Consider the following 57,671-nt stretch of genomic DNA (forward strand, 5'->3'; position numbering starts at 1 on the left):
CATCAGCATTTTTTTTATGCTTTCACAGTTAGTGCCGTTCCCCAAAATCACAGCAGCTGGAGCAGATCCTAATATTTGCGGCAGCACTTCTGGTAAAGTTTCTGTTGCCAGTACTGCAACCTTTTTTATTCTTCCATCTGCCTCTACCCATGCAAATCCAGTTTTAGCACTACCAGGATCAACGCCTAAGTACCATACTTTATTTTCCGGCATTTTCCACCTCTAAGCGCAGTAAAACCGGTCCAGAAGCGTTAATGTCACCTTTAGCATAGGCCTTAAGTATAACTTTCCCGCCATACTTAGCCATTTTCTCACCTGTTTCGACCATTGTTCCAGCATCCATATTACCAACCTTACCTGTAAGCGGGTCTGGTATGACTCCGGCAGCAACAGCTACACGGTTAATATCAGACAGAAACTCTAATATTTCACCATTCATACTGCTCTCACTTTGTTCAAGGTCTATTTCTTTACTAAAAATCAGCTCGTTATTTTTATAAATACGATTGTCCGCTGCCAATTCCAACGTACATACAGCCGGTTCTCCAGCAATAATATTAGCAACAGTCCTTACTCTGACAAAAATATTCCCCTGTGCAGCTTTAATGCGCGTCAAAGCCTCTTCAATTACCTCATTAGGCATCCATATGGCCTGCACAGGTTCTTCTGCTTCTATTCCCATACGATGCAGGGTCACTTCATTAGCCGTAGCTAAAAACAACTGCATTTGCCGACTATTTTCTTCGTCATTTAAACTTCCTTTTAAAACTCCTGCATAAACAACTTCGCCGCTTCGAAAAACAACCTGACCTTCACGAATAGCCAAAATTCCTCGCCGCAGACGTTCTGTCATCTGTTCCAGATTAGTTACTTCCCCTTCAAGAGACTGCTTAGCCTGTGACAATTCTCCCACAGCCGACTGAGCCTGCTGAAGCTGGCCTTTGGCTTCCTCATAATTCTGACGAGCAACAACTAACTGATTCTCAATCGCCGCTTTTTCAGCCGCGCTGGCTTTTATCTGTTCATCCAAAGCCAGAATTGCCTTATTCTTTTCAGCAACATCAGCCTGAGCCTTTGCCAACGCCACAGCCGCCTGATCTTTTTCTCTGTTCAAGGCCGCTAATTCATTCTGAAGCTTTTCCATTCCAAACATTGCGGTTCTGGCACTGTCAGAAGCAACAGCCATCGTTACCAAAGTAATAGAGGCGATCAAAATTCCGGTTATAACGGTCATCAACACAGAAGTATGATAGGGCCTTAAACCAAAAACAGAAAGTTTTTTCTTGCCGATCTTACTTCCCAGTTTATCACCAATAAAAGCAATCAAACCGCCAACTACTGCCAGAATTAAAATCAACCGTAATCCGAACATGAATACACCTCCTTTACTTCAAAATATATTTTTTTAATCAAGCGTTTTTCTTCTGCAGTAAAAATACACCGGCTCCCAAACAAATCAGATTGGGAATAATACATGCCAGCAGAGGATTCATCACCCCGCCTTTACCAAGACCTGTAGTAAGTGTCATTATCGCATAATAAATAAAGATTACGATAATACTGATACCAAGGCCAATAGAAGAACTTGTTCTTTGTTTCTGAGTGCCTAACGGAGCACCGATCATAGCAAAGAAAAAGCTGGCTAACGGAATCGAAATCCGCATATAGATTTCACACCACTGGCGTGCTGTCGGCTGATGCTGTCTTTCTAAAACAGAAATATATTCACGCAATTCCCTGATTGTCATTTCCTCAGGTTCTTTTTGTTCCCAGGAAATCTCTCTTGGAGTCACATCAAGCGGAATGATCTGCTCTTTAAATTTAGCAGTGCTTTTAATGCCTTCCGCTTCGTTCATTGTATAAACAGTACCATCTTCCAGACGCCAGGATCCATTTTCCCAGTAAGCTTGTTTTGCTGTTTGAATTCTCGCCAGATGAGATTTTTCAAACTCTTCGATCGTAATATTTTCCATTAAACCTTTTTCTTCATCAAAACGGCGGGCATAAGTAATTCTCTGAGTACTGCCACTCAAAGTCTTAATGATAACATGATCCTGGGTTCTCGGTTTAGTATTCTTTTTAATCTCATATTCTAAAATCCTGCCATACTGTACTTTTGCCGCCGGCACTACCTTCTCTGCCCAAACAACCGAAAACATGCTGACAAAAAAAGCTACGATCAGTACAGGTGCAACAATACGGTAATAACTGATACCCCCTGATTTCATTGCCACAATCTCGCTGCTGCCTGACAATTTACCAAATGCCATCAGCGAAGCCAGCAGCATCGACATTGGAAAGGTATAATTTACTACTTCTGGTAAACTATACATAAATAATCTGGCAATAGTTTCTCCCGAGGCCCCGTATTTAGTCATGTATTGTGTCAGCTTAAAAAGCATGGAGCTGGCAATAAAAATACTGGAAAACGAAGCGATACCAAAAATAAAAGGGTACAGCAATTCACTTAAAACATAACGATCCAGTAAGCGTAAACGCATCCCTATTCCTCCTACATGCTAAAGTTTTCGCCAAGATAATATTTACGTGCCGTTGGATCGTTAGCGATGGTTTCGCTGTCACCATGAATTAAAATTTCACCGTTGGCAAGGATATATGCTTTATCAACAATACTTAAAGTTTCTCTCACATTATGGTCTGTTATCAGGATACCAATTCCGCGCTTTGCTAAATGTGCTATCATTCCCTGGATATCTGATACAGCAATAGGATCGATTCCAGCAAAAGGTTCATCTAACAGAATAAAAGCAGGATCCGTAGCCAAAGCCCTGGCGATTTCAACACGTCTGCGCTCACCACCGGAAAGCTCTGTTCCTTTGCTTTTTCTTATGTGTTCAATACGAAATTCTTCGATTAAAGAATTCATTTTGTTCACACGTTCTTCCTCAGTCAGAACAGTCGTTTCTAAAATCGCTAAAATATTTTCTTCAACTGTCATTTTTCGAAAAATCGATGCTTCCTGCGGCAAATAACCGATGCCAGCCCTGGCCCGTTCATACATTGCCAAAGATGATATATCATCTCCATCTAAAGTAACTACACCTTCATCAGGACGTTCAATGCCTACAATCATATAAAATGTCGTAGTCTTACCGGCACCATTAGGCCCCAGTAACCCGACGACACTTCCCTGCTCTACTGTGATGCTGACCCGATTAACAACGCGCCGTCCTGAATATTCTTTTACAAGATCTTTCGTTTCTATAATCACTAGGCGACCTCCACAGGTGCTTTGGCCATTTGTAATGCCGCATTTTCATCTGCAGTTACATTTTCTTTCTTCTCCACAGGCTTAGGAACATAAACAATTTTTACATTTCCACTGGCTTCTGCCTTATTAGAGGTATTGTTCAGACGCAAGCGATTTCCTTCTACTGTATTCCCATCCTGTGTCGCTTTTGCGTTACCAATCAGTTCTATATAACCGCTATTATTTGTTTCATAAACAGCGGTATCTGCAGAAGCTGTCAAATCACGAGGCGGGCTGGAAATAGCTACACCACCGGTCGCATTTGCCACACCAACTTTTCCATCATAAGTAATTTTCACTGCATCCAGAATGCTTCCATCAGCCATGGACAAACGTGCCCAACTACCAACAGTCTCAGCATATTCACGATTTTTATAATAATCAACACGTTCAGATGCTAAAGTTTTATCACCTTTAGTCAGACGAGCATCACCTATCGCCGAAGAATAATCTTCATTATGCATTACAAATGTATAACAAACAACATGCGAGTCATCACGATCAGCAACAACACCGCCAGTCAGCCTGCCGGATTTTGTTTTGCTGTTAAATTCAGCATTAGCAGCAGTTGCAGTACCGCCATCTTGTTTCAATACTACATTTCCCTTGGCCATACCGTCCCCAGACTGCATATCATATTCAATAGTATCAGCCTTCACACTGAAATTCGAGCCTTGAGCGCAAGCAGTCCCAAGCATGCCCACCATAAAAAATATCCCTATCATCATAACGATAGTCATTTTCAGTTTATTCATTATAATCGCCGCCTCTCTGAACTTCCGCATGCCCTTCTAATTTCAGTCTTTCAAATGCACTACTGGTAACAGCCTTGTCTCCTGTCGCCAAGGTATCATCTTTAAGCAGTCTTACATTCCCCGAAGCTGTAATAACATCTTCAGTCTGCTGCCAACGTATGCTTTCGGCAGTCAGCTTACCGCCACTGGATAGAACTGCTACCACTTTATCATTCAGTTCAAAATCCTTTGCCTCATTTTTTACTTTACCGCCGCCGGCCACAACCTCTAAAACACTGCCGTCTTCACGGTAAATTTTACCTTTAACACCTTTTAAAACAGCCTCACCGCTGCTTTTGATCTGTTCAACTTCTTCAACAGTAAATTCCCAGACTTTCTTACCGTCCACTTCTCTGGCCAAAGTACTATTCCTTACTTTAGCATTCGCCCCAGAGCTTTCTTTCTGAACTGGATTGTTGGAAGGAGCCTCACCGCCGAGCATAAGCCAGGCAATAATGACGCCTGTTATAACTATTGCACCCACGATCATCTGGAAGCCTTTATTTCTCAACATGCTCCTGCTCCTTTCCTGTAGGTGTGTATGGCGTATTCCAGCGATGCTGGAACCATAACCAGTTATCAGGATATTCCCTGATAACTTCTTCGACAATTCTGGTCATTTTTAATGTAACGCGATAGTCATCCAACTGCCTATCGCCGGTATCTTCATAGTAAATAGGATCTTTGACGATTGCCTGATGCCCATAATAACCTTCTTTACGTACAATAAAAATAGGTATAATAGGAGCTTTAAATTTCCTGGAAAAATATGCCGGTCCAGAGGGTGTAGCTGCCATTTTTCCAAAAAACGGTACAAAAATACCGTCATATCCGCCATCCTGATCTGCAATCAAGCCCAGCATGCGGCCTTTTTTCATTGCTCTGGCACAACCAAGAATTTCACTTGTACCACGAGAAAATATTTCCTGACCTACGCTTTTGCGCAGTTCGTTCATAAAATCACTGTAGACTCTATTAGGCTGTGGTTTTTCAACTGCACTTATAGGAAATCCATACAAAGATAAAGCAGCACCCAGCCATTCCCAATTATCCATATGGCAAGCCAGCATAACTACACCATGACCTTCATTCAACGCTTCCCATAACACATCCGGACGATCAAAAGTAACCAAACCACGAATATTATCTTTATTGAGTGCTGGCATATACATTATTTCCATAAAAGTTATGCCTAATTTCACAAACAATGACTTTATCGTGCATTTAGCTTCTTCATCAGAATAACCAAGTCTTTCCTTGATAGTTTCCTCTGCACGGATCCTCTGTTTTTTTGCAATTGTATGATAAAGGTGCCCTATGCCGATACCAATGTTCACCACCAGCTTATAAGGCAGCCATGATACCAAGGTACTGATTGTTTTCAGTAAATAGTAAAGCCACATTATTGAGCGTCTCCCTGTCCCTCTTGTAAATAACTGTTTACAATTTTATCCCAGTCACCACGAGCATTTAAAATAAATTCTGTAATTTGACGCACTGCTCCGCAGCCGCCTTTTTTTTCTGCTACAAAATGACATACCTGTTTTACTTCTTCTACAGCATCTGCCGGAGCACAGGCCAAACCAACCTGTGTAAGCACTGGCAGATCATTTAGGTCATCGCCGACATAAGCCGTTTCATTTAAAGACAAATTATATTTTTGCAGCAGCTCCGCTAAAGCACTTCTTTTCTCTTTAACATTTTCACAAACTTCGATGATTCCTAATTCTCTGGCCCTTCTGCGAATAATTGGACTGCAGCGACCGGTAATAATCGCAACCTGCAGTCCGCATCTTATAGCGCAGCTGATTCCCATACCATCTTTAGCATTAAAGCTCTTGAAAAGTTCCTGCTCAGCATCAAGATAAATCGACCCGTCTGTCATAACACCATCGACATCCAACACCAGCAATTTAATTATCTGAGCTGCTTTTTCTATGTTTTTCATTATACCACACCCTGACGTACCAAGTCAGTCATATGCAATAATCCAATAACACGACGCTCCTCGTCAATAACAGGCAGCACTGTAATAGGCTTAGGACTGTTGCTTTCCATCAGATGCAGTGCCTGAGCCGCCAGTTTATCTTTAGTAATAGTTTTAGGGGCCCTGGTCATCAGTTCAGTAACAGGACGCTGCAGAAAATCAATCCCCTTACTCAGCCCACGGCGAATATCTCCATCAGTCAGAACGCCAATCATAATTTCATTATCGTCAATTACAGAAACAGCGCCAAGCCCTTTATCAGTAATTACGAATAAAGCATCCTGAACAGTTGTTGCACCATTAACAACAGGATTATCAGCACCACTATGCATGATGTCCTCAACAGTTAAGAGCAGCTTGCGTCCCAACGAACCACCAGGATGGAAAACAGCAAACTGGCTGGCAGTAAATTTACGTTTGGACAACAAAGCCAAAGCAAGCGCATCACCATAAGCTAATGCGGCAGTAGTACTGGATGTAGGAGCCAGCCCTAATGGACATGCTTCCTGCGAAACACCAACATCTAAAGTAATATCAGAATTTTTTGCTAAAGAAGACTCAGCATTCCCAACCATAGCAATCAATTTTGCCCCTATACGCCTTAAAGATGGCAGTATATGCAGTACCTCTCCCGTTTCGCCGCTATTAGACAGAGCGATCACGACATCGCTTTCGGTTACCATACCCAAATCACCGTGAATACCTTCGGCAGGATGGAGATAAAACGATGGTGTACCTGTACTGGCAAACGTAGCCGCCATTTTTCGTCCAATGATACCTGATTTACCCATACCAGTGATGACAACTCGTCCTGGACAGTCTAAAATCATAGCCACTGCTGCAGAAAAATGCTCGTCAACTCGAGGTACGAGCTCTAAAATAGCGTCAGCCTCCATTTGCAAAGTATTGCGCGCCTGCTCTAACATTTGTTCCATGCTCCAACTCCCTCTCACTTACCAGATCTAACCGCGTACTATTTTATCAATAGCCAAAACATCTGTTAAAAGTTTCTCTAACTTGTCCAAACGAACCATATTGGGTCCATCAGACAACGCTTCTTCCGGATTATCATGTACTTCAAGAAAAAGAGCGTCAATGCCTACAGCCGCAGCAGCTCTGGCCATATGAGGCACATACTGGCTTTGACCTCCGGAAGTCGTTCCCTGACCTCCTGGAATCTGAACGCTATGAGTAGCATCCATCACTACCGGATACCCCAGCTCACGCATAATTGCCAAGCTGCGCATGTCAGTAACCAAAGCATTGTAACCAAAGCTGGCACCGCGTTCAGTCAGCATAATATTATGATTGCCTGCCTCCTCAGCTTTTTTCAGTACATTTTTCATGTCCCAGGGTGCGAGGAACTGGCCTTTTTTAATATTAACTACACGTCCTGTTTTTGCTGCTTCGTAAACCAAATCCGTTTGACGGCAAAGAAACGCCGGTATTTGCAGAATATCTAAAACTTCAGCAGCTTTTTCCACCTGAATAGTTTCATGAATATCACTGACAACAGGCACACCTAAATCTTTTTTAATCTGTGCTAAAATCTTCAACCCTTCTTCTAATCCCGGTCCACGGAAAGAGCTGTAAGAAGAACGATTGGCTTTGTCATAGGATGCCTTGAAAACATAAGGCACACCTAATTTATCAGCAATTTTTTTAACTTCCTTACCGATCATCAAACTGTGCTCATAACCCTCTAAAACGCAGGGGCCTGCCATCAATAGCAGCGGATGCCCCTGTCCAACTTCATAATCACCAACTTTTACAATGTTCATGTCCGACCTCCTTCTGGAATAAAACCGCTTATTTACTTAACAGCTCATTTACCGCTGCCAAATCTTCCGGAGTATCTACTCCAATACCTTGAAAATCACTTTCCAGTACTTTTATCTTATATCCGTTTTCCAAAACTCTCAACTGCTCCAAACTTTCTGTTTTTTCCAATTCAGTAGGTGCCAAAGCAGCGTATTGCAAAAGGAAATCACGTCTATAAGCATAAATACCAACATGCTTATAGACCTTATAGTGTTCAGTTTTATTACGGGGATATGGCATTAGGCTGCGCGAAAAATAAAGGGCATAACCATTATTGTCGGTAACAACTTTAACTGCCGCCGGATTATTATAATCTTCTTCCCGCATCAATACTTTCATCGTAGCCATTTTTAAATCAGATTCAGCTTCGAAAGCTTTTGCCAGCCGGTCAATAATCTCCGGCGGTATCATGGGTTCATCGCCCTGTACATTGACAATAACATCTACATCGGGAAAATTAAGAGCGACCTCTGCTAACCTGTCAGTACCACTGGGATGATCCGGAGATGTCATGATCGCTCTACCACCAAAACCATGAACCGTTTCAAAAACTTTCTCATTATCCGTGGCCACAATAACATCATCAGGCAGTTTGGCCTCACAGGCTTTCATATAGACATGTTGTATCATAGGCTTTCCTGCAATAAGTGCCAAAGGCTTGCCCGGAAGTCGTGTAGAAGCGTAACGTGCAGGTATCACACACAAAACTTTCATTACTCGTTCGTCTCCTTCTGAATGGCGTTCAGAATTGTTTTCTCAAATACTTCACGTCCTTCAGTAATTTTTATATCCATATTTAAAATATACAACGGCATTTCTCTATTAAAATAAATGAATTCCGTTGGTATTTTAACAGCGTCCTTACCAGTTGTTACCATAGCTACAACTTCTTTGCTGATGGCTCTTTCACTGATATACTGCATTTCCAGCATTCCGTAATCATGATGGTCAGGATATCGTATAGCTTCAATTATATCAATGCCGATGCAGGCCAGAGTCTGCTCAAACGATGAAGGATTGCCGATCGCAGAAAAGACCATAACTTTTTTACCCTGCAGCTCAGAAAGATCTTTCGCATTTTCATGTATGCCTTTATACCAGTCAGCAATTTCCACAAAATTTTTTGGAAGATGGATACTCTCAATAATAGGAGCATCTCCGTTGTACTTATCCAAAGTATCGCGTAATTCCTGACGGCTGAACTGAGAACTTTGATCTGTTTTAGTCAGCAGGAACAAGCCCGCCCTGTCCAAATGACTCAACGGTTCGCGCAAGGTCCCGCGCGGCAGAAGACAGCCATTGCCGAACATATTAAATGTATCAACTAAAACTACGTCCAGATCACGATATAAGTGCCAATGCTGATAACCATCGTCCATGATGATAACCTCAGCATTCATTTTATCCACAGCAAACTGACCTGTTAAGGCTCTGTTTTTACCAATAATTACCGGCACACCCGGTAAGGTTTTCGCCATTAAATAAGCTTCATCACCGGCCTCATAGGCAGTCATAAAAATCTTCTTACCATCACTGACAACGCCCATCTCCTGATCCCAGTGCGAACGATAACCACGATTCAGGATCACGACACGATAACCCATATTTTTAATAATAACAGCAACTTTTTGCGCGGTAGGAGTTTTTCCTGTACCACCAACAGTAATATTCCCTATAGAAATGACACAGCAATCTAATTTTTTCTGTTTCAATAATCCGGATTTATAAAAGTCTAATTTACAGCAAACACCAAATTCATATACATAGGAAAACATCCTTAAAATCCCCAATAAAATCCAACCAAAAAATGGGGTGTTAGGACCATGTGCCAGCTGGTATAAATATTGAATCACCGCATCTCCATGGCGCAGACGCCCGCCGCCTTCATCATGCAGATTTCTGATATTTGTAGGATAGGATGCTTCAACCTTACTGTCAACAGTCGTTAATGTCAGCAGATCCTGCAGATATTCAATACTGCGTACAGCAGCACCGCGATTTTCTTTAATAACCTGCAATGATGCTGCTCCCATTTGCAAACGTCGTTCATCGTTTCCAACAATATCTAAAACTTCTTTAGTAAGCTCTGCACTGTTATTAATCATCTTGCAGGCACCGACCTTACTCAATAAAGCATATGAATCTTTAAAATTCTGCATATTTGGCCCAACTAAAATCGGTTTGGCATGCGCCGCCGGTTCCAGCACGTTATGTCCGCCATGTTTTATCAAAGAACCACCAACAAACACCACATCACCAACAGAATAAATACGACCTAATTCACCAATAGTATCTATCAGTAAAACAGGATATTTAGACCGAGCACCTTTGATTTCCAGGAGTTTTGATCTAAATCCGCTTTCCCAATGATACTGTTTCGCCAGTTTACTGATTTCATCAGCACGTCCCGGTTTGCGAGGTGCGATAACCAAACGGGCCTCAGGATAGCTTTTAATAATTTCATTAAACACATCAAATAAAACTTTTTCTTCAGTAGGATGTGTAGACCCTGCCACAATTACAGGATAAGCATTTTCAATTCCTAATTCTTTTTTATAGTTTTCCAGGTCCTCTGGTGTCACTTCCGCATAAGTCTGATCAAACTTTGTATTACCTGTAACATAAATCTTTTTGGGATCTGCGCCTAAATGACTGATATAATCAGCGTCAATACTTGACTGCATGCAGAATCTGCTGACTGTATTCAGCATATCATCCCAAATGCCATATAAATAACGATACGTTTTTACTGATTTCTCTGAAATACGGCCATTAACCATCATTACAGGAATATTTCTTTCACGAATAGCCCGCAAAAAATTAGGCCACAACTCAGTTTCTACCGGCATGAATATCCTCGGCTGAATACGTTTAACAAAAGATTCAGAAACAAACGGCATATCCAAAGGAAAATAGATAATAGCATCAGCTTCCTGAATTATCTGTTTAGCCATATTATAACCGCCTACAGTTACAGCAGAGACCAGTATTGGAGAATCAGGATATGCTTTGCGTATTTCTTTAACTAATGGACTTGTCGCAACAATTTCACCGACAGAAGCGCCATGAATCCAAATACAGTCCTTCTGAGCCACAGAAGCAATTTCTTCATCACGCAGCCCGCCCAGACTTTGCCGCATTCTGGTAGTAAAACCTGCTTCACAGATACAACGATAAAGAAAGTAAGGCAGTACGAACAAACAGCACACGCACAAAACCAAAAAATTATAAATAATATACATTCTTTAACCTCACTTCGCTTCTTTGTTGCGATACTGAATTTTATATAAATGTGCGTACAGCCCATCTAAGGCCAAAAGCTCATCGTGTGTTCCTGATTCGACTAAATTACCTTTTTCCAGCACTAAAATTTTATCTGCGTTTTTAACTGTTGATAACCTATGTGCTATAACAAAAGAAGTCCTGCCTACCATCAATCTGTCCAGTGCTTCCTGCACCACTCTTTCACTTTCTGTATCAAGAGCCGAAGTCGCTTCGTCTAAAATCAGAATCCGTGGATTTTTCAATATTGCCCGGGCAATAGCTATACGCTGCCGCTGCCCGCCGGAAAGATTAACCCCTCGGTCACCAAGCTTAGTTTCATAACCATCAGTAAGCTGCATGATAAAATCATGTGCGTTGGCCGCTTTAGCAGCGGCTTCAATCTCTTCTTTAGTCGCATCCAGACGTCCATAAAGAATATTATTATAAACAGAACCATTAAAGAGCATTGTTTCCTGCGGAACAATACCCACCTGTTCACGCAGAGAATCTAACGTAACCTCTCTGACACTGTGACCATCAATTTTGATATCACCCTTGTTTACATCATAAAAACGCGGCAGTAAATTAGCAATTGTGGATTTTCCTGCACCGGACGGACCAACGATTGCTATTACCTCACCCGGTTTTACACTGAAAGAAAGATCCGTAATTACATTGCCTTTATCATCATAGGCAAAAGAAACATTTTGAAATTCCACTTTACCACTGACTTCCGGCAATTGCTTAGCATCCCTGCTTTCTGCTATTTCTTCCGGCATGTCGATAATCATAAATACACGCTGTGCTGCAGCCAGCGCCTTCTGGATATTACCAATAACTCTGGTTAAACGTTTAATCGGATTAGAAATATTTACGGCATAGGTCAAAAAAGCGACCAGAGAGCCAGCAGTAATCGTGCCATTAATAACATTATTACCGCCGTACCAGATAATCATCGTCACGCCAATTGCTGCAACAAGTTCTACAACAGGAGTCAAGGTTGCCATCAATTGCGCATTTTTCATATTAGCACGGAAATTTGCTCTATTTTCTACGTCAAAACGATCAACCTCGTAATCTTCCCTGACAAATGATTTGATAACTCTGGCAGAAGCCACAGACTCCTGCAGAACCGAAGTAATATCCGCAGTACATTCCTGGATTCTGCCGCCGGTTTTGCGAATTTTTTTCCCAAAAAATTCCATAAACCATAAGACCACCGGGAAAGTGCAGACTGTAAAAAGCGTAAGACGCCAATCCAGATAGATCATCGCTACTACAGAACCAATCAAAATAAAACCTTCTGTAATCATCTCAATGGTATTCTCAACCATAGCTGATTGCAGCGCATTGACATCATTAGTAACATAACTCATGATCGTACCCGTTTTGTTCTTGTCATAAAAAGATACGCTGAGACGCTGTAATTTTTTAAAAACAGCTGCCCGAATATCAATAATTACGCTCTGCCCAACGTAGCTCATCAAATAATTCTGACCATACCAGAACAAACCGCGTACGACGAAAATAGCTATAATGCTGGCAGCAATCCAATTCAGCATTGTGCCATTCTTATCAGCCAAAACTTCATCAATCATATCTTTGATAATCCAGGGAATATATAAATTCCCCGCTGCTGCCATAATAGTACAAAACATAGCAAAAATCAGTCTGTGCATATATGGTTTTATATAACTCAAAATTCGTAAATATAATGTCATTGTTTCTCCTCAGCAATACGCAGAACCAATTCTGCAACTCTATGTACAGCACCGGGCTCTCCCAGACGCTCACTGACATAAGCCAGATCTTTTTTCATCTGCGTGTTCCGCTCCGGCTCCAAAAGTGCCAGAGCCTCCTGCTGCAAACGTTCCGGAGTGAATTCTTCCTGCAGCAATTCAGGTAAAATACGTTTGCCTGCAACAATATTTGGCAAGCCGATGTTAGGTATATTGATAACTCTGCGTGCAATAAAAGCGGTAATAGGCGAGGTTTTATAAACGATAACTGACCCCAATCCGCACAGCGCCGCCTCTAAAGTCACTGTTCCGCTTGTAGCCAGTGCCAGATCAGCACTGAACATCACATCGTAGTTGTCACCTTCTATTATTTTGACCGGTACTCCTGCAGCTTTTACCATATCTTCCAGCATTTTCAGAGGAATTGTTTTGGCCCGCGGCATAGTAAAATCTGTATCGGGACGTTTTTTTAAAATTAATTTTGCGGCCTGTAACATCGTTGGCAGCATTTTTTGTATTTCCATCAACCGGCTTCCCGGAAGTAATAAAATCAAATCCCTGTCAGCATTCTTTCCTGCTTTTTTCCAGGCAGCTTCTTTGCTAAGATGCGGTTTCACTATATCCACCAAAGGATGTCCAACAAATTCGGTGTCAGCCCCCGCATTTTTATAAACTTCATATTCAAACGGGAAAATGGCAGCAACTTTATTGACAATCTGAGCAACGCTCTTCGCACGGCTTTTATGCCAGGCCCAAGCAGAAGGACTGATGTAAGAAACTACAGGAATGCCTTTTGCTTTTGCAAGTTTTGCCAAACGCATATTAAACCCCGGATAATCAACAACCACCAGACAGTCCGGTTTTCTTTCTTCCATTACTTTGGCAAAAGCTTTTTTCAATTTAAACAACGCTGGTAATTTGCAAACAATCTCCGCAAACCCCATTACCCCATGTTCTTTAATATCAAATAACACTTCGCCGCCAGCTTCACGCAGGCAATCACCGCCCATACCGAAAACTTCAGTATCAGGAGCAATATTTTTTAATTCTCTTGTCACCGCAGCAGCATGAATATCTCCCGAAGCTTCTCCGGCAGAAATCAATATTCTAGCCATAAACGCTCCCTTCCAGCTATCAAAACACTTTAAAAAGTTTTCTAGTTCTTATTTTATTACACAACAATTCATTTTATATTATAACACAAAAACAGACTGAACGTATCGCTCAGCCTGCATAATTAGCAATTATTTTTCATTTATCTTGCTACAATAGTAATATTGTGAGCATCTGCCAAAGCCAGAGTTTTTTCTTTTTCTACAAGCAGCGTTCTGCCGGCCTCAATTACCAAGCCGGTCGCTCCGGCTGCTATCATTGATTCCATGGTCTTTGTGCCAATGCTTGGCATATCAAACCTGTTATCCTGCGCCGGTTTTGCCGTTTTTGCGACAATAACACCTTTGCCAAGTGTTCCCCCTCGTAAAATGCAGGCATCAGTTCCTTCAATAGCTTCAACGGCCATTAAAGCACGATCTTTTACCACCACCGTCTGCCCAATATCCAAACGACCAATTTCTTTCGCCATTGCAAAGCCAAAATCCATATCAGCCACTTCCGCTTCTGTTGGCATTCTTTGGGTCAAAACGCCAGGCGGCGGCAATAACGGCTGAATCAAAAGTGTCTGATCCATCACTTTGATGCCTTCACCTTCCAGCTCCTTGACAATAGCGTTCATGATGGTATCATCTTTACGGTCAGGTACGGAAGCCAGTATTTTTATTGCCCTAAGGTCAGGAACAACAGCTCCTGCTTTATATAAAAGCTCTTTTGTAACTTTTCCTATCATTGTCACTGTTTTTACATCATTTTTCTTCAGAGTACTGATGATCTTACCAATTTTCCCTATATGAATGTCATAATAAGCATCAACAGCCTCTGCTAACTCCGGATCTATATCAGGGACAACTCCAACAGCTATAACTCTATAACCCATAGACTTGGCTGATAAAGCTACATCCACCGGCAAACGGCCGATTCCCGACAATAAGCCTATAGTCTCCACCAGGTCACCACCTTAATCTCTGCGGGTACGAATAATACCACGTTCTACATTACGCAAAAAGCGCATCAAATGCTCAACAGGCTCGCTGCTGTCAAGCTCCTGCTCCATTGTAGCAACAGCCTCCTGTAATGGCAATCCGGATCTGTATAAAATCCGAAAAGCTTTTTTCAGCTGACTGCGTATTTCCTGAGCCATACCGGCTCTGGCCAATCCAACACTGTTCAAACCCGATACAAAGGCCGGATCACCTGCAACGATCATAAAAGGAGGCACATCCTGAGCAACACGTGCCATACCGCCAATCATAGCATTACGGCCGATCTTGCAAAACTGATGCACTGCTGATAATCCGCCGATAACAGCCCTGTCTTCAACAATAACATGTCCGGCAAGTGTTGCAACATTGGACATAATAACATTATTACCAACAATGCAATTATGTGCGACATGCGTATAAGCCATCATCAGTATATTATTACCAATAATAGTTTTATTTCCTTCACCAGTAGCTCTGTTGACGGTAGTACATTCACGAAAAACACAGCCATCACCGATAACCGTCGATGTTTTCTCGTCTTCAAATTTTAAATCCTGCGGATCAGCACCTATAGAACAACCCGGGAAAAATTTACAATTTTTACCAACTGTAGTATATTTATGAATCACCGCATGGGCTCCTATTTTACAATTGTCGCCGATGACTACTTCTTCATCGATTACAGCATAAGGGCCTATTTCAACATTTTTTCCTAAAACAGCATTGGGATGGATGATTGCTGTTTCATGGATTTTAGGCATAGGAATAACAACCGAACTCATTTCCTTCACTCCTCAATTTTAATCAAACAATTAAACAGCTTTATACTATATTATCTATATTCTGCCAAAGCTTTTACTTTTTCGCACGCTGAATTCGGTTGTTTTAACTGATTACGTACAAAAAACTTCCTATTTCATCATTTTACTGCAAATTTTAACGTTTTTTCATTTATTAAGATTTTTTTGGATCCATAATCGCAAAAGTACAATCACACTCACAGGCCACCTGACCATCAACCTTGCCTTCACAATGAATAACGCCCATATTTCCACGTATCTTTACAACTTCAGTTGTAGTAATAACCTGATCCCCCGGTACTACCTGACGACGAAAACGTACGTTATCGATCTTACCAAAGACCGCAATTTTGCCACGGTTTTCTTCCGGATACAGCATTGCCACGCCGCCGACTTGAGCCATTGCCTCAATTAAGAGCACACCAGGCATAATCGGTTCACCAGGGAAATGACCTAAGAACTGCAATTCGTTCATGGTAATATTTTTGACACCGACAGCCCTTTTCATCGGTTCCAACTCTAAAATGCGATCTACCAAAAGCATTGGGTAACGATGCGGAATAATTTTTTGAATTTCAATAGCGTCTAAAGTAATCATCATTTCTCCTCCTTGATCCTATAGGCTTGAATTTGCTTTGCTAAACAAGAATTAAATGCATGTCCTGACTTCACAGCAATTATATGCCCACGAAGATGCCCTAATAAATATAAATCTCCAATCACATCTAAAATTTTATGTCTGATCAGTTCATTATCAAATCTTGTCTCTGATAAAATTTTATCATCATCAAAAATAACAACATTTTCAATACTGCCGCCAAGCCCCAGCCCCATCTGCTGCATTTGCTTAATTTCACTCATAAAGCCAACAGTTCTGGCAGCAGCGATCTCCTGCAGGAACTTTTCTTCTGTCAGCTCGATATCAAAATACTGTGTCCCTAAAGCAGGATGCGCGTTAACAGATACAAAAGAAATCCTGTAACCATCATACGGTTGAATCGTGATATATTTATCATCTTCATAAACAGAAAAAGCCCTGTCAACAGCATATATCTTTCTTGGCTCCGACTGCCTTATTCTGCCCGCCTGTAAAATCAGCTCACAAAATACAGCAGCACTGCCGTCAGTTACTGGAGGTTCCGGCGCAGACATCTCAATGCGGCAATTATCAATGCCCATCATTGAAAATGCCGCCATTAAATGTTCAACTGTAAATACCTCGGTCCCATTTTCACTGACAGTAGTAGCTTTAACCGTAGAACTTACATTCTCCGCTAAAGCCTGTATTTCAGGATGCCCCGAGAGATCTGTACGTACAAAAACAATACCCGTATTCTCTTTTCCCGGCAATAATTTCATTGCAACTTCTTTTCCTGAGTGCAACCCTATGCCAGAATAAGCAATAGGAGCTGCCAATGTTTGCTGCATTATTTCTTTCAAAATTCCCTCCTGCCTTTCCCCGGTTATTTCCTGACTGCAAATCTCTCACGCCCGTCTTTCCAGCGGTCATGTACCCAAAACCACATCTCCGGATGACTGATGATCTCGTGCTCCAAAATTACAACCAGCTCCTGAGTCACATCATAAAAATCCTTTTCCCTATCCTTGCTCTTAGGCGTATAAAGCGGCGGATATATTTTAACCGTACAACCGCCCTCTTCACTATTATGAATAAAACATGGTAAAACAGGAGATCCATAAATTCGCGATAAGGCAGCAGCACCTAAAGGAATGATACTGTCTTTTCCAAAAAGTTTTAAATCAACACCGTCGTCATTAGTATCCTGATCATATAGAACGCCAAGCAGTTTTTTCTCCTTCAGTATTCTGCTGATAGCAAGCAAACCATGTTCGCCACGATTATAGGCAACCTTTTGTCCCACCATTTCACGATATTCATTAATGAAGCGATCCATATATTTATTATTTTGTTTTCTCGTTATAGAAAGCATAGGATAGCCATGCAAAGCAATCGTTGCCCCTAAAAGCTCCCAGTTGCCAAAATGACCTGTTGCAATAATGACACCTTTATTCTGTTTATAGGCTTCTTCCAAATATTCCAGGCCTTCAACATTAACAAGCTTAGTTATATTATCTTTATTTAACAAAGGGAAGCGCATTACTTCTACTACCATTCTACCAAATCTGCGCAAACTTTTCTCTGCTATCTGCTGAGCTCTTGCCTTATCTACGCCAAGACACTCCTGTATATTGGCTGCAGCCATTTGCATCCGCCATTTTGGAGTAGCAACAACCGCAATTCCGCCTAATATCGCAGCTGTTAAATTACGTAAACATTTAGGAGCCACGCACATAATCCAGCTGAAAAACTTAACCACATAATAAGCAAGCACTGCTTTTGCACCGCCTTGTTTCTTATTTTTCCAATTTAGCTACAGTTTCTTCCAGTACTTTAACCTTTTTCAGTAAATCGCCGATTTTTCTGAGATTCGCTTCCTGTTTAAGCCATTCCTTATGCGGACGTGCCGGAAATCCTGCATAAAACGAATTAGAAGGTACATTATTGGTAATACCTGTTTTTCCGCCAAAAACACAATTGTCACCAATTGTGATATGCCCAACTGTACCAACCTGTCCTGCAAACGTAACATTATCACCAACAGTCACGCTGCCGCTGATCCCCACATGGGCTACAACCAGACAATTTTTCCCTAAAACATCATTATGACCTAAATGCACAAGATTGTCTATTTTTGTTCCCGCACCAACAATAGTACTGCCTGCAGTAGCTCTGTCAATACAGGTATTATTTCCTATTTCAACTTCATCCTCTAAAACCACATTGCCAGCCTGCAGTACACTGCTGTGTCTGCCAGTCTTTTTATCTGTAATATAGCCAAAACCATCGCCGCCGATAACGCATCCTGACTGCAATACAACATTATTGCCTATAACACAATTTTCTCTTATTGTAACCTGAGGATAAAAGGTACAAGCTTTTCCTATTTTAACATGCTTTCCAACATAAACATGCGGATAAATTACACTGTCATCACCAATTTCAGCATCTTCCTCAATTACAGCAAACGGCTGTATAGCAACATTTTTACCAATTTTAGCACTTGCGGCAACAAAAGCCAAAGGACTTACGACACGTTCAACATCCTCCCTGGCCCGAAAAAGCTCCAACAAGGCCGCAAAAGCTGCACGCGGATCTTTGACTCTGATTACAGGTCTATCAAGCTTGGGATCTTCCGGTGCTAAAACCATTACCCCAGCTTTACTGAGATGACAGTGTTCCACATGAGGCGGCACAGCAAAAGAAATATCCTGCGGTCCAGCCTCAACTAACCCGTTTACGCCTGTAACAATCAACTTTTGATCTTCATTTTCAAGTGTCCCCTGCAAATATTCTGCCAATTCCCTCAAAGTCTTTTCCATAACTCTGCCTCCCGCTGTTTTAAAAAGGCGGGCAGATCAACCGCCCGCCACATTTATTTCATTTTTTCAATTACCGAATCAGTTACATCCACACCACCCTGAGGGACAGCATCTTTAATCAACACAGCTCCTAAGCCTTTTTCTTTAGCAACTGCATTTAACGCAGAATCCAGGCTTGCTTTTAATTTATTTTGCGCTTCTGATTGTACCAACTGCATTTCAGCCGTTTTATCTTCAACAATTTTTTTCTGTTCTTCCTGAGATTTGCCCTCCATCTCTTTAGTCATTTCTTCCTGCAATGCCTTTCCTTTGGTAGCAACCTCTTCTTTCACCGTTTTTACTATTTCGGCTTTGCTTTCAACAGCTTTCATATCAACCACACCAAATTCAGCATTACGCCCACTGCATCCAAAAGATACCATTGCAACTGCCACCATTAAGCCTGCCACTACTTGTTTTTTCATAATCTATCGCTCCTGTTATTTCATATTCTGCAAAGCCTTCACAACATCATCAGTAATGTCATCCGCTTTGATATTAACTTTAACACTATGAAAGACGATTGTATACTGCCGCTCGTGAGCAAGTTTTATCACATTGCTTTCAATATCGTTACGAATACCTGCTCTAAGCTTTTCATTACTTTCCTGCAGTTTATCAGCCTGCTTATCGATGGCAGCCATTGCCTTAGTCAAAGCTTCCGGAACCTTCGCCAAATCAGACTGGTCTTTTGATAATACCCCAGACATATCTCCCTGCATTTCCTGCTGCAGCTGCTCCGCATGCTGTTTTAATCTGGCCTGCGTTTCAACCACCAAAGGCTCCATTTTAGCACCAATAATTTTATTTTTTGCTGCTAAAATCTGCTGTCTTTGCTGTTCCCGTTCAGACTGAACCTGGTTTAATTCATTTTGAACAACCTCACGTTCTGCAGGACGCATTTTTATAGCTTCCAGCCGCAATCTAAAATTTAAAATTTTTAGCTGGTACGCATCCTCCAGTTCCTTTTCCTGTTCGGCTAAAGCAGCATCAGCTTCTTTTACTGCTGCATCATAAGCATCTAAAAGTTTTTTCCGTTCTTTTGCTTCAGCAGCATACATTTGTGTCTGAAACCCGGCATCCATAAAATTAGCTTTACTGTTTTGTTTCAGCTGCTGCAGTCTGGTTAAACCAGCAATCTGAGTTTTGGCTATTTCTGCCTGCTCCTCACGATAACGCAGTAATTTCTGCAATTCAGCTTCACCCTGTTTAAGAACAGTCTGTTTAGGATGAGCACTGAATGCCTTATCCCAATCAATAACGGCAATTTTATCCTTGCCGCCCGGATCATGACCACAGGCAGCAGTAAGTAATACGACTATCAAAATTATCGGCGTTAACCAGCGCATACTTTACCTCCTGCAGTTAAACAGAAACAAGGCCCTTTTGTAAAAAGGGCCTTGTCCGACATTATTTACCGCTTTGCAAAGCCTTGGATACCTCATCAGTAATATCGAGACCGCCGTATACAACGGTATTTTTGTCAACAACTACGGACAAACCTTTTTTATCAGCAACTTTTTTGATTGTTGTTTCAATCTTTTTCAAAACAGGATCCATTAATTCCTTTTCTTTATTGGATAACCGTTCCTGCAACTGCTGATAATAACGCTGTTTTTCAGTATCATTCATGGTTTTACTTTTTTCATCAAAATCCTTCTGGGCATTATCGATTTCCTGCTTCATACTTGTCTGTACATTCTGCAGATCAGGCACTTGAGAAAGCAGCATCTGATAATTAACAACGCCAATAGCCGATTCACTGGAAGCAGCTGATGCCACGCTGTTAACACCACTTTGGGTAAGTGTTAAAGCAAAACAGCCTAAAACAAAGATAGCTGCTACGAACAAAGATATCATTTTCACATTTTTTGGATCACGTAATTTTTGCATCATAATAAAAATCCCTGCTTTCAGTTGTAATTATACTAAATAATTATATCAGTCAAAATCTTTTCTTTCAACCTTTATCACAAATTTCCAACAATCCTGAAGTATGGTTTATCATTTGAATAAACATATTCCGCGCTCAGGAATTCGTGTATCCGGTATCTGACTCCAATTTCAGTAGTATCGCTGCCAGAAAAATATTCTGCCCGCAAACGCCATTTCGGCGTTATATCCTGTTCCAGGCGATAGACATTTTCTCCCAGCGGACTACGTCGCATATAACTGACTGTCGTTTTTCCGTGATGCAACGCATAACCGGCGGAAAAATCCCAGTCGACATCATCCAAAGTCACTCCGACCTCTCCGAAAATCTCATCCCGTTTTGATATGTATTTGCCAAAATGAGCGCGTCCGGAAATATTGTTCTCATTGCGCCCTATGTCACCGTAGCCTTCAAACCAGATTTTATATTCATCTGATTCCAGACGAATCCTTACCCCTGAATTAACTCCCGGCGTCAAAACTACGCTTGGACGCAGATTATGTCTTTTTACTTCAGGCTCTGCACTGAGTTCTGCCAGCAGTGATCTTTCCAGCTCTTCTTTATGCCTGCTGACATATATTACCGGCAGTCCCCTTAACTCCTGTGTTTTCTGTGCATAACGCTGTTTAATATTTAACAGCAGCAAATTGGGTATAGACTGAGAAACCATCTCATAATCAATACTTTGCACCAGCTGCCCTACAGGATAGACAACTACCTGTATAACGGTTCGCCTGTCTTCACGCACCACATCTACAGCAGCTCTGAATTCAGGCAGTTCAGCTTCAACCTTTTCCCTTACTAACCGGCGTAATACTCCACCGGCCCAGTCGGACGCATCTGCAGAAGAACCCTGCAAAACATCCTCCAGCTGTTTTTGTAATTCCGGCAGTTTCGACTGCAATAAAGCAGCCGTATTTTCTTCGACTCCCGAAAACTGTAAATCAACAAAAACATCATTTATCACTTCATTCCAGGGTGAAACCACCATTGTAACCTGCGTTTGTGTCCCCAGCTGCAACATTACCTGCTCCATCTGATATCCATTCAGGACTCTGTCCCCAACTTCTCCCAGAAGTCTTGTATATTCACTGCGCACAGGTTCTACTTTTTCTGTGTCCTTATCAAGCAGCAGCTGTTCAGCAACAGTCTGCATACTTGCCGACATCCGCTCTAAAAGAACCTTACTGGTAGAACCTCTGTCCAGGACATTAACGCTTACACTTTCAATAATGGCAGCATTTGCTGCCCGTGGCAGCAAACAAGCCAATAAAACTACAGCTAAAATTCTTACAATCTTCACGGCATACTACCGCCTGTTTTAGAATTGACCGCCGAAGCTGAAATGGAAACGTCCGCCCTGATCACCATAACCATAATCAAGCTTTACCGGTCCAAGAGGTGAGTTGATCCTTAAACCAACACCATAACTATATTTCAGCTCGCCCAAATCAAATGCTGTTTCACGGTCTTTGTCCCAGGCATAACCGCTGTCTACAAACAAAACACCCTGCACTTTTTTCACGATCGGCATTCTATATTCAACAGTGCCTTTCAGCATGCTGTTGCCTTTGAACTGGTCATCTTTATAACCGCGCAACGTCTCGCTGCCGCCCATTGAAAATCTCTGGCTAAGCGGCATATTGCCGCTGGCATAACCAGCTCCAAGCTGTACGGCAATGACATTTTCTGCGCCCTGACGATAGTAATAACGATAATCAACAGAGTATTTCGTAAAGTCAAAATCGCCGCCTAAACCAGCATATTCGATCGTATAGGCATTTCTTTTGCCTTCATGCGGATCATAAATATTATCGCGTGAATCATACACTCTGGCGACACCGATACTGCGGGTCAGGCCAAAATTCTTCTTACGTCTATATTCACCGTCATATTTAGGACCATCATATCTAGAGTCATAATCGCTGTTATTTCCCCAAGAATCCTCATAATACTGCGTGCTGTAACCATCAACAGCACCTTTGTAAATGTCGTCACGATTCTTCAACGTCAGATAATTGCTGACATATTCATTATTAGTCTTACGGCTGAACGTCAATTCCTGCCCGCGACGTTTTTTGTCATAACGGGCAATTTCGTCGGCGTTACGGTCATAGTCTGCATATTCGTTGGTAACGTCGTACAAAGTAATTGTTGCGCTTGTTTCTTTACTGTCGATCCAAGGTTTTGTATAAGAGAACTCATAGTTCTTATTATCCGCACCGCCGAATTCCCAGCGAATATTAACTTTATCACCGGTACCACGGAAATTTTTATCACCGACTGATACCATACCGATAAATCCGTCCGCATCACTGTAGCCGGCACCGATACCAAAAGTACCGGTATTCATTTCTACAACGGAAATCTCAATCTCTACAGCATTAGGCTGCTGACCGGGGTTCAATTTGATATTAACATCTTCAAAATAGCCTAGATTATAAATACGCTGCATACTGCGGCGGGCATCTTTGGCATTAAAAGGTTCGCCTTTTTTCAGTTTCATTTCACGGATAATAACATAATCTTTAGTTTTAGTATTGCCCTTAATTTTAAAGTCTTCAACAATACCTTCATTTACGACCAACAGCAGGGTTCCGTCAGGCTGCATTCTGATATCCGCAACACGTGCTAAAATGTAACCCTCTTTATTGTATTCAGCTTCCAAACGCTGTACTTTTGCGTTTACTTCTCTGATATTGATCAGCTGATTTTTGGGAAGATCCAGTAAGCTTTCAATTTTTTCTGTAGAAATCTTTGTATTTCCTTCTACTGCCAGCTGCTGATAAATAGGATTTTCCATAACATGATAGGTAACCTGCACACCTTCCGGAACCTGCTTAAATTCAGGCTGCAGATCATAGAACCATCCCATATTATAAATAGCGTATAAATCCTTACCTAAACCTTCAGACGTCAAAGTCATACCAGGTTTAGTTTTTAAAACATTAATAATCTCTTCAGTTGGAGTCACATTATTACCGCTGACCATAATTTTAGTCACCAGCTGACCAAAATACGGTGCCGCAGCCTTTTCTATTTCTGCGGGAGGACGCATTGGCGGCTCTTCTTCACGGACTGCTGTAGTATTTGTCTGCGGGGCATTGGCAACAGCTTCCTGAGCAGACTTCGCCGCATCTTCTCTGGCAGCCTCTTTTTCAGCTTCCTGTCTGCTTACAGGACGTTTGGCCTCTTCCTGCTGTTCAGCATCACCAGCTTCAGCCGGCTGTTCTTCAGTAGTGCCTTTATAGCGAGGATCGGAAATATCTTCAGATGGCTTATTATGCATATAATAAACTGTCTTTTTCCCCTTTTTACTCAGTCCGCCTTTATCTTTTCCTTTGCCTTTTTGTGCTTTCTGTGCTTTTTCAAGAGCAGCTTTGGTAACAATCTGCTCTTTCCCACCGATAGTCATGGTTTGGTTTTCAACGACATCGGCCGCACTGTTTTCCTGCGCCCAAACAGGAGTCGTCAGCAAAAGCGCTGCCAGGCTCAAAGATAAGGACCGCAACATATTTTTTCTTCTCATCCAAAAATCCTCCCTAAACTAGTTAGCATCCCGTAAAGTTCTGCGCGCTTCACGCACAAGCTGCCGCATATCTGCAGTAGGCAACTCCACACTACGCTGCTGTTCTTTTACTTGCTCTTTCGGATACTCTGACGGTATCACTACCGTTTTCTGTTCTTGTTCTGGTTTATCTGTAAAAGTCGGCACCATTTTATTGGGAGCCGCCTCTGTTTGAGGCAAATTTTTCTGCAGCTCAGTTGAAGCCATAACTGCAGCGGGATTTTGCAACTTCACCCCAGGTTCTTCTACTGTTCCAGCATATAACCAGCCACCATAGCCAGCTAATACTACGATAGCCGCAGCAAGCAAAGCTAAACGCTGTCTGGTCCAAACAGAAACCCAGCCGCGTTTTTCCCGCAAATGCTTAATTTCCGCTTCAGCCAGCATCAAATCCAATTCACCGCGCATGCCGTTGTTTTCACGGAAACTTTTTTCAGCATTTTCTAAGCTGCTCTTAACATTGCGAATATGTTCACAAATGGATTTCGCCACCGTAAAAACCCCCTTCCGCGATTTTAAAATAATAAAAGATATATATATAATCACTAATATAAAAATTTTTTCACATAGCGAATTTTCTTAATATATGCCATATATAACGATTAAAGCTTATATAAGCAATTCTTGTTTTAAATAACGCCTGTTTTCTTTTATTAGCTTTTATTTAATTCGTTCATCAATCGTGAAAGCATACCTCTAACTCTGCGTACACCTTGTTTCTGCAGCCGATAAATGTGCCCCAGGCTCACATCGATTGATGCCGCTAAATCTCCAGCGCTTTTATCTTCCAGATAAATACCTGTCAAAACCTGCTGTTCTTTTTGCGGGAGCCTTTCCATCGCCTGAGTTATCTTATCATTTAAAAAATGCCGCTCTGCCAACTCAAATGGAGTAGCTTCATTTGATACCAAACATTCAGACCAGGCAAGGCCTGCTGAATTTACTCCATCCAAAGACAACATCTGGCTGCCATATTCAGCCTGCAGAAAATCAAGCATTCTTCCTCGGATACGGTGGGAAGCAAAAATGCTGAAAGCAACACCGCGTGTATAATCAAATTTTTCAGCCGCTTCCAATAAACCTACCGTACCTTCCTGAATCAATTCCAGGGTCTGTGTTTCAGTAAGTCGGAAGGCCATTGCTATTTTAAAAACCAATGGCTGATAAGCAGTAATTATTTTCCTGTACGCGCTTTGATCACCATCAGCGCAGGCACGCCATAAATCAAGTTCTTCTTCCCGTTCCAGCAAATTGATTTTTTGTAACTCCGTTAAATATTGCTGCAGCATCTGCTTCCCTCCTTTCATTTCATTTAAAAGGTTAGCCGATATTCCAGGCCATACCAATTCTCATTATTTTCATTTAAAGAATAATTTATATTCAAATGTTTACTGATCTCATACTGACCGAATACACTATGGTGCTCATTATCCATACTGGTAGTATAACCAACCATAAAGTTATCCGTCAAATATTTACTGAATAAAACATTATATTGGTTACGTTCATCAGGTGTGAACTCACGGTTACGACGTGTATCCATTTCGATACCAGACCGCAGTTTTCCTGAATAAACCCTGAATTCATCAAGCCCCAGAGCCTCTTTAAAAATTTGTTCAACGTCACCAAATACCGCCATTTCCAAACCGGCAGTCATTAAATTCTGTAAATCATCGCTGTCGACACCTTCACTGCTGGTAGCTTCACGCTGCAGAGTCAGCATCCGCACGATCTGATCTTTGGTCAGCGGCGGCGAGGAATTGAGCTGTAGGTCCATTTCTTCAAGCGGTCCAGAAATGCGCATTCCAATATCATAACGCTGGAACTTTGCTGTAGCCTCAAGATTCACCGTAGGCAGAACGCTTCCAGGTATAGGCCAGGCAGCAGAAGCAGAGCGAACTTTAAATTGTGTGCGCAAATAACTGATCGAACCTCGATCAGCACTGATCGTACCACTTATATTAGTATACAATGTACTGCCCTGGATATTCAATCCTCCGGCAAGCCATAAGTCATATAAATATTTATTATACAAATGGATTTTCGGTCCAAGCGTTATCTGTACATCAAGACCAATATTACTTTCGCCTTCGCCAAACTCCGGTATTGTCGGCATATTGACGAGCACGTCATCAAAGCGCACTTCACCTTTAAGCAGCGGCCGATAACTAAAGCGAGGACCTTTTCCAGGAGGAGGTGCGCTTCCTGCTTCTGGTCTCACAATGAACCTCTGCGGCGTTACTGTCAGATTGCCATTGATACGTCCTGTAAAAATATCAGAAGCTATTTCTGCGTTATCAGCAACCAGGTCAAGCTGATAAGCCTCACGTTCATTGGAGCGCAGCGCATAAGTACCGCTGCCTTTAAATGAACCCTTGCCAAGCTTGGCTGAAATATCTTTAAGCGCAACTTTATTGCCTTCAAACTCTATATCTGTATGAATATTTTCAATAACAGTCTGTACATGTTTAAATTTCAAAGACCCATCAGGAATTTTTACAGCACCGTAAACCAAAGGTTCCTCAAGCGTACCTGCCAGTTTAACCTGCCCCTGCGTTTCACCTACGCCCCATTCCACCATTGGCGAAATGACCTGCAAAATACCCAGTCGTGCATTGTCCAGATTAAGCTGTACATTCATCTGCGCGTTAGGATCGCGCCGCTGTTCTTTTGATCTGAATAAATCCAGCGGTACATCACCATAGGCACTGGCCTTATAAATATCTTTATTTAACATCGCCTGCTCTATTTTCAGATTATCATTCGCAAGCGAAAGCATCGCTGTAAAGTCATCGAAGCCAATGCCGGCCACACTGCCGTTTTTCACTTCCACAGAACCGTTTCCTTCAGGATCCTTTAAGGTTCCATGCAGCTGTACGAACATATTTAGATCACCGGTAACTTCAACAGGATCTGACATAAACGCTGTTACCAACGCAGGATTAGCATCTACAGCACCGGCCTCAAGTTCCAGCTTCCCATTAGCCAGATCAACCTTACCGCCGACAGCAACGATTCCCTTATCTGTAACGTCCTTTGTTTCCATCAGTTTGACATCATCAAAATACCAGACTTTATCCTGCAAATGACCTTTAAACTTCATTTCTTCATATTTAAGATCATTAATAGAAATATCATCCACCCAGACATCAACAAAAATACCTGATCCCGGACCATGCGGATTAATTGCAATTTCGCCCTGAGCCAAACCATCTACATTATAATCAGCTTTAGCCATTTTAAGTATAGACCTGACATTACCATATATAGCCACTATATTGCCCTGCAGCAATTTTTGCTCATGGTTATAATCAAGTTCTGCAGAAAGCACACCTTTAGGAGCCTGCTTAAATGATCCCAGCAAATGATTCTTTATTCCGCCGTCACTATCCAATTTGCATTGGATATCCGTCAATTCTTCGCCGTTAATCATAATAGATTTACTGCTGACGTCACCATGGAAAAATGGTTTCGACAAAGTGCCAGTCAAGGTACCATGTGCATTTGCATATCCGTCTAAATCAACAGTATCGTCATTAATCGGTAAAGCACTGAGATCAATGTCTCTTATATCAACTTTAAAATCAAGATTTTTTTCTGCATCCATTCGGCCATTAAGCTTGGCCTCTGTTGATAATGCAACAATATCACAGTCACTGATTACTAAATTATTGGCCTGATAACTGTAGTCGGTTTCAATCTTATCTATAAGATAACCTTCAGCACTGCCGTCGGTCAGCAAAAACTTACCGCTGATATCCGGCATCGTTAAAGTCCCTTTTACAAACATTATATTATTAACGTTACCAGTAAGCTTCACTTCCGGTGCTACAACCTTGATGAAAGGTTCGGCTCTTACTCCTGCTGTCTCAACATCCAAATCAAAAACAGGCTCTTCACCCTGGAGATTGATGCTGCCGTTTAAAACACTTTCACCTTGGGCCATTGTCACCTTGTAATTTTTCAGGACAACAATGTTATCCTGCATACTCAGTCCACCATGAGCTTCTTCAATTTCCAGTCCAGCTATATTGACCTGCTTCAGTTGAGTAACACCTGTAAAATCAACCGCATCCTCAGTTCCTGAAACATCAAATTGCACTGCTGCCAGACCGCTGCCCTGCTGGCCCATAAAATCAAGAACAGGTGCAATTGGGAAATCTGTTACGGATCCCTGCAGTTTAAATTCACCTGCACTGGAAACTGTTCCTTGAGCTAACAATGCTCCTGTTTCTGTAAACGCCGAAAAATTATTAATTTTAAGGCCATTTTGGTCAGCATCAATGTCAAAATCAACTTTTTGCAGCGGCAAATCACGCCAACCTAAACGCACCGTATCTGCGGCCAGGTTGACTTCAAACTTATCATCTTTGATTATGCCTTTCATCGCCATGCTGCCATCTACAGTAAAAACATCGTATGGTCTGTCATGCAACGGCGCAGTTTTGACATTCTCTACGTCAAGTGCTGCCACTACACTTCCGCTTCCAAGATCATATTCTGCCAGAAAATCAACTCTGCCTCCGCCAAATTCAGCACGTGCAGTATTTATCTGTGCCTTGTTATCAATTATTCTAAAAGGTACAGAAAGTTTTCGAACTTCTTCATTTTTTATTTTCAGTAAGTCGGAAGTCAGTAACCCGCGCCCCTGAATGTTATCCTTGTCCTTAAAATCAAGATCCCCATTAAGCTGTGCCGTCTGTCCATCTACAGTCAGTAAAAGTTTGTCTGATTTAACGGCTTTGTCATTAAAAGCAACCTTTCCGTCAATACCTACAGGAAATTCCTCATCTCCGTAAACAGCAACGCCTGTCAGTTTTTCCAAAACAACGGTGCCCGACATAGCGATATCTTCACCACTATTAGTCCACAAAAGATTAACATCCGCAACAGCACCCTGGAAATTTTTAACTTTTCCAAACTCTTCTGCTAAAGGGGCAAAAGCAGTTAAAGCAAAATGGTCGCTCTTTACTGTTAAACTGCCTACAGCCTTCATGTCAATCAGGCCCTTGAGTTCCAAAGCGTCTTCATCATGTAACAGTTTCGCATCAATAGCAAATTTCGGATTACCCCCACCGTCAACAGAACCATTCAAACCAAAATCCCATTCCCCATATGGAGTTTTGGTTACAATATGTCCATTTGCAATATCTAAGATTCCATAGAACGGTGTCTCATCAGAATCTGACGGTTTCAAAAAATCCTGCACGTTCCATTGCTCTGTTTTATTCAGTGTTAAATAAATAGTCGGCTTTTCCAAAGAAACTCTGTCTAAAGCTTTATTTGTATTAAAAAGAGCATGCCAAGGCGAGATATGCAGCTTAACATTTGGCAAATCAGCAATCAACTGCTGCTTCTTGTCCTTCACCTGCACATCAAATACGGACAATTCTAAGGCACCATTCCATTCTACACGGGCAATATCAATAGAACCAGTAATATAATCCTTAGCTAAATTCGACACCAAAGGCGGAATCTGAGCCAAATATCCCGGCACAATAAATTTTATGATACTGTAATATACTATGCCGACTATTGCCGCAATTCCCAGCAACCAACGAAATAGTTTATTCATGTTCTGCCTCCGCAGTAAAAGTCATAATACAACTTATTTTACTTCGACAAAAAACAAAAACCTCCTTCATTTTAATTATAAAATAAAAAATCCCGCCTGAGCGGGATTTTTATAATTATTCTGCTGCAGTTTCTGTAGACATAGTCGGCAGATTTGTTGTATTCGCAGCCGCAGTAACAGCTACAGGTACACCCATCGAAGTTTCCAATGCAATTTTCGAAGTATTGTAATCATACAAAGCATTGACAAAATTCGTTTTTGCCTCGGTCAGTGCAACCTGCGCGTCAATAACGTCCAGGTTAGTACCTACACCGGCCATATAACGAACCTGCGCAATATGGAAATCTTCTTCAGCCTTAGCGACCGCTACCTGTGTAGTAGAGATACGTTTCTCAGCTTCACGCAGTCCCAGATAATTGCTGCGCACTTCCAGTTCCACAGAATTTACTGTATCACGATAAGTTTCTTCTGCCTGCAGCAGTTTTTCTTCCGCCGCATGTACTTTAGACAAGGTAACGCCAGAGTCAAAAATATTCATTGTCGCCCCAATGCCTACGGACCAGTTCTCTTTGTCATCACCAGGCCAGTTACTACCACTACCGCCCCAAGATTCAGTTGCAGATGCAGTAACTTTCGGCAAAAAGCCGCTTTTAGCCACTTTGACAGCACCTTTAGCCGCGTCTACAGCTAAACGGCTTTGCTCCAGCTCCGCACGGTTCATTGAAGCGTAATCAAGGCAATACTGCATATCATTCTCGTATGGAGTATACTGCAGACTGTCTTTAAGTTTTAAGGTCGTATCTAAGGAAGTTCCAATAATCTTGTTCAACGAGGCTTCAGCTACATCGTAATTGTTGGTAGCCTGGATCAGCTGCTGCTGTGCATTAGCCAAAGAAACCTCACTGCGCAGTACATCTACCTTGGCTACAACGCCTACATCATATTGCGCCTGTACATTTTTCAGATGCTCTTCCAGCTGATTAACAGAATCCTGATAGAGGTTTTCCATATTGCCAGCCTGCAGCAGGCTGAAATAGCCGTCTGTAGCCGTCTTTTTCATTTCGATGTAAGCCTTGGTTTCACCCAAAGCATAGCTTTTGTAATTAGCCTTAGCCTGATCTATCGTTCCTGATAATTGTCCACCAGTATAAATGGGAATCGAAGCGGTAATAGAATTACTGTGAGAATTACCAAGATTTTTGCTATAACTGCTAGTAGCTGTATTCCACTGTGGATCTGCATATCCACCACGTCCAGATCTATGTTCCGCATCAATACTGATACCACGTCCGGCACGTGCTGCATTAAGTTCCGCTCTGGAACCTTTCTTTTCAGATACAGCGATCTTAATCGCCGGATTTGTTGTCAAAGCTCTTTGTACAGCATCGTCTAAATCAAGCTCCAAGGTTTCGGCAAAAACCGACTGACTGCATAATAAACTTACTGCAGCCGTAAGCACCAGCACCTTTCGGCTCTTTTTATAATTGAACATTATTTTCGTACCTCCAATCGACTGACTGGCTAGTCAGTATAAGAAAATTATATTTTTTTATAACCCAAAAGTCAAACCTTTTTTTAAAAATAACTGCGCAATCCGACATAAGTATTGTTTTTGTTGCCATTACGCACATCAGTCTGCTCACCCAGCAATGAAAGATTATCTGTCAGCTTCAACTCCCCGCCGACTTTTACTTTCGTATCGTTAAAGTCATAGACCTGACTGTACAGTTTAAAAGAATTTCCCAGTCTATAATCAAAGCCAACGCCAAATTCTCCCTGCATCGCTCCCATACTTACAGCAGCAGACCCAAAATTCTTTCCTAAGGAAAGATCGAGTTTGTTGGCATCACCAATATCATAACCGCCGATATAAACGAATGTATCCTCTTTAGGAGTAAAGGTAACTCCCAAATTGCTGCGCCAGTCACTGCCCTTGACACTGCGTGTTACATCAGCCTGCACCTTTGCCGTATCCAAAACTCCCAGCATTCTGTTAGCCTTATCACTTGCTTCTCTGGCGTTATGCAGAGTAGCTTTGATATCAGCTTCAGTCTGCGGATCTGTTGCGACCTTTTCCAATAATTCCGTGGCTTTTTCGATTCTGCCGCTGGCATTAGCAAGATTTTCAATGATTCTTGCCATATTCTGTCCAGCGCCACCCTTATTTGTCTCAACCATGATGTTTTCCATCTGGCTGGCAGCGTTATTCATTCTTACGGCCATTTCACTCATCTGCTGTACCATCAAATTTATTTCCTGCTGATTAGCTACAGCAACATCTGCCATGACCTTAGTAAAAGTGTTCATATTATTACTGATATCACGGGCATTTACAAACCCGTCACGCATCGACCGCTGTACTTCAGGATCGCCAAAAACGTTATTCAGCGCTTCTGCAATCCCCTCAACTTTTGCCAGAACTTTAGATGAAGCATTCATAAACTCATCCAGCCCTGTTCCCTGCTCACCTTCCAGCTTATCGCCGGGATGAATATATTGTCCTGTCATTTTTACAGGAGGCAGCACATCTACAAAACGCTCCCCTAAAATACCATCAGACCCCAAAGAAAAAACCGCTCCCTTAGGAATCTTGATATCTTTATTGATATCAGCCACTACATCAACACTGTCACCATTTACATTAACTTCTTTAACAGTGCCAACCTGTACGCCGGCATACCTTACTACATGTCCCGGCATCAGCCCCCCAACCTGCGGATAAGAAATCTGCAGTTTATAACCGCTGCCAGAGAAACTGAAAGCGCCTAAAAAAGTAATGATTCCTGCTAAAAGTCCGATACCGCCTAAAGTTAAAGCGCCAACTTTTACTTCGTTTGAACTCATTACTGTACCGCCTCCTCTCTGATTTCTTTACCGCGAATAAACGCGTCTACAATTTGATTATGACCATTTCTTATTTCTTCGACAGTGCCCAAAGCGACAATTTTTCCCTTATAAAGCATAGCAATCCTGTCCGCCGCATAAAAAGCTGATTCCATATCGTGAGTTACTAAAACCGATGTCACCTGCAATTGCTGCTGCGTTTTCCTGATTAAACGGCTGATATTATTTGACATGATCGGGTCCAGCCCCGCCGTGGGTTCATCATATAAAACTATTTCCGGTCTATTAGCTATAGCTCTGGCTAAACCGACTCTTTTCTTCATGCCACCTGATAACTCAGCCGGATATTGTTCTTTTGATTGAGGCAAGCCAACAAGTTCTAACATCTCATCAACAATGCCTTGAATTTCTGATTCACTTTTATCAGTATGCTGGCGCAGTCCAAAAGCAACATTTTCACCAACTGTCAAAAAATCGAATAAAGCAGAATACTGAAATACCATTCCCATCTTTTGACGCAGTTTGTTCCAGCCATCTTCATCCAGAGAACTTACCTGCTCCCCCTGAACAAAAATTTCTCCGGCAGTAGGTTGCAGCAAACCTATCATTGCGCGTAAAATAGTACTTTTACCACTGCCCGACGGACCTAAAACGGCAAGAGTCTCCCCTTGTCTGATATCCAGATCAATATTATTTATAACCACATTTTCACCAAAAGTAATATTTAATTTTTTAAAACTGATAATCGGTTCTGCCACAGGCAGTACCTCCTTTAAACATACAATAAAATTGACAAAAAGTAGTTAGTTATAAATATAAGGACTATAGATAAAACAACTGAACCAGTCGTAGCAATACCAACACCTTCAGCACCCTGTTTGGCACCCAGCCCTTTATAACAGGCTACAATAGCAATAATACCGCCAAAAACAGCACTTTTAAGCATACCGCCGACCATATCAAATGGCTCAGCAAACATTTTTATAGAATTTATATAAGTAAAAGTACTAATTCCGGCATAATAATGAGAAACCAGCCAACCGCCAATATTACCAATTGTATTAGCAAAAACAATCAGCACCGGCATCATTAAAACAATTGCCAAAAATCTTGGCACAACCAGATAAGTTGTAGGATTTGTAGCCATTACTTTCAATGCATCGATTTGCTCTGTTACTTTCATCGTGCCGATTTCCGCAGCAATGGCTGCACCAATACGACCAGCAACGACAACACCTGTCAAGACCGGTACCAGTTCGCGCCCCATCGCAATGGCTACAATACCGCCAACTGAGGAAGAAGCACCAAAACGTACAAATTCCTTCGCTGTCTGTACAGAAAAAACCATACCTGTAAAAAGTATCGTCATCATAACTATCGGCAGTGAATCAGCTCCCAGCTTCGCCATTTGTCTGACGGTTTCCTTCCCGTCAGCCTTGCTGATACGCTTAAGAGTATCCGTAAAGAGCAGCATCATCCGACCGGCATTAGCACAGCCTTCAAGCATAATCTTGCCTATGTCGTTACATATAGTCTGCAGCATTACGAAAGCTCCTTTCTCTCACAAATAAAACAATAATTGTCTATAATTCAATTTTTTACTTCAAATTCCCTGCTTTTAAATATACTTTATTTTTATGGCTTTTTTATGGCTTCTGTCAACAAATTATTTTACTACATCAATAACAATATCTGTTGTACCGTCAACAATAAAATTCATTGTAGTTTTTTGTTTCATCGGACTGCCCTCAAGCATAGACGCAAATCCGCCACCCGACTGCATTGCTGCGTTAGGTGCGCCCTGGCCGGCGGCAATATCCACAATAAGATCATTATTCTGATCAGCTTCGTTGATGCTTTTTATAAAATCATTTAAAGTTTTACGATTATCCTTCTGCTGTGCCGGCACACCCTCTTCACGCTGTTTCCTCAGCAGATTCTGAATCCATGCCAGTGAGCTGCCGCCGCGGACAGTCAGAGGCAATTTACCTTCCCGCTGCTCTTTCGGTATCTTAAACAGTACGGTCTTCGTAACTTTTGGCGCCCTGTAAGGCTGCAGCTGCACATCAATATGGACAGTATCCCCAGGTGCAGCCTCTTTTTCCCTTACTGCAGCACTGATAATCTCGGCTACTTCTGCTTTATCATCAAGAACAATATTGATATTGACTCCGTAAATATCAACTTTTTCAAATTTATTTTGTGTTAAAATCGTTCCTGCTTCCACCAATTCCTGATTGATCAGTTTGCCGATTCCTGCCGCTGCATAATACATATTTTCCCGCTGAACATTGATCGGCCCGCTGATATCACCTCTGCCATCAATACGGAAAGAAAATCTTGCTGTGCCGCCGCCTTCACGATCTATAGTTTTAGCAACAGTATTATAAGCTACTGCATCCAGCATTGCCGGCAGCAAAACTTCATCATCTATAACTTCCACACGTGAGCTATTATTGATGCCTCTGGCTCCATCAGTAACAGAAACATACACTGGTACAACAGGCGGACCCTGACCGATCTTACCTGCAATTCCAGCACTGCGGTCCTGAGTGATAGTACCAATAGTTTCACCTATATTACCAACTTTATAAGCTGATTCCAAATTGGGCAGAGAAGCTAAAATCCAGGCCTTATTCATAAAATAACAGGAATCACCGCGCTGCATAAAAGGATGGCCAAATGCCAAAATTTCACCGTCATCGCCAACCCAGGTAACTGTTCCCAACGCCCCTAACTGGATATCACCACGCATTAAAGAAACACCTACGGCACTTCCTGGCTGTAAAGGCTGCGTGCTCGAAAAAGAGCCGCTGCCGCCGACACCTGTTGCTTTCAGTCCAAACGGTTCCAGCTTTTCACTCAAATAACGTACACCTGACTCTGTAAAACCGCCTGCCATCAAAGGTGTATTTTTCGGTAAAAATTCTGACGGACGCGGTGCCGGTTCATTTAAAAGATCCAGCATCCTGCCTATAGGCGTTAAAAAGCAATACTTGGGATCGGTAAAAGCTTTGCCGAATGCCACCGCGCCGGCAAGTCTGCCATTAATATAGACTGGACTCCCGCTCATGCCCTGAGCAATACCACCACTGCGATCAATAACATCACCACTAGCTTTAATCAAAATATTATGCCCCATAGCATCGTTACCAATGACACCTAAAACTTCTATATTAAATTCTTCGATAGTGTCTCCTTCTATGACGGTCTTCGCAATACCGCGCATACCCGGAACAATATCCTCTACCGGCATCAGCGGCACATTTGCACAAACCAGCGCACTGCTGAGACACCAGATTATTAAGCTTAAAATAAATATCTGTTTTTTCATAACTCTCCATAATAGTGCAAAACCGGCGTGAGCAGAGCAGCACGCCGGTTTCAATTTTGTTCTTAATTAGCCGCTATACGCACCACAGTTTGTCCGTTGCTGATATTATCGCCCGGTTTAACCAAAACAGCAGTTACTTTTCCGGCAATATTAGCTCTGGCTGCAGGCGCAGGACCGGCAATAGTTTTGACTTTAACCAATACCTGACCTTCACTGACCTGCATTCCTACAGCAGCCAGCCCATCTGCCAAAACAACGCCATTCAAAGTAGTTTTCTGATCTACAGAAGTATCTGCGAATGCCAAAGTATAAGCTCCGCCTAAAATGCAAAGTACCGTCAACACTGCAATAACTTTCCAGTTAATTTTTTTCATTTTTCTCACTCCTTCCAAGAGGAAGCATCGGGATTTCTGCATATCTCCCTATATTGTATTATACTATTCTAATTTAGCTTTGACAAGTCAGTTCTTCTTAGAGAATAAGCCTAAGCCTACACTGACAGCCCGTTCGTTTCCGTCAGAAGGATTATTTAAAATCTTATTATTGAGTACCATTTCACTGGACCCGCCGCCATCAAAATTAAGTGCTGATACCGCCCCTAGTTTAATCATATAACGAGCAACTTCATCTAACGTCATCCCCACAGAATTAGTACGGCGTCCGTCTGCTACCAATATCACCACAGTACCGTCTTTTTTTACCCCAATAGCGGTTCTTGGAGCTCTGCCATAGGCAATATCTCCGGCAATCTGCTCACTGACAGAACGCACATTTCGTTTGCCGTCTTCTACCAGCATCGGACCTGCACCCAAAACCACTTCAGCTTTATCAGCAACAGTATCCCCTAATGTTTGCTGAACACTGGCTCTATCGCCAATCTGCAGCTGTTCCAGTATTTTGGCATTAGTTCCATGCGCGGAAACTATCACACTGTTTTTGTCTATGCGCAGGTTCCCTGCTTTACTGATTTCAGCGACCTTACCATCTTTAATACGTACCTCACAGCCAAAACTATTTGTTCGTGTCGACGGGCCAAAATAATGTGTATAAATGACGACATCCTCCGCAATACGTTCCCTGTTGATCCCTTTAACATGCAGTTTTACGCCCAATGCCGGCAGCATAACACTACCGTTATAAGCCAGATCTTTCATAATTTGCGGTTTGCCGTCAGCAATAACAAACGCACTGCGGGCCTTATCCTCCATACCAAGCCACTCGCCGTCGATTTTTAGATTACCAATAATCCAGCCGCTGGTATCGAAATATGAAGCATTGACAGCTGCTTTCGCCCCTAAAGTATTAACGGCTTTCAGCAGCCTTCCACGTCCGTTCCTGTCTATAGCTCCCGAAAACGGCAGTATTTTATAATCACTATTCGGTGCTACTTCCAAAATATGCATCTGAATCGGCAGACCTTCCATATCATCCTGCCAGAAGGTATATTGCAATCCTTTGCCCTGGTTCACTGTGTTTTTAGTCACCAGGATACGGTAAATATCTAAAACAATACGGTTTGGCTGCTGCAATGCAAATACTTTATACTGCTGCTCTTTATTAAGAGACACAACCAATTTAGACGCCTTACGTCCGTCTTTTTTCAAAACCACGCTTTTAATGATTGGGTCTTTGACCTTTTCACTCATTTCTTTAGCAACAGCTGCATCAATATTCACTACTATTGATGAACCCTGTTTCTCATCCTTGTACTTAACTTTTTCATCAGTATCAAGTACAATCCTTACCCGTGTAGGGCTGCTGCTGTAACGCATTTTATTTACTGTCGCCGCCCAGGCCTGAACAGGAAGCAAAATCAAAAGTGCCGTTAATATTATTTTTAAAAAATATTTTGTCTGCAACATTTTATCGAACCTCCTAAAAAATAATACACAGCCGCAAGGACTGTGTATTAGCACTTACAAACTACCGTTACCAACAATAGAACCGGGACGCAGTTTATTCAAATCGATTAAAGCCTTACCTGTCCCCAAAGCGACGCAGTCAAGCGGTTGTTCAGCGACATAAGTATCAATACCGGTTTCGTCCTTCAATACTTGGGAAATACCATCCAACAGCGCACCGCCGCCAGTCAGATAAATCCCCTTGTCAACTATATCCGCTGATAATTCAGGCGGACATTTTTCCAAAACTGATCTTACTGATGCAACCAGTGATGCAACAGACTCTCTCAAAGCCTTACGACCATCCTCAGACGTAACTTTGATAGTAGTCGGCAGTCCAGTCACCAGATCACGTCCGCGAACCTCCTGCTCTACCTGCCTTCCTTCAGGATGCACCGTCGCCACATTAATTTTTATCTCCTCTGCTGTACGCTCACCAATCAAAACATTATGAATGCGTTTGACATGCCTGATAATAGCTTCGTCAAAAGCATCGCCGCCAATCCGCAAGGAGGCGTCAACAACAACCCCACCCAAGCTTAATACGGCAATATCAGTAGTTCCGCCGCCGATATCGACAACCATACTGCCAGCTGCAGCTGCAATATCCAAACCTGCTCCAAGAGCTGCTGCTAGAGGCTCTTCTATCAAATATGTTTTCGAAGCCCCAGCCTGCATCGTAGCTTCTAAAACAGCACGTTTCTCAACTGAAGTTACCCCGGTAGGGATACATACCATAATACGCGGTTTACTGAAAAAACTTTTACCTGCAACTTTATTAACTACGTATTCCAGCATTTTTTGGGTAATTGTATAGTTGGCAATAACGCCTTCTTTCAAAGGACGAATGGCAACAATATTGCCGGGCGTACGTCCAATCATCTGGCGCGCCTCTTCACCTACGGCTAAAATCTTATTTTTGTCTTTATCAATTGCCACAACAGAAGGCTCATTCAAAACGATCCCCTTACCTTTGATAAAAACCAAAATATTGGCAGTCCCCAAATCAATACCTATATCAACACTATTAAAAAACATTTTTTCACCCGCTTTTAATCATTCCCGCCAACACGTTTAATATCAGCGCCTAATCCCTGAAGTTTAGCTACTATTTCTTCATAACCGCGATCGATATGATAAATATCACAAATCTCGGTTGTCCCTTCAGCAACCAACCCAGCTAAAATCATTGCTGCCCCTGCACGTAGATCCGTTGCCCGCACCTGACAGCCTGTAAGCTTTGCCGGACCATCAACAACTGCACTGCGACCTTCGGCAGTAATACTTGCTCCCATACGGTTTAATTCCACCACGTGCATAAATCTATTTTCAAATACTGTTTCAGTGACTTTGCTGCGACCTTCGGCGATCGCCATCATTGCCATCATCTGTGCCTGCATATCTGTAGGGAAACCAGGATAAGGCAAGGTTTTTATGTCAATAGCCTTAAGCTTTTCTCCACCTACCACACGTACTCTGTCGACATCTTCTTCAACTGTTACGCCGGCTTCACGCAATTTGGCAATCAAAGGTTTCTGATGTTCTGTAAGAACATTCTCTACAACGATATCTCCGCCAGTCATAGCAGCAGCAATCATATATGTTCCAGCTTCAATACGATCAGGAATTACTGTATGATCAGCACCGTGAAGCTCTTTTACTCCTTCAATGCGGATAACATTCGTGCCTGCGCCACGGATCTTTGCTCCCATTTGATTCAGGTAGTTAGCCAGATCTACTATTTCAGGCTCTTCCGCAGGATTTTCCAAGATAGTAGTTCCTTCTGCCAAAGCGGCCGCCATCATCACATTTTCCGTAGCACCAACACTGGGGAAATCAAAGTAAATAGTAGTTCCAACTAACCCATTCGGCGCCGTAGCTTCAATATAGCCATGTCCCTGTTCTATTTTTACGCCAAGAGCTTCAAAACCTTTTAAATGAAGATCAATCGGACGTGTACCAATCGCACAGCCACCAGGCTGCGAAATACGCGCCTTTCCTTTACGAGCCAACAATGGACCCATGACAAGAAATGATGCTCTCATACAGCGTACCAACTCATAAGGTGCTTCACAGGAAGTTATTTCCGTACTATCTATATTCAGTACATGTGGTTCACTGGCATCGACTTTGATACCAAGGCAATTTAAAACAGCACAAATCGTACGTACATCATCAAGAGCAGGAATCTCCTCTAAACGACTTGGGGTATTTCCCAAAATCGACGCAGCAATAATAGGCAATACAGCATTTTTTGCTCCACTAGTTTTCACAGAGCCTGTCAGACGATTACCGCCTTTGACAACTAAATTCTCCACCCAGATAGCCCCCTAAAAAATTCTATATTTATACAAAACAAGTTAATTCCATAAAATAAAACTTACTGTAATATTTTATCATTTTTGATGTACTTGTACAATGACTTTTAATGGTTTTGAAAAATTTCACATTTATCACAGTTTCTTCGCAAGTTTACAGCGTCAAAGTGTTATAATATTGATTAAAGGAGATGAAAAACTATGATAAATGCAGAAATAGAAGCTCGCGAGCTTCAGAACAAGCTTTCGCACATTTGCCCTGATGCAAAGATAGACTTCAAAATCCCTACTGCCAATGAAGCAGTGATCACAATCCATAATCCTAACGGCGGTTTGCCTATCAATATTTTCAGCAATGATTTTGATCACGAATTCAAAGTAATTTACTTCAAAACGCCACGTTTTTTCCCTTCTAATCAAGACGGGATCGATGCTTTGCTTAAAGCAATTTCTGATTATATTACAGGTAAAATTGTTTATATGGACATTATCAGTACCAGTAATAATTCATATCCTCGCGATCGTTTAGTTCCTGTAAGTGAACTTCCGGAAGCTGATCTTGATAAACTTGCCCGCCTTTGTATAAACAAGAATCTGCTTAGTGAAAGCGAACTCCGCTTTGAACTGCAAGCCGGCTCCTCTATTTGTATCAATTTTTGGGATCAAAACAAAAATTTCTGTTATAAGATGCAAAACGGAAAATTAATTAAAGAATAATTTTCAAATAAAAAACTACCAATCATTTGATTGGTAGTTTTTTATTTGCTTAATCTTTGGCGATCTGCCAGGATATTATAGTAAGTTTCTTTTTCCATAATCTCCCTGCGAATGCTTTGCTTAGCACTTTCCTCAGAACACTCAGCCAAACGTTGGCGCAGAAACGCGAGATCTTGTTTCAGATGCAGCATTTTATTTCCCGAAATATCCATAATTGGATCCGACACTTCTGATCACCTTCCTTTATCAACAGAATACTATAGAAAAGTTCTTTTAGCAAGTAAAAAACCCACTGTTTTACACAGTGGGTTTTAATTTAATTGTCGTATGCGATCAACGTCCTAATTTATTGTATGCACCCAAGCGGGCAATAGCCCTTCTCAGAGAGTACTGAGCTCGGTTAACATCCAGGTTTTCGGTCTTATTTTTCAAACGCTCTTCAGCACGTTCTTTAGCCGCTTCTGCTCTGGCTTTGTCAATATCGTCAGCCATTTCAGCAATAGTCGCCAGAATAGTGCATTTATTAGCGTTCATTTCCATAAAACCACCACAAATCGCAACATAACCTTCTGTGCCATCGGCCAGACGATATTTCATCGGCGCGATGTCCAAGCTGGCAATAACAGGAATGTGGTTAGCCTCGATGCCAATACCGCCATCATTAGTGCGGAGGCCCAGGTATACAATTTCATCGGAGCTGAAAAGCAATTTATCCGGAGTGACAATTTCTAATTGCATACAATTAGCCATTATTCAGCCTTCATAGTCTCAGCTTTAGCAACGGCATCATCAATGGTACCAACCATATAGAAAGCACCTTCCGGCAAATCATCATGTTTGCCTTCCAGGATTTCTTTGAAGCCGCGGATTGTTTCTTTCAGCGGAACATATTGACCGGGAGTACCGGTAAATTGTTCAGCAACAAAGAATGCTTGGCTGAGGAATTTTTGGATTTTACGAGCACGGGCAACAGTCAGCTTGTCGTCCTCGCTCAATTCTTCCATACCAAGAATTGCGATAATATCCTGCAATTCTTTGTAACGTTGCAAAATAGCTTGTACGCCACGAGCTACATTATAGTGCTCTTCACCGATAACCAGCGGATCAAGGATACGGCTGGTGGAGTCAAGCGGGTCAACTGCCGGATAAATACCAAGCTCTGCAATTTGACGGGAAAGTACAGTGGTAGCGTCCAAATGAGCGAATGTTCCTGCAGGAGCAGGGTCAGTCAAGTCATCCGCAGGCACATATACAGCCTGTACAGAGGTAATAGATCCAGTCTTAGTGGAAGTAATACGTTCTTGCAAAGCACCGATGTCATTAGCTAAAGTAGGCTGATAACCTACTGCAGACGGCATACGGCCAAGCAATGCGGATACTTCGGAACCAGCCTGGATAAAGCGGAAAATGTTATCAACAAAGAGCAGTACGTCCTGGCCGCCAACATCACGGAAATATTCCGCCATAGTCAAACCGGTCAAGCCTACACGCATACGAGCTCCAGGAGGCTCGTTCATCTGACCGTAAACAAGAGCGGTCTTATCGATAACTCCTGATTCTTTCATTTCGCACCACAAGTCGTTGCCTTCACGTGTACGTTCACCAACGCCTGCAAATACGGAATAACCACCATGAGCGGTAGCGATATTATGAATGAGCTCCATGATAATAACTGTTTTACCAACACCTGCGCCGCCAAACAGACCGATCTTACCGCCAAGTGCATACGGAGCGATCAAGTCAACGACTTTAATGCCGGTTTCTAAAATTTTAGTTGTTGTAGCTTGTTGGTCGAAAGTCGGAGCCGGTCTATGGATAGGCCAGTAGTCGGCAGCATCAACTTTTCTCTCGTCGTGGTCAACAGTTTCACCCAATACGTTAAATATGCGGCCCAAAGTACCAGGACCAACCGGAACACTGATTGGTGCACCGGTATCAACAGCTTCCATTCCACGAACAAGACCATCGGTAGAACTCATTGCAACCGCACGGACTACATTGTAGCCGATATGCTGCATAACTTCACAGGTAAGGTGAATTTTCACTTTACCATCGTCAGTTGTACCATCGATTTTGATAGCGTTCAGGATTGCAGGCATACTTTTCGGAGGGAATTCAATGTCAACAACAGGGCCAACAACTTGTACTATTCTACCAGTATTCAAGGTTTTAGCCTCCCTACGAATTATTCTTATTGTTGTTTCAATGCTTCGGCGCCGCCGCAGATTTCGCTGAGCTCACGGGTAATAAGTGCCTGACGTGCCTTATTATAAGACAGTTCCAGATTCTTAACCAGCTTGCCGGCATTATCCGTAGCAGAAGACATCGCGGTCATTCTAGCGCCCAATTCACTGGCAGCAGATTGTACCAGTGCGGCATAAACAATAGTTTCAAGATAACGCGGTGCCAAAACCTTCAAAATTTCTTCAGCTTCGGGTAAAAAAAGGTATTCGACACTTTTCTTAGTTGCACCGGTTTCTTTTTCCGGTGGTTCTACCGGAAGGATGATATCGCTTGTCGGAATTTGCGACAGAGCGGTTTTAAATAAAGTGAAAACAATATGCAATTCATCAAACTGCATATCACCGAAACGTTCAGCCGCATCGGTAGCGATAGCCACAGCATCATTGTAACTGGGTTTATCAGAGAAGCCAAGATGCGAAGAAATAACATTATAACCACGACGCGTAAAGAAATCTCTTGCTCTGCGTCCACTGGTGATAATAACTACGTCTCCTTCAATTTCAGAAATCTCGGCAACTGCCTTTTTTAAAGCATTACTGCTATAAGCACCGGCAAGACCTTTATCAGAACATACAACCAAATAGCCGATTTTTTTGACTTCGCGTTTTTGCAGCAAAGGATGCTTTTTGGCGTCTAATCCGGCCACCATGCCCTTATCACAAACAATATTAGCCAATACTTCTTTGATCTTCAAAGCATATGGGCGGCTGGAACCTGCTTTTTCCTGCGCTTTACGCAATCGGGCGGCAGCAACCATTTTCATAGCTTTAGTGATCTGACCAATATTTTTGATGCCTTTCATGTGGCGATGAATCTCGCGTGCAGTAGCCATCAGTCAATCACCTACCTTCACTGACAATAAAGGTATCCTTGAACTCAACGATCGCTTTTTTCAAAGCTGCTTCATTTTCGTCGGTGATTTTCTTTTCGTCACGGATGGAAGCACCAATTTCAGGATGGTTTGCATCCATGAAATCAAGGAATTCACTTTCCATGCGAGTGATGTCTTTTACTGCAACATCATCTAAATAACCTTTAGTACCGAGGTAGATAGCCATAACTTGTTTTTCTACCGGCAACGGCACATACTGGCCTTGCTTCAGTATTTCAGTCAAACGTTGGCCGCGATCCAGCTGAGCTTTGGTAGCTTTATCAAGATCGGAAGCAAACTGAGCGAACGCTGCAAGCTCACGATATTGTGCCAAGTCCAAACGCAGAGTACCTGCGACGGATTTCATTGCTTTGATTTGAGCCGCGCCGCCTACACGGGATACGGACAAACCTGAGTTAATTGCCGGACGGATACCGGAATAGAATAATTCAGATTCCAGGAAGATCTGACCGTCAGTAATAGAAATTACGTTAGTAGGAATAAAGCCGCCAACGTCACCAGCCAGTGTTTCGATGATAGGCAATGCGGTGATAGAACCATTTCCAAGTTCTTTATTCAATTTAGCAGCACGTTCCAACAAACGGGAATGCAAGTAGAATACATCACCGGGATATGCTTCACGTCCTGGAGGACGGCGGAGCAGCAGGGACATAGCACGATAAGCAACAGCATGTTTAGACAAATCGTCATATACACAAAGTACATCTTTGCCCTGATCCATAAAGTATTCTGCCATTGTTACACCAGCATAAGGAGCCAGATACTGCAAAGGAGCAGAATCAGCAGCAGTAGCTGCAACGATGATAGTATAATCCATAGCCCCATGTTGTTCCAAAGTACGAACGATACGTGCTACGTTGGAAGCCTTTTGTCCGATAGCTACATAAATGCAGATAACACCGAGGCCTTTTTGGTTAATAATAGTATCAATAGCAACAGCAGTTTTGCCTGTGCCACGGTCACCGATAATAAGTTCGCGCTGACCACGTCCGATAGGGACGAGAGCATCGATACATTTGATACCAGTTTGCAGCGGAGTATCAACAGATTCACGATCCGCAATACCATGAGCAGGAGATTCAACAGGGCGTTTTTCTGCATAAGCTATCTCGCCCTTGCCATCGATAGGAGCACCAATAGCACTGACAACACGACCCAGCAAAGCTTCGCCTACAGGAACATCCATGATATTGCCGGTACGGCGAACCAAATCGCCTTCTTTAATGAGGGTTTCGCCACCCATTAAAACGATACCAACAGAGTCAGGATTCAGATTCAGTACCATACCGGAAACATTGTTCGGCAATTCAACCAATTCGCCGGCCATAGCGTTTTTCATACCGATAACGGTAGCGATGCCGTCACCGATTTTTTCAACTATACCGACCTCTTCTAAGTTAACATCCACATTGTAATTCTCCAGCTTTTCGCTGAGAGCATCAGTCATTGCTTCTGGTTTTTCCAAAGCATAGTCATGAACGTCAATACCATTCATAACAACTTCCATTTTCTTCAGTTTACGAAGTGCGGAAGCATCATATACTTTGTCGCCAATTTGAACGATGATACCACCGAGAATAGAAGGATCAACATTTTTATTAAGGAAAATGTCGCGGCCTAACTTTTCGGTAAGAATTGCAGAAATGGATTGATACTCATCTACAGTTAATTTTTTAGCTGTAGTAACTTTTACATCTAAGAGTTCTTTAATAGAACCAAGATCAATTTTGAAGTCGGACAATTCTTGCTTAATTAAAGCAATATTTTCTTCACTCTTCATAATTGTACCAATCACCTCCGTATACCGGCTCTCATTATTACCGCCTTTCGCTAAAGGGCGGTGTTAATTTCGTCCGGCCTATTGAGCAACAAGCAAATTATTGTTTCAATACAGCATCAACAATATCGCCTGCTAATTTTTTGTCTTCTTCAGAGCCTAATTTTTGTTCAACAATCTTGCTGGCAGCAACCAGGCTAAGATTGATAACATGGGCGCGAATTTCGCTGAGAGCCTGCTTTTTCTCAAGAGCAATAGCTTCTTTAGCAGTTTTCACAATTTGATCTTGTTCTGCTTTAGTATCAGCAAGAATCTTATCGTGCGCAGTTTGCGCTGTTTTACGCGCATTGTCGATAATGGCTTGAGCTTCTTGACGTGCAGCAGCTAATTTAGCAGCATATTCTGCTTTAATGCTTTCAGCATCAGTTTTAGCAGTTTCAGCAGCAGCTAAATCGCCGGCAATTTTATTCTTGCGGTCATCCATGATCTTCATCAGGGGTTTATAAGCAAATTTCGCAAGAATGAAAACGAGAATCAAAAAGTTCAGGACCTGCGCAATAAGTGTAGCGTTAAAATTAACCAATTATAGCACGCTCCTTTTCTGGTTTTCCATTACGAAATTATTTAATGAAGGGGTTAGCAAATACGAGAACGATAGCGATAACGTAGCACAAGATAGGCATGGATTCAACCAAACCTACACAAATCAGCATAGTAGTCATCAATTTACCGGATTCTTCCGGTTGACGAGCCATAGATTCGATAGTTCTGCCGCAGAGGTGACCGTTACCAGTACCAGCGCCGTTTGCAGCGCCTAAACAAACAAGACCCGCGCCGATTAAAGATGCAGCGGTAATGATTGCGTTTTCAGTCATTTCATTCATCCTTTCAAAATAAGAAAAATTTTAGAGTTGATTAATGCTTAATGCTCATCATGAAATGCGATGGCAAAGCTGCTTAAAGCAAGCATCGTAAAAATAAAGGCCTGCAAGAAGCCGATAAACAAACTGAACATTACCCAAAGCTCCGGGATGACCCACGGAGTCAGTTGATACAAAACGATCAACAGAATTTCGCCTGCCAGGATATTACCAAATAGACGAAGGGCCATGGTCAGCGGCTTTGTGATAGCATCAAGAAGGTGGATCGGTAAAAAGCCTGGTTTAGGACTGATAAAATGTTTAAAATGTCCTATTCCCTGCTGATGCACACCAACTGCATATCCGCCAAAGGCTACCATTAAAGAAAGCGCAAAAACAGTGTTGATATCATTGGTCGGGGAAGTCCAATGTACACCGATTTGCGGCAGCATACCAAGTTCATTGCCAATGAAAATGAACATGAACAAGGTGATCATAAACGGCGCCATATACTTGCGTCCCTTCATCCCCAAAGTCTCTTCCATCAATCCGTTTAGGAAATCAATAAAAAACTCCATTCCGTTTTGCAAGCCACTTGGAACCAGCTTCGGATTTCTAGAAGCAATAAAGAACAGTAGAAACACGATCGCCATTGTAATCCATGTCATATACATGGTTTGCATATGTATTACAACTCCTGGCGCCCATTCCTGCGCAAAATAATGAATTATCTCATTTGCGTTCTCAGCTTCTTTAGCCATAGCAGCTGCTTCTGTTCCCATTCTCTCACACTCCTTTCTTCACGCCCTGCTTTTTATTGAGCTGGTACGCGATAAATATTAGATTAAATATTAAAAATATATGTATCAGCAGAAACCCCATGCATACACCAAAAACATGGTATTTCAACTTTAACATCACAATAACTAAAGCACCGGCTGTTATTCTTCTGACCCAACGAAAGCGCTTCATGGTTTTAAGCGCCGCTTCTGGCTCTCCCTGCGGCAGTGAACGCTGAATCCCCACAAACATAATCAACGTATCCAATAGCCCAACTGCACCGCCTAAAGCAAGCCCGGAAGCCAGCTCCTGATAACCCGCCATTTTCACGGCAAGAGCTACTGCAAAAGATGCAATAGCCAATCTTGTCAGAACTTTTTTATACCCCATTGTTACTAAAGGGGTGAAGTCAATCATTTTCATCAGTTTTTACTACCTCATAAAACTGTCCGGCTTCAACTAAATATAAAAACAAAATAGGCATTTTGGAAAAAATCAAGAATAAATCATAATAATTTTAATATTTTTCACAATTTTTGTCTATCTTAATTAGGACTGAATTCAGATAAAATTTTGATGTCATAACCATTTTCATGCAAAATCTTTCTGATGATCCGCTCGCAGGCCCTGCCATCACCATACGGATTAGCAGCTTCAGCCATACTTTGATAATATTTACTATCATCCAACAACAGACTTGTTTCTCTCAATACATCATCATAAGCAGTGCCAACAAGCTTTACAGTACCTGCATCAACCGCTTCAGGACGCTCCGTAGTATCACGAAGAACCAATACAGGTTTGCCAAGGGCAGGAGCTTCTTCCTGAATCCCCCCGCTGTCAGTCAGCACAATATCTACCTTCGCCATCAAATTGGCAAAAGGTTCATAATCCAATGGCTCAATCAAATGCACCTGCGCAAGCTTACCCAATTCTTCATCAACAATTTCTCTTACTTTAGGATTTTTATGGACCGGAAAAATTGCTTCAACATCAGGATGATTTTCTAAAACCTTTCGAAGAGCCTGATAAACATGCCGCATCGGTTCACCTAAATTTTCGCGGCGGTGCGTTGTAACTAAAATCAGGCGTTTTCCTCCTGCAAGAGCTTTCTGCAATCCAGAGTCCGTAAACCGGTAATTAGCTTTAACTGTAGTCTGCAACGCATCAATTACCGTATTACCAGTCACTACGATTGCCGCCGGATCAATATTTTCTTTCAGCAAATTATTCTTACTGGTAGAGGTAGGAGCAAAATGTATATCAGCAATGGCTCCGGTAAGTTTACGATTCATTTCTTCAGGATACGGAGAAAATTTGTTTCCTGTCCGCAGTCCGGCTTCTACATGCCCCACTGGAATCTGGGCATAAAAAGATGCCAAAGCCCCGACAAAGGTCGTAGTTGTATCACCATGCACCAGCACCATATCAGGCTGTGCCTCTGCCAATACGTCCTTTAATCCTGCCAAAGCCCGGCCAGTAACGTCATATAAAGTTTGTCCAGCGGTCATGATATTCAAATCATAATCCGGCTTTATTGCAAATAACTGCAGCACTTGGTCCAACATTTCGCGGTGCTGCGCCGTCACAGCTACGATTGGTTCAATAAAATCAGGGTATTTCTGCATTTCCAAAACTAACGGACACATTTTGATTGCTTCCGGACGCGTACCGAAAACTGTCATTAGCTTGATTTTTTTCACGACTTCGTCTCCCAACTATTCAATACGGTATGCAATGGATTACCAAATCAGCTTACTGAGATTAATAATTAACGATCGTTCAAAATACCTATCTTTTTCGCACCGAAAACTACGGCTGTAATAATAAGCGCTATAATTATTGCCGCATAATAACCGCCAACCTCGGTCAGCAATACTGCAGCAATACCAAGTATAGCACTGATGATATACATCAGTAAAACAGCCTGACGCTGCGTCATTCCCATTGCCAGTAGCCGATGGTGCAGGTGTCCTTTATCCGGCTGGAAAATTGGTCTGCCATTCGTGTAGCGACGTACAATAGCAAACGCAGTATCCATAATCGGCAACCCTAAAGCTATGGCTGGCACAATCAAAGCTATTGTAGCCGCACTTTTAACAGCGCCAAAAATAGAAATAGCCGCTAACATATAGCCGATAAACATACTGCCGGTATCACCCATAAAAATTGTTGCCGGATTAAAATTATAACGCATAAAACCTACAATACCGCCAGCCAAGGCAGCTGTAATTACAGCAACAGGATAAAATCCCTGCTGAATAGCTACCAGAATTACAGTTATTGATGCGATACCAGCGACTCCGGCTGCCAATCCATCCAAACCATCCATCAGATTGACAACATTGGTAAAACTGATTACCCAAAAGATCGTAAACGGTATCGACAGATACTCCAGATAAAAATACCCACCCCAGGGATTATTAAGCCATTCGATACGAATGTCAAACAACACCAATACGGCTGCGGCAGCAATCTGCCCCAGCAGCTTAACCTTTGCCGGCAGCTGATAAACATCATCAATAATGCCGACTATCAGAATCACCGTACCGCCAAGCAAAAGCGCCATTACATCCTTAGACAAATGCATGCTGCATAAAACAGCTACTACAAACCCAAGATAAATGGCCAGACCACCCAATCGCGGCATGATGCCTTTATGAACTTTTCTTCCGTCAGGCTTATCTAATGCACCTATACGAAAAGCCAATTTTTTGACATAAGGTGTCAAAAGCCAACTGGTAAAAAGAGCTATCACAAAAGCTAAAATATACACTTGCAATTATTCACCTCATAGCGTTCAAAGCCGCTTATTTATACCTAAAAATTCTACATTCTTCTTATAAAGGTCATTCTTGTGTAATAGTATATCAAAAAAATACCATTTTGAACATTTTTTCTTTGATTTTTTTGTTGCGAAAGCAACATTTTCAGGAAAAAATAAATACAGCAACTGCCAATGCCTTTAAAAAGCACTGCAATGCTGTATTTATTTTAATCTTCATCGTGCAGTATCGTTACCTTCATATTGGCAGCTTTCAACATCTCCTCAGCCAATTTATCAGGATAAGGATTTGCATAAACAATCCGCTCAATACCAGCATTAATCAATATTTTAGTACAGACAACACACGGCTGATGAGTACAATACAACGTACCTCCGTTAACGGATACGCCATGATAAGCGGCCTGAACAACGGCATTCTGCTCAGCATGGATACCGCGGCATAATTCATGCATTTGTCCGGAGGGTACTTTCAATTGTTCACGCAGGCAACCTGTCACCGAGCAATGCTCAAGTTTAGAAGGCGTACCGTTATAACCGGTAGCCACTATCTGTCTGTTCTTGACGATAACAGCACCGACGCTGCGACGCAGGCAAGTGGAGCGCTTGCTTACTACCTGGGCTATCTCCATAAAATAATTGTCCCAGTCAGGTCTGTTATCATACATCAATGTGTACCAAAAATACGATCACCGGCATCGCCAAGTCCGGGAACGATATAACCATGTTCATTAAGTTTTTCATCTAAGGCAGCAGTATAAACTGGCACATCAGGATGCTCATCATTCATAACCTTTACTCCTTCAGGAGCTGCCACCAAACACATAAAACGAATATTTTTTAAACCGCGCGCCTTCAGCATCGAAATCGCAGCAGCAGCGCTGCCTCCGGTTGCCAGCATCGGATCAACCACAATCGTCACGCCATCTTTATTATCAGGAAGTTTGCAGTAATATTCAATCGGCTTTAAAGTTTCTTCATCACGATATAAACCAATAAAACCTACCCGTGCATCAGGAATCATCTTCAATACGCCTGTCAGCAATCCTAAACCAGCTCTTAAAATAGGCACAACAAAAATATCGCCGGCTACTTTATACCCTGTAGTTTTAGCTACCGGAGTGGCAACTTCAACTTCCTGCAACGGCAGATTCCTAGCCACTTCATAAGTCATAAGCATTGCTATTTCATCCAGACATTCACGAAAATCACGTGAAGAAGTATGTTCCGCACGCATTTTAGTAATTTTTTGTTTAATAAGCGGATGATCTACAACTGTAACTTGCATCATTAAAATCTCCTTCCTGGATTTAGAAACCGGGATACATAGGATATTTAGCACATAAACCCGCTACCCTAGCTGCCGCTTCCTTATGTTTTTCCTCATTTTCAGGATTATTCAAAACTAAACCAATGATTGCGGCGACCTCACGCATATCCTCCTGTTTAAAACCGCGTGTAGTGACGGCAGCAGTACCCAACCTGATACCACTTGTAACAAAAGGACTTTCAGGATCAAACGGAATCGTATTCTTATTGCAGGTTACACCAACCTCATCTAATAAATGTTCTGCTATCTTACCAGTCAGCTTCTGACCGCGTACATCAACCAGAATCAGATGATTATCAGTACCTCCTGAAACAATACGGAAGCCTTCTTCCTGCAAAGCTTCCGCGAATACTCTGCAATTATCAAGAATATTCTGCTGATATACTTTAAATTCAGGTTTTAACGCTTCACCAAAAGCAACTGCCTTGGCAGCAATAATATGCATCAAAGGACCACCCTGAATACCAGGGAATATTGCCTTATCAATAGCTTTAGCATACTGTTCCTTACACATAATCAGGCCGCCGCGCGGACCGCGCAGTGTTTTGTGTGTAGTTGTCGTAACGATATCCGCATAAGGCACAGGGCTGGGATGTAAACCAGCGGCTACAAGTCCGGCAATATGCGCAATATCAACCATCAGTAAAGCACCGACACTATGCGCTATCTCTGACATACGTTTAAAATCTATGATTCGGGAATAGGCGCTGGCACCAGCAACGATAATTTTAGGTTTTGTTTCAGCAGCAGTTTGTGCCAAAGCATCGTAATCAATAGTCTCAGTATCATGATCAACACCATAAGGAACTACGTTATAATAACTGCCGGAAATATTTACTGGCGATCCATGTGATAAATGTCCACCCTGAGACAGATTCATTCCCATGATAGTATCACCTGGCTTCAGAAAGGCAAAATAAACAGCAGTATTTGCATTAGCGCCAGAATGTGGCTGTACGTTGACATGATCAGCACCGAATAGTTTCTTTGCACGTTCTATAGCCAGTATTTCCACTTTGTCGACATATTCACAGCCGCCATAATACCGATGTCCGGGATACCCCTCAGCATATTTATTAGTCAGAACAGTACCCATCGCCTCCATTACTGCAGGAGAAACAAAGTTTTCGGATGCGATCAATTCTATTTTATTTCTTTGCCTGCCAAGCTCCTCGCAAATAGCAGCATTAATTTCAGGATCGACAGCAGCTAATTTTTCCAGATTCATAATTACTCCCTCCAAATCAATATTTTATCTTGGGTATTTGGCACGTTCTCCACCGATTAAAGGCGGACGCGTCCATGCCGCGGTGAGCACAGCCTCGCCGATCTTAGATTCCGACAAACGTACAGGTACGGCAACTCTTTTAAGATGCATACCTATCAGCGTCTGCCCTATATCAAGGCCCGCATGAGCCGAGATTGCTTCAACTATAATGGGTTCCACAAAATTTTCATATGCTGCTGTCGCCATTGCGCCGCCTGCATGCTGTACAGGCCGCACAGTAACTTCCTGCCAGCCATACTTCTCTGCAGCATCCCTTGTCGTAACCAAAGCACGGTTCAAATGTTCACAGCACTGGATCGCTAAAAAAACTCCATGCGCCTCAGTCACCTTAATTAATGCGGCAAACATCGCCTCAGCAACTTTCATGGAGCCAGCAGTACCTATTTTATCACCAATCACTTCGCTGGTACTGCAACCAACAACTAAAACCTGCCCTGCTTTGACCGCACCTATTTGCAACAGCTCCTGTGCCGCAGCTGTTACCTGTGCAGCTATTTCTGCAGTATGCATTACCGCATCGCCTCCAGGGCAGCTATTTTGTCAACACGACGTTCATGACGTCCACCTGCGAATTCACCCTGCAGCCAGGTATCTGTTATCATTTCTGCCAGTCCCACGCCAATAACGCGCTCACCCATACACAGCACATTTGCATTATTATGCTCACGGCTCATTTGGGCAGAAAATACATCGCCGCACAAAGCCGCTCTGATACCGTGAATTTTATTAGCAGCAATAGAAATACCAATACCAGTACCACAAACCAAAATACCCCGTTCGGCTTCGCCTGTATTAATAGCCTGACAGACTTTAGCCGCATAATCGGGATAATCTGTAGATTCTTCCGTATAAGTACCACAATCAAGCACTTCAATACCTTTAGCAGTCAGATACTCCCTGATATGATTTTTTAAATGGATCCCGCCATGATCACTGCCAACCGCGATTTTCATATAAGTCACCTCTAAATATTTTCTATACACTTTTCATGTTTTAAACAAATTAAATCATAATGTTATTTTAACATAAATTCAGGCAAAAGCGTACCGCTTTTTGAACAAAGACTTCCGTTGACTACGGTCACAATTTGATAACCTGCCGCCTTACGAAGTCTGTTCATTACTGCCAGCCCCAAACCGTCTTCACTGACACCCTCAGCAAAAATCATCTGTACATTCTGTTTATCGAAACCACGCAGCAGACTATAAAGCTTTTCTGCAAGGCTTTCAATATCCTGCCCCCACGAGCTTACCAAGATATTTTCAGTTTCAGGAATATGAACAGCAATTTTTTCACTGCATAAAACACCTGTTTTAATGCCCTGAGCGGCAGTCGCCGTCACTATAGGCAGCATATTGCTGATAGCTTCACCTTCAAATAAATACATTGCTGCCTGCGGAGCATAGTGCCTATATTTCATCCCAGGTGCTTTAGGTTTAAAATCACCCTTTCCTTCAAGCGCCGGATCAATCTCTACTGCTCCTAAAACTTCTTCCAACATTTCACGGGTAATTCCGCCAGGACGTAATATCATCGGTACTGCTGAAGTCGTATCTACTACAGTCGATTCGACACCAATACCACAACTGCCGCCGTCAATTACACCAGCTATTTTTCCCTGCATATCGTCCCAAACAGCAGAAGCGTCCGTAGGACTTGGTTTACCAGAAATATTCGCTGAAGGAGCTGCTATAGGGCGACCTGTCTCTTTGATAAGCCTTGCTGCTATAGGATGCGAAGGCATTCTTACACCTACTGTGTCTAACCCGGCACTGACCTCGTCAGGTATCAAATCAGACTTAGCTACGATCAAAGTCAGCGGTCCTGGCCAAAATGACTGCATCAATGCCCGGGCATTAGCAGTAAGTCCACTTGTCAGCGGCAAAATATCCTCTACTCTGGCAATATGTAAAATCAAAGGGTTGTCAACTGGGCGTCCTTTGGCTGCAAAAATTTTAGCCACAGCTGTACCATTCAGTCCGTCAGCACCCAGACCATACACAGTTTCCGTAGGAAAAGCAACTACTTCGCCTTGCCTTAATAAACAACCCGCTGCCTTTAAAATTTCTGTTTCATTATCAGCTTGTAAATTCCAGTAAATGGTCTGCATAATAAGTACCTTCTCTCGTCGCAAAAACCATACGTTCTATTTCTGCATAATCCTTACGCACTGCCGTTACTATTAGTCCAGCCTGGCGGCATAACTGACAAACCGACTGCGCCTGATCGATGCCAACTTCAAAAGCCAGCAACCCGTCCGGCTGAAGCCATATTTCACAGCCGGAAACGATTCTTCTATAAAAATCAAGTCCGTCAGCCCCCCATCCAGCGCTCCAAGGGGTTCCTTCTGCACATCGGCTGCCAGACCTGCAATAGCCGCAGCCGGAATATAAGGAGGATTTGAAACAATAATATCAAATTTTTTATTACAATCAAGCTTACTGAACAGATCTGATTCAACTAACGTCAATCTTTCACCGACACCGATATTTTCGGCATTTTCGCCAGCAACAACCAATGCAGCAGCTGAAATATCGACAGCCGTACCTTTTGACTGCGGCAAAAGATCCAACAATGATACTATAATAGCACCGCTGCCTGTACCAATGTCGAGTAAATTTTCAGCACCCGCTCCCACAGCAGCCTTAGCAACACTTTCTACCAGCAATTCCGTTTCAGGCCTCGGAACCAGTACTGCAGGAGTAACTTTAAAGCTGTGCTTCATAAAAGCTTTGGTTCCTAAAATATACGCCAATGGTTCCTGGTTAGCGCGCCGCGTAACATAACTGCGATATTCAGCCAACTCAGTATCATCCAACGGTTGATCAAAATGTACATATAAAGTTATTCTTTCGCATTTTAGAACAGCACAAAGCAGTATTTCAGCATCTAAACGCGGATTTTCGATCCCTTTATTTGCGAAATACTGCTTTGTCCATTCCAAAACCCTTGTAATCGTCCATAAGGGTTTATTTTCCATATTATTTCACCTGCTGCAGCTGCTCGCTCTGTTTGGCCGTAAGGAGCGCGTCCAGTAATTCATCCATCTCGCCGTTGAGCACAATATCAAGTTTATGCAAAGTCAGCCCGATACGATGATCGGTCACACGACCCTGCGGATAATTATAGGTACGTATACGTTCACTGCGGTCGCCTGTGCCAACCTGGCTTTTACGGTCCTGAGCCGTAGCCGCCCGCTGCTCCTCCTGCGCCTTCTCCAAAATTCTGGCACGCAGAACGCGCATGCATTTTTCACGATTTTTGAGCTGTGATTTTTCATCCTGGCATTGAGCTACGATACCTGTCGGTAAGTGCGTGATCCGCACTGCTGATTCGGTTTTATTGACATACTGGCCACCTGCACCGCCGGCACGATAAGTATCCACCCTTAAGTCGGCAGGATTGATTTCCACATCAACCTCTTCAGCCTCAGGCAGTACTGCCACCGTAACAGTAGAAGTATGCACACGTCCCTGTGACTCAGTTTCCGGTACTCTTTGAACCCTATGTACGCCGCTTTCGAATTTCATTCGGCCATAAACACCGTCACCACAGATCTGGAAAACAACTTCCTTAAAGCCTCCCAATTCAGTCGGGTTGGAATCCATAATTTCAATGCGCCAGCCCCTAGCTTCTGCATAACGGGTATACATCCTAAAAAGTACGCCTGCAAACAAAGCGGCTTCGTCACCGCCGGCACCGCCTCGTATCTCTACAATAACATCTTTATCATCGTTGGGATCAGATGGCAACAGCAAAACAGTTAACCGTTCTTCATATACAGCCAACTGCGGCTTCAGCTCTTTCAATTCATCATAAGCCATTTCTGTCAGTTCTCTGTCATCGCCAGCAGCAATTATCTCTTCCGCATCATTTTTTGCTTTTACCAAATCACGATATTCGCGGAAAACAGTTACGATATCAGTCAGCTTAGCATGAGCTTTAGTACACTTCTGCCATTCTTTTTGATCAGCGATGATATCAGGATCACTGATCTTAGCCTCTAAATCAAGATATTTATCTTCAATTGCCTGTAATTTATCCAGCATTGTTTTCTCCTGTAGATTGCTTTTCTGCCAATTCTTCAGGCGGCAGCACAGCCTTAAGCGAAGCGATTGCCACTTCAATCTGAGAGTCGTCAGGCTCACGTGTCGTCAGCTTCTGCAGACAAAGGCCCGGAAAGATAGCTGTTCTAACCCAGGCTGAATCAATGTGCGACCCTGCATAGCGAATAATCTCATAGCTTACGCCAGCAATAACCGGCATCAGAATAATCCGTGACATAATACGTTCAAACAGATTCGGCCACCCT

At 42.4% G+C, this 57,671-nt stretch carries 58 protein-coding genes (2 of these 58 cut by a window edge); 1 reads left to right on the top strand and 57 read right to left on the bottom strand.

Annotated elements, in window-relative coordinates; translation table 11 throughout:
- The 37 genes from C8D73_RS06985 to murA form a co-directional block, all read right to left on the bottom strand.
- A protein-coding gene (locus C8D73_RS06985) for a RuvC family protein (protein ID WP_113077742.1) crosses the window boundary here: on the bottom strand, positions 1-213 show its 5' portion. Its footprint begins 204 nt before the window's first position; 213 of the gene's 417 nt are visible here — the first part of the coding sequence; the start codon lies at positions 211-213; the stop codon falls past the left edge of the window.
- Entirely contained in the window at positions 200-1,372 is a 1,173-nt protein-coding gene (locus tag C8D73_RS06990) for a DUF3084 domain-containing protein (protein WP_113077743.1), read from the bottom strand. Before C8D73_RS06990 ends, C8D73_RS06985 begins: the two co-directional genes overlap by 14 nt.
- A gap of 37 nt (positions 1,373-1,409) precedes the next feature.
- A complete protein-coding gene (locus C8D73_RS06995) occupies positions 1,410-2,501 on the bottom strand; it encodes an LptF/LptG family permease (protein ID WP_021718216.1) in 1,092 nt (363 codons plus the stop codon).
- A gap of 11 nt (positions 2,502-2,512) precedes the next feature.
- Positions 2,513-3,232: an LPS export ABC transporter ATP-binding protein gene (gene lptB / locus C8D73_RS07000; protein ID WP_021718215.1), complete on the bottom strand. Its 720-nt coding sequence runs from the start codon at positions 3,230-3,232 to the stop codon at positions 2,513-2,515.
- Entirely contained in the window at positions 3,232-4,026 is a 795-nt protein-coding gene (locus C8D73_RS07005; RefSeq protein WP_021718214.1) for an LptA/OstA family protein, read from the bottom strand. Before C8D73_RS07005 ends, lptB begins: the two co-directional genes overlap by 1 nt.
- Positions 4,019-4,579 (bottom strand): LPS export ABC transporter periplasmic protein LptC, encoded by a 561-nt coding sequence (lptC, locus tag C8D73_RS07010; protein WP_021718213.1) that lies wholly within the window; start codon positions 4,577-4,579, stop codon positions 4,019-4,021. Before lptC ends, C8D73_RS07005 begins: the two co-directional genes overlap by 8 nt.
- Positions 4,566-5,468, bottom strand: a complete 903-nt coding sequence (locus tag C8D73_RS07015; protein WP_021718212.1) for a lysophospholipid acyltransferase family protein — start codon at positions 5,466-5,468, stop codon at positions 4,566-4,568. The genes lptC and C8D73_RS07015 overlap by 14 nt, the downstream gene beginning before the upstream one ends.
- The gene (locus tag C8D73_RS07020) at positions 5,468-6,013 is read right to left on the bottom strand and encodes a KdsC family phosphatase (protein WP_113077745.1); all 546 of its coding nucleotides are present in this window, start codon (positions 6,011-6,013) and stop codon (positions 5,468-5,470) included. The genes C8D73_RS07015 and C8D73_RS07020 overlap by 1 nt, the downstream gene beginning before the upstream one ends.
- Complete coding sequence (locus tag C8D73_RS07025) at positions 6,013-6,978, bottom strand: KpsF/GutQ family sugar-phosphate isomerase (RefSeq protein WP_113077773.1); 966 nt, start codon at positions 6,976-6,978, stop codon at positions 6,013-6,015. Before C8D73_RS07025 ends, C8D73_RS07020 begins: the two co-directional genes overlap by 1 nt.
- Positions 6,979-7,014: 36 nt before the next feature.
- The gene (gene kdsA / locus C8D73_RS07030) at positions 7,015-7,833 is read right to left on the bottom strand and encodes a 3-deoxy-8-phosphooctulonate synthase (RefSeq protein WP_021718209.1); all 819 of its coding nucleotides are present in this window, start codon (positions 7,831-7,833) and stop codon (positions 7,015-7,017) included.
- 28 nt (positions 7,834-7,861) lie between these two features.
- Complete coding sequence (gene kdsB, locus C8D73_RS07035) at positions 7,862-8,587, bottom strand: 3-deoxy-manno-octulosonate cytidylyltransferase (protein WP_021718208.1); 726 nt, start codon at positions 8,585-8,587, stop codon at positions 7,862-7,864.
- Positions 8,587-11,115 (bottom strand): tetraacyldisaccharide 4'-kinase, encoded by a 2,529-nt coding sequence (lpxK, locus tag C8D73_RS07040; protein WP_113077746.1) that lies wholly within the window; start codon positions 11,113-11,115, stop codon positions 8,587-8,589. Before lpxK ends, kdsB begins: the two co-directional genes overlap by 1 nt.
- Positions 11,116-11,124: 9 nt before the next feature.
- Positions 11,125-12,858 carry a lipid A export permease/ATP-binding protein MsbA gene (msbA, locus tag C8D73_RS07045; RefSeq protein WP_021718206.1) on the bottom strand — a complete coding sequence of 578 codons (1,734 nt, stop codon included), beginning with the start codon at positions 12,856-12,858 and terminating at the stop codon, positions 11,125-11,127.
- Positions 12,855-13,991 (bottom strand): lipid-A-disaccharide synthase, encoded by a 1,137-nt coding sequence (gene lpxB, locus C8D73_RS07050; RefSeq protein WP_021718205.1) that lies wholly within the window; start codon positions 13,989-13,991, stop codon positions 12,855-12,857. Before lpxB ends, msbA begins: the two co-directional genes overlap by 4 nt.
- Positions 13,992-14,131: 140 nt before the next feature.
- Positions 14,132-14,935 carry an LpxI family protein gene (locus C8D73_RS07055; protein WP_113077747.1) on the bottom strand — a complete coding sequence of 268 codons (804 nt, stop codon included), beginning with the start codon at positions 14,933-14,935 and terminating at the stop codon, positions 14,132-14,134.
- Positions 14,936-14,947: 12 nt separating this feature from the next.
- Entirely contained in the window at positions 14,948-15,754 is an 807-nt protein-coding gene (gene lpxA, locus C8D73_RS07060) for an acyl-ACP--UDP-N-acetylglucosamine O-acyltransferase (RefSeq protein ID WP_113077748.1), read from the bottom strand.
- 172 nt (positions 15,755-15,926) lie between these two features.
- The gene (fabZ, locus tag C8D73_RS07065; RefSeq protein WP_021718202.1) at positions 15,927-16,370 is read right to left on the bottom strand and encodes a 3-hydroxyacyl-ACP dehydratase FabZ; all 444 of its coding nucleotides are present in this window, start codon (positions 16,368-16,370) and stop codon (positions 15,927-15,929) included.
- Entirely contained in the window at positions 16,370-17,200 is an 831-nt protein-coding gene (gene lpxC, locus C8D73_RS07070) for a UDP-3-O-acyl-N-acetylglucosamine deacetylase (RefSeq protein ID WP_046430281.1), read from the bottom strand. Before lpxC ends, fabZ begins: the two co-directional genes overlap by 1 nt.
- Before the next feature lie 35 nt (positions 17,201-17,235).
- Positions 17,236-18,126, bottom strand: a complete 891-nt coding sequence (locus C8D73_RS07075) for a lysophospholipid acyltransferase family protein (RefSeq protein ID WP_021718200.1) — start codon at positions 18,124-18,126, stop codon at positions 17,236-17,238.
- A gap of 22 nt (positions 18,127-18,148) precedes the next feature.
- On the bottom strand, positions 18,149-19,174 hold the full coding sequence (gene lpxD, locus C8D73_RS07080) for a UDP-3-O-(3-hydroxymyristoyl)glucosamine N-acyltransferase (RefSeq protein WP_113077749.1): 1,026 nt from the start codon (positions 19,172-19,174) through the stop codon (positions 18,149-18,151).
- A 53-nt stretch (positions 19,175-19,227) separates the two neighbouring features.
- Positions 19,228-19,638: an OmpH/Skp family outer membrane protein gene (locus C8D73_RS07085; protein ID WP_113077750.1), complete on the bottom strand. Its 411-nt coding sequence runs from the start codon at positions 19,636-19,638 to the stop codon at positions 19,228-19,230.
- 15 nt (positions 19,639-19,653) lie between these two features.
- Complete coding sequence (locus C8D73_RS07090) at positions 19,654-20,562, bottom strand: hypothetical protein (RefSeq protein WP_113077751.1); 909 nt, start codon at positions 20,560-20,562, stop codon at positions 19,654-19,656.
- A gap of 61 nt (positions 20,563-20,623) precedes the next feature.
- A complete protein-coding gene (locus C8D73_RS07095; protein WP_021718196.1) occupies positions 20,624-21,109 on the bottom strand; it encodes an OmpH/Skp family outer membrane protein in 486 nt (161 codons plus the stop codon).
- Between the two features lie 74 nt (positions 21,110-21,183).
- A complete protein-coding gene (locus C8D73_RS07100) occupies positions 21,184-22,449 on the bottom strand; it encodes a hypothetical protein (protein ID WP_113077752.1) in 1,266 nt (421 codons plus the stop codon).
- A gap of 18 nt (positions 22,450-22,467) precedes the next feature.
- A complete protein-coding gene (locus C8D73_RS07105) occupies positions 22,468-24,675 on the bottom strand; it encodes a BamA/OMP85 family outer membrane protein (RefSeq protein ID WP_021718194.1) in 2,208 nt (735 codons plus the stop codon).
- Between the two features lie 18 nt (positions 24,676-24,693).
- Positions 24,694-25,206, bottom strand: a complete 513-nt coding sequence (locus C8D73_RS07110; RefSeq protein WP_113077753.1) for a hypothetical protein — start codon at positions 25,204-25,206, stop codon at positions 24,694-24,696.
- Positions 25,207-25,367: 161 nt separating this feature from the next.
- The gene (locus C8D73_RS07115) at positions 25,368-26,003 is read right to left on the bottom strand and encodes a sigma-70 family RNA polymerase sigma factor (RefSeq protein WP_113077754.1); all 636 of its coding nucleotides are present in this window, start codon (positions 26,001-26,003) and stop codon (positions 25,368-25,370) included.
- 23 nt (positions 26,004-26,026) lie between these two features.
- Positions 26,027-30,289, bottom strand: coding sequence for a translocation/assembly module TamB domain-containing protein (locus tag C8D73_RS07120; RefSeq protein WP_113077755.1), 4,263 nt, complete (start codon positions 30,287-30,289; stop codon positions 26,027-26,029).
- A 115-nt stretch (positions 30,290-30,404) separates the two neighbouring features.
- Entirely contained in the window at positions 30,405-31,781 is a 1,377-nt protein-coding gene (locus tag C8D73_RS07125; RefSeq protein ID WP_113077756.1) for a TolC family protein, read from the bottom strand.
- Positions 31,782-31,864: 83 nt separating this feature from the next.
- Positions 31,865-33,133, bottom strand: a complete 1,269-nt coding sequence (locus C8D73_RS07130) for an MlaD family protein (protein WP_021718189.1) — start codon at positions 33,131-33,133, stop codon at positions 31,865-31,867.
- Positions 33,133-33,879 (bottom strand): ABC transporter ATP-binding protein, encoded by a 747-nt coding sequence (locus C8D73_RS07135; protein ID WP_044491867.1) that lies wholly within the window; start codon positions 33,877-33,879, stop codon positions 33,133-33,135. The genes C8D73_RS07130 and C8D73_RS07135 overlap by 1 nt, the downstream gene beginning before the upstream one ends.
- A gap of 26 nt (positions 33,880-33,905) precedes the next feature.
- On the bottom strand, positions 33,906-34,676 hold the full coding sequence (locus C8D73_RS07140) for an MlaE family ABC transporter permease (protein ID WP_021718187.1): 771 nt from the start codon (positions 34,674-34,676) through the stop codon (positions 33,906-33,908).
- Between the two features lie 123 nt (positions 34,677-34,799).
- Positions 34,800-36,467, bottom strand: a complete 1,668-nt coding sequence (locus tag C8D73_RS07145; protein WP_113077757.1) for a SpoIVB peptidase S55 domain-containing protein — start codon at positions 36,465-36,467, stop codon at positions 34,800-34,802.
- 62 nt (positions 36,468-36,529) lie between these two features.
- Positions 36,530-36,841 carry a biotin/lipoyl attachment domain-containing protein gene (locus C8D73_RS07150; protein ID WP_021718185.1) on the bottom strand — a complete coding sequence of 104 codons (312 nt, stop codon included), beginning with the start codon at positions 36,839-36,841 and terminating at the stop codon, positions 36,530-36,532.
- A gap of 87 nt (positions 36,842-36,928) precedes the next feature.
- On the bottom strand, positions 36,929-38,329 hold the full coding sequence (locus C8D73_RS07155; RefSeq protein ID WP_113077758.1) for a phosphodiester glycosidase family protein: 1,401 nt from the start codon (positions 38,327-38,329) through the stop codon (positions 36,929-36,931).
- Between the two features lie 54 nt (positions 38,330-38,383).
- On the bottom strand, positions 38,384-39,406 hold the full coding sequence (gene mreB / locus C8D73_RS07160; protein ID WP_021718183.1) for a rod shape-determining protein: 1,023 nt from the start codon (positions 39,404-39,406) through the stop codon (positions 38,384-38,386).
- Positions 39,407-39,420: 14 nt separating this feature from the next.
- A complete protein-coding gene (gene murA / locus C8D73_RS07165; RefSeq protein WP_113077759.1) occupies positions 39,421-40,686 on the bottom strand; it encodes a UDP-N-acetylglucosamine 1-carboxyvinyltransferase in 1,266 nt (421 codons plus the stop codon).
- A gap of 201 nt (positions 40,687-40,887) precedes the next feature.
- Between murA and C8D73_RS07170 the strand changes: the two genes are divergently transcribed.
- Positions 40,888-41,403: a hypothetical protein gene (locus tag C8D73_RS07170; RefSeq protein WP_021718181.1), complete on the top strand. Its 516-nt coding sequence runs from the start codon at positions 40,888-40,890 to the stop codon at positions 41,401-41,403.
- A 41-nt stretch (positions 41,404-41,444) separates the two neighbouring features.
- On the opposite strand, the gene C8D73_RS11170 is transcribed toward C8D73_RS07170, so the two are convergent.
- The 20 genes from C8D73_RS11170 to C8D73_RS07265 all read right to left on the bottom strand — a co-directional run.
- On the bottom strand, positions 41,445-41,630 hold the full coding sequence (locus C8D73_RS11170) for a hypothetical protein (RefSeq protein WP_044491851.1): 186 nt from the start codon (positions 41,628-41,630) through the stop codon (positions 41,445-41,447).
- 106 nt (positions 41,631-41,736) lie between these two features.
- Positions 41,737-42,153, bottom strand: coding sequence for an ATP synthase F1 subunit epsilon (atpC, locus tag C8D73_RS07175; protein ID WP_021718179.1), 417 nt, complete (start codon positions 42,151-42,153; stop codon positions 41,737-41,739).
- Positions 42,153-43,568 (bottom strand): F0F1 ATP synthase subunit beta, encoded by a 1,416-nt coding sequence (gene atpD / locus C8D73_RS07180; RefSeq protein ID WP_021718178.1) that lies wholly within the window; start codon positions 43,566-43,568, stop codon positions 42,153-42,155. Before atpD ends, atpC begins: the two co-directional genes overlap by 1 nt.
- 26 nt (positions 43,569-43,594) lie before the next feature.
- On the bottom strand, positions 43,595-44,479 hold the full coding sequence (gene atpG / locus C8D73_RS07185; RefSeq protein WP_113077760.1) for an ATP synthase F1 subunit gamma: 885 nt from the start codon (positions 44,477-44,479) through the stop codon (positions 43,595-43,597).
- A 7-nt stretch (positions 44,480-44,486) separates the two neighbouring features.
- Positions 44,487-46,319, bottom strand: coding sequence for a F0F1 ATP synthase subunit alpha (gene atpA, locus C8D73_RS07190; RefSeq protein WP_021718176.1), 1,833 nt, complete (start codon positions 46,317-46,319; stop codon positions 44,487-44,489).
- Between the two features lie 97 nt (positions 46,320-46,416).
- Positions 46,417-46,899 (bottom strand): F0F1 ATP synthase subunit B, encoded by a 483-nt coding sequence (gene atpF / locus C8D73_RS07195; RefSeq protein WP_021718175.1) that lies wholly within the window; start codon positions 46,897-46,899, stop codon positions 46,417-46,419.
- Between the two features lie 37 nt (positions 46,900-46,936).
- Positions 46,937-47,200, bottom strand: coding sequence for a F0F1 ATP synthase subunit C (atpE, locus tag C8D73_RS07200; RefSeq protein ID WP_113077761.1), 264 nt, complete (start codon positions 47,198-47,200; stop codon positions 46,937-46,939).
- A 38-nt stretch (positions 47,201-47,238) separates the two neighbouring features.
- Positions 47,239-47,958, bottom strand: coding sequence for a F0F1 ATP synthase subunit A (atpB, locus tag C8D73_RS07205; RefSeq protein ID WP_021718173.1), 720 nt, complete (start codon positions 47,956-47,958; stop codon positions 47,239-47,241).
- 4 nt (positions 47,959-47,962) lie between these two features.
- Positions 47,963-48,379 carry an ATP synthase subunit I gene (locus tag C8D73_RS07210; RefSeq protein ID WP_021718172.1) on the bottom strand — a complete coding sequence of 139 codons (417 nt, stop codon included), beginning with the start codon at positions 48,377-48,379 and terminating at the stop codon, positions 47,963-47,965.
- 122 nt (positions 48,380-48,501) lie between these two features.
- A complete protein-coding gene (gene wecB, locus C8D73_RS07215) occupies positions 48,502-49,659 on the bottom strand; it encodes a non-hydrolyzing UDP-N-acetylglucosamine 2-epimerase (protein ID WP_113077762.1) in 1,158 nt (385 codons plus the stop codon).
- 68 nt (positions 49,660-49,727) lie between these two features.
- Positions 49,728-50,738 (bottom strand): glycosyltransferase family 4 protein, encoded by a 1,011-nt coding sequence (locus C8D73_RS07220; RefSeq protein ID WP_021718170.1) that lies wholly within the window; start codon positions 50,736-50,738, stop codon positions 49,728-49,730.
- 212 nt (positions 50,739-50,950) lie between these two features.
- Positions 50,951-51,409 (bottom strand): deoxycytidylate deaminase, encoded by a 459-nt coding sequence (locus C8D73_RS07225; protein ID WP_021718169.1) that lies wholly within the window; start codon positions 51,407-51,409, stop codon positions 50,951-50,953.
- Positions 51,409-52,029, bottom strand: a complete 621-nt coding sequence (upp, locus tag C8D73_RS07230) for a uracil phosphoribosyltransferase (protein WP_044491850.1) — start codon at positions 52,027-52,029, stop codon at positions 51,409-51,411. Before upp ends, C8D73_RS07225 begins: the two co-directional genes overlap by 1 nt.
- Before the next feature lie 22 nt (positions 52,030-52,051).
- Positions 52,052-53,299 carry a serine hydroxymethyltransferase gene (locus C8D73_RS07235; RefSeq protein ID WP_113077763.1) on the bottom strand — a complete coding sequence of 416 codons (1,248 nt, stop codon included), beginning with the start codon at positions 53,297-53,299 and terminating at the stop codon, positions 52,052-52,054.
- A 24-nt stretch (positions 53,300-53,323) separates the two neighbouring features.
- A complete protein-coding gene (locus tag C8D73_RS07240) occupies positions 53,324-53,869 on the bottom strand; it encodes a TIGR01440 family protein (RefSeq protein ID WP_113077764.1) in 546 nt (181 codons plus the stop codon).
- Entirely contained in the window at positions 53,869-54,312 is a 444-nt protein-coding gene (gene rpiB / locus C8D73_RS07245) for a ribose 5-phosphate isomerase B (protein ID WP_113077765.1), read from the bottom strand. The genes C8D73_RS07240 and rpiB overlap by 1 nt, the downstream gene beginning before the upstream one ends.
- 62 nt (positions 54,313-54,374) lie before the next feature.
- Positions 54,375-55,469: an L-threonylcarbamoyladenylate synthase gene (locus C8D73_RS07250; protein ID WP_113077766.1), complete on the bottom strand. Its 1,095-nt coding sequence runs from the start codon at positions 55,467-55,469 to the stop codon at positions 54,375-54,377.
- 72 nt (positions 55,470-55,541) lie between these two features.
- Positions 55,542-56,339, bottom strand: coding sequence for a peptide chain release factor N(5)-glutamine methyltransferase (prmC, locus tag C8D73_RS07255; protein WP_249033589.1), 798 nt, complete (start codon positions 56,337-56,339; stop codon positions 55,542-55,544).
- Position 56,340: 1 nt separating this feature from the next.
- Complete coding sequence (prfA, locus tag C8D73_RS07260) at positions 56,341-57,408, bottom strand: peptide chain release factor 1 (protein WP_021718162.1); 1,068 nt, start codon at positions 57,406-57,408, stop codon at positions 56,341-56,343.
- On the bottom strand, positions 57,398-57,671 hold the end of the coding sequence (locus C8D73_RS07265) for a DUF1385 domain-containing protein (protein WP_021718161.1). The gene runs 632 nt beyond the window's last position; the window shows 274 of its 906 coding nt (coding positions 633-906); the start codon falls outside the window, past its right edge — the gene reads right to left on this strand; its stop codon occupies positions 57,398-57,400. The genes prfA and C8D73_RS07265 overlap by 11 nt, the downstream gene beginning before the upstream one ends.

Source organism: Phascolarctobacterium faecium DSM 14760 (genome assembly GCF_003269275.1).
GTDB classification, from domain to species: Bacteria; Bacillota; Negativicutes; order Acidaminococcales; family Acidaminococcaceae; genus Phascolarctobacterium; species Phascolarctobacterium faecium.

Coding starts and splice junctions, on each gene's coding strand:
- C8D73_RS06990 (WP_113077743.1), bottom strand. CDS start 1,372: ATGTTCGGATTACGGTTGATTTTAATTCTGGCAGTAGTTGGCGGTTTG.
- C8D73_RS06995 (WP_021718216.1), bottom strand. CDS start 2,501: ATGCGTTTACGCTTACTGGATCGTTATGTTTTAAGTGAATTGCTGTAC.
- C8D73_RS07005 (WP_021718214.1), bottom strand. CDS start 4,026: ATGAATAAACTGAAAATGACTATCGTTATGATGATAGGGATATTTTTT.
- lptC (WP_021718213.1), bottom strand. CDS start 4,579: ATGTTGAGAAATAAAGGCTTCCAGATGATCGTGGGTGCAATAGTTATA.
- C8D73_RS07015 (WP_021718212.1), bottom strand. CDS start 5,468: ATGTGGCTTTACTATTTACTGAAAACAATCAGTACCTTGGTATCATGG.
- C8D73_RS07020 (WP_113077745.1), bottom strand. CDS start 6,013: ATGAAAAACATAGAAAAAGCAGCTCAGATAATTAAATTGCTGGTGTTG.
- C8D73_RS07025 (WP_113077773.1), bottom strand. CDS start 6,978: ATGTTAGAGCAGGCGCGCAATACTTTGCAAATGGAGGCTGACGCTATT.
- kdsA (WP_021718209.1), bottom strand. CDS start 7,833: ATGAACATTGTAAAAGTTGGTGATTATGAAGTTGGACAGGGGCATCCG.
- kdsB (WP_021718208.1), bottom strand. CDS start 8,587: ATGAAAGTTTTGTGTGTGATACCTGCACGTTACGCTTCTACACGACTT.
- lpxK (WP_113077746.1), bottom strand. CDS start 11,115: ATGTATATTATTTATAATTTTTTGGTTTTGTGCGTGTGCTGTTTGTTC.
- msbA (WP_021718206.1), bottom strand. CDS start 12,858: ATGACATTATATTTACGAATTTTGAGTTATATAAAACCATATATGCAC.
- lpxB (WP_021718205.1), bottom strand. CDS start 13,991: ATGGCTAGAATATTGATTTCTGCCGGAGAAGCTTCGGGAGATATTCAT.
- lpxA (WP_113077748.1), bottom strand. CDS start 15,754: ATGAGTTCGGTTGTTATTCCTATGCCTAAAATCCATGAAACAGCAATC.
- fabZ (WP_021718202.1), bottom strand. CDS start 16,370: ATGATTACTTTAGACGCTATTGAAATTCAAAAAATTATTCCGCATCGT.
- lpxC (WP_046430281.1), bottom strand. CDS start 17,200: ATGCAGCAAACATTGGCAGCTCCTATTGCTTATTCTGGCATAGGGTTG.
- lpxD (WP_113077749.1), bottom strand. CDS start 19,174: ATGGAAAAGACTTTGAGGGAATTGGCAGAATATTTGCAGGGGACACTT.
- C8D73_RS07085 (WP_113077750.1), bottom strand. CDS start 19,638: ATGAAAAAACAAGTAGTGGCAGGCTTAATGGTGGCAGTTGCAATGGTA.
- C8D73_RS07090 (WP_113077751.1), bottom strand. CDS start 20,562: ATGCGCTGGTTAACGCCGATAATTTTGATAGTCGTATTACTTACTGCT.
- C8D73_RS07095 (WP_021718196.1), bottom strand. CDS start 21,109: ATGATGCAAAAATTACGTGATCCAAAAAATGTGAAAATGATATCTTTG.
- C8D73_RS07105 (WP_021718194.1), bottom strand. CDS start 24,675: ATGAGAAGAAAAAATATGTTGCGGTCCTTATCTTTGAGCCTGGCAGCG.
- C8D73_RS07115 (WP_113077754.1), bottom strand. CDS start 26,003: ATGCTGCAGCAATATTTAACGGAGTTACAAAAAATCAATTTGCTGGAA.
- C8D73_RS07120 (WP_113077755.1), bottom strand. CDS start 30,289: ATGAATAAACTATTTCGTTGGTTGCTGGGAATTGCGGCAATAGTCGGC.
- C8D73_RS07125 (WP_113077756.1), bottom strand. CDS start 31,781: ATGTTCAATTATAAAAAGAGCCGAAAGGTGCTGGTGCTTACGGCTGCA.
- C8D73_RS07130 (WP_021718189.1), bottom strand. CDS start 33,133: ATGAGTTCAAACGAAGTAAAAGTTGGCGCTTTAACTTTAGGCGGTATC.
- C8D73_RS07140 (WP_021718187.1), bottom strand. CDS start 34,676: ATGCTGCAGACTATATGTAACGACATAGGCAAGATTATGCTTGAAGGC.
- C8D73_RS07145 (WP_113077757.1), bottom strand. CDS start 36,467: ATGAAAAAACAGATATTTATTTTAAGCTTAATAATCTGGTGTCTCAGC.
- C8D73_RS07150 (WP_021718185.1), bottom strand. CDS start 36,841: ATGAAAAAAATTAACTGGAAAGTTATTGCAGTGTTGACGGTACTTTGC.
- C8D73_RS07155 (WP_113077758.1), bottom strand. CDS start 38,329: ATGTTGCAGACAAAATATTTTTTAAAAATAATATTAACGGCACTTTTG.
- mreB (WP_021718183.1), bottom strand. CDS start 39,406: ATGTTTTTTAATAGTGTTGATATAGGTATTGATTTGGGGACTGCCAAT.
- C8D73_RS07170 (WP_021718181.1), top strand. CDS start 40,888: ATGATAAATGCAGAAATAGAAGCTCGCGAGCTTCAGAACAAGCTTTCG.
- atpC (WP_021718179.1), bottom strand. CDS start 42,153: ATGGCTAATTGTATGCAATTAGAAATTGTCACTCCGGATAAATTGCTT.
- atpG (WP_113077760.1), bottom strand. CDS start 44,479: ATGGCTACTGCACGCGAGATTCATCGCCACATGAAAGGCATCAAAAAT.
- atpA (WP_021718176.1), bottom strand. CDS start 46,319: ATGAAGAGTGAAGAAAATATTGCTTTAATTAAGCAAGAATTGTCCGAC.
- atpE (WP_113077761.1), bottom strand. CDS start 47,200: ATGAATGAAATGACTGAAAACGCAATCATTACCGCTGCATCTTTAATC.
- atpB (WP_021718173.1), bottom strand. CDS start 47,958: ATGGGAACAGAAGCAGCTGCTATGGCTAAAGAAGCTGAGAACGCAAAT.
- C8D73_RS07210 (WP_021718172.1), bottom strand. CDS start 48,379: ATGAAAATGATTGACTTCACCCCTTTAGTAACAATGGGGTATAAAAAA.
- C8D73_RS07225 (WP_021718169.1), bottom strand. CDS start 51,409: ATGTATGATAACAGACCTGACTGGGACAATTATTTTATGGAGATAGCC.
- upp (WP_044491850.1), bottom strand. CDS start 52,029: ATGCAAGTTACAGTTGTAGATCATCCGCTTATTAAACAAAAAATTACT.
- C8D73_RS07235 (WP_113077763.1), bottom strand. CDS start 53,299: ATGAATCTGGAAAAATTAGCTGCTGTCGATCCTGAAATTAATGCTGCT.
- C8D73_RS07240 (WP_113077764.1), bottom strand. CDS start 53,869: ATGCATACTGCAGAAATAGCTGCACAGGTAACAGCTGCGGCACAGGAG.
- rpiB (WP_113077765.1), bottom strand. CDS start 54,312: ATGAAAATCGCGGTTGGCAGTGATCATGGCGGGATCCATTTAAAAAAT.
- C8D73_RS07250 (WP_113077766.1), bottom strand. CDS start 55,469: ATGCAGACCATTTACTGGAATTTACAAGCTGATAATGAAACAGAAATT.
- prmC (WP_249033589.1), bottom strand. CDS start 56,339: ATGGAAAATAAACCCTTATGGACGATTACAAGGGTTTTGGAATGGACA.
- prfA (WP_021718162.1), bottom strand. CDS start 57,408: ATGCTGGATAAATTACAGGCAATTGAAGATAAATATCTTGATTTAGAG.